The sequence below is a fragment of the Nitrincola schmidtii genome (assembly GCF_008973715.1).
GTDB lineage: Bacteria > Pseudomonadota > Gammaproteobacteria > Pseudomonadales > Balneatricaceae > Nitrincola > Nitrincola schmidtii.
The window spans coordinates 57672-113043 of sequence record NZ_WBOL01000011.1; the positions used below are offsets into that span (position 1 = coordinate 57672).

At 47.0% G+C, this 55372-nt stretch carries 65 protein-coding genes, 5 tRNA genes and 1 other RNA gene (2 of these 71 only partly in view); 62 read left to right on the forward strand and 9 right to left on the reverse strand.

What is annotated here, in order from left to right:
* Positions 1-415: the 5' portion of a uroporphyrinogen-III synthase gene (locus F7R24_RS10615; protein ID WP_151671241.1), read on the reverse strand. 425 nt of this gene lie to the left of the window's left edge; only the first 415 of its 840 coding nucleotides appear in the window; the start codon lies at positions 413-415; its stop codon lies beyond the left edge, outside the window.
* Position 416: 1 nt separating this feature from the next.
* On the reverse strand, positions 417-1352 hold the full coding sequence (gene hemC, locus F7R24_RS10620; RefSeq protein ID WP_151671242.1) for a hydroxymethylbilane synthase: 936 nt from the start codon (positions 1350-1352) through the stop codon (positions 417-419).
* Positions 1353-1537: 185 nt separating this feature from the next.
* On the opposite strand from hemC, the gene argH reads away from it, so the two are divergent.
* On the forward strand, positions 1538-2929 hold the full coding sequence (gene argH, locus F7R24_RS10625; RefSeq protein ID WP_151671243.1) for an argininosuccinate lyase: 1392 nt from the start codon (positions 1538-1540) through the stop codon (positions 2927-2929).
* A 100-nt stretch (positions 2930-3029) separates the two neighbouring features.
* On the opposite strand, the gene F7R24_RS10630 is transcribed toward argH, so the two are convergent.
* Complete coding sequence (locus F7R24_RS10630; protein ID WP_151671244.1) at positions 3030-4940, reverse strand: methyl-accepting chemotaxis protein; 1911 nt, start codon at positions 4938-4940, stop codon at positions 3030-3032.
* Positions 4941-5087: 147 nt separating this feature from the next.
* On the opposite strand from F7R24_RS10630, the gene F7R24_RS10635 reads away from it, so the two are divergent.
* A complete protein-coding gene (locus tag F7R24_RS10635) occupies positions 5088-5996 on the forward strand; it encodes an AEC family transporter (protein WP_151671245.1) in 909 nt (302 codons plus the stop codon).
* A gap of 2 nt (positions 5997-5998) precedes the next feature.
* On the opposite strand, the gene F7R24_RS10640 is transcribed toward F7R24_RS10635, so the two are convergent.
* Positions 5999-7351, reverse strand: coding sequence for an HDOD domain-containing protein (locus tag F7R24_RS10640; RefSeq protein WP_151671246.1), 1353 nt, complete (start codon positions 7349-7351; stop codon positions 5999-6001).
* A gap of 370 nt (positions 7352-7721) precedes the next feature.
* Between F7R24_RS10640 and F7R24_RS14925 the strand changes: the two genes are divergently transcribed.
* Positions 7722-7847: a hypothetical protein gene (locus tag F7R24_RS14925; protein WP_276613251.1), complete on the forward strand. Its 126-nt coding sequence runs from the start codon at positions 7722-7724 to the stop codon at positions 7845-7847.
* Here the strand turns inward: F7R24_RS14925 and F7R24_RS10645 are convergent.
* The 4 genes from F7R24_RS10645 to F7R24_RS10660 form a co-directional block, all read right to left on the reverse strand.
* On the reverse strand, positions 7844-8452 hold the full coding sequence (locus tag F7R24_RS10645) for a 5-formyltetrahydrofolate cyclo-ligase (protein ID WP_151671247.1): 609 nt from the start codon (positions 8450-8452) through the stop codon (positions 7844-7846). The genes F7R24_RS14925 and F7R24_RS10645 overlap by 4 nt on opposite strands.
* A 7-nt stretch (positions 8453-8459) precedes the next feature.
* Positions 8460-8639: non-coding RNA, 6S RNA (gene ssrS / locus F7R24_RS10650), on the reverse strand.
* Between the two features lie 29 nt (positions 8640-8668).
* A complete protein-coding gene (locus F7R24_RS10655; RefSeq protein WP_168926819.1) occupies positions 8669-8968 on the reverse strand; it encodes a cell division protein ZapA in 300 nt (99 codons plus the stop codon).
* Positions 8965-9174: a TIGR02449 family protein gene (locus tag F7R24_RS10660; protein ID WP_151671249.1), complete on the reverse strand. Its 210-nt coding sequence runs from the start codon at positions 9172-9174 to the stop codon at positions 8965-8967. Before F7R24_RS10660 ends, F7R24_RS10655 begins: the two co-directional genes overlap by 4 nt.
* A 141-nt stretch (positions 9175-9315) precedes the next feature.
* Between F7R24_RS10660 and F7R24_RS10665 the strand changes: the two genes are divergently transcribed.
* From F7R24_RS10665 to F7R24_RS10695, 7 genes are all read left to right on the forward strand, one after another.
* Positions 9316-9918, forward strand: a complete 603-nt coding sequence (locus tag F7R24_RS10665; protein WP_151671250.1) for a UPF0149 family protein — start codon at positions 9316-9318, stop codon at positions 9916-9918.
* Positions 9919-9994: 76 nt separating this feature from the next.
* Positions 9995-11314, forward strand: a complete 1320-nt coding sequence (pepP, locus tag F7R24_RS10670) for a Xaa-Pro aminopeptidase (protein ID WP_151671251.1) — start codon at positions 9995-9997, stop codon at positions 11312-11314.
* Positions 11315-11316: 2 nt separating this feature from the next.
* A complete protein-coding gene (ubiH, locus tag F7R24_RS10675; RefSeq protein ID WP_151671252.1) occupies positions 11317-12564 on the forward strand; it encodes a 2-octaprenyl-6-methoxyphenyl hydroxylase in 1248 nt (415 codons plus the stop codon).
* An 11-nt stretch (positions 12565-12575) separates the two neighbouring features.
* Positions 12576-13844: a UbiH/UbiF/VisC/COQ6 family ubiquinone biosynthesis hydroxylase gene (locus F7R24_RS10680; RefSeq protein ID WP_151671253.1), complete on the forward strand. Its 1269-nt coding sequence runs from the start codon at positions 12576-12578 to the stop codon at positions 13842-13844.
* A 126-nt stretch (positions 13845-13970) separates the two neighbouring features.
* Positions 13971-15077, forward strand: coding sequence for a glycine cleavage system aminomethyltransferase GcvT (gcvT, locus tag F7R24_RS10685; RefSeq protein ID WP_151671254.1), 1107 nt, complete (start codon positions 13971-13973; stop codon positions 15075-15077).
* A 15-nt stretch (positions 15078-15092) separates the two neighbouring features.
* Positions 15093-15485: a glycine cleavage system protein GcvH gene (gcvH, locus tag F7R24_RS10690; protein WP_151671255.1), complete on the forward strand. Its 393-nt coding sequence runs from the start codon at positions 15093-15095 to the stop codon at positions 15483-15485.
* A gap of 73 nt (positions 15486-15558) precedes the next feature.
* Positions 15559-16755, forward strand: coding sequence for a class I SAM-dependent rRNA methyltransferase (locus F7R24_RS10695; RefSeq protein ID WP_151671256.1), 1197 nt, complete (start codon positions 15559-15561; stop codon positions 16753-16755).
* Positions 16756-16787: 32 nt separating this feature from the next.
* Here F7R24_RS10695 and F7R24_RS10700 read toward each other — a convergent pair whose 3' ends face one another.
* Positions 16788-17444: a histidinol-phosphatase gene (locus tag F7R24_RS10700; RefSeq protein WP_151671257.1), complete on the reverse strand. Its 657-nt coding sequence runs from the start codon at positions 17442-17444 to the stop codon at positions 16788-16790.
* 153 nt (positions 17445-17597) lie between these two features.
* On the opposite strand from F7R24_RS10700, the gene F7R24_RS10705 reads away from it, so the two are divergent.
* The 52 genes from F7R24_RS10705 to rpsK all read left to right on the forward strand — a co-directional run.
* Entirely contained in the window at positions 17598-18080 is a 483-nt protein-coding gene (locus F7R24_RS10705) for an RNA pyrophosphohydrolase (protein ID WP_151671258.1), read from the forward strand.
* 36 nt (positions 18081-18116) lie between these two features.
* Positions 18117-20420 (forward strand): phosphoenolpyruvate--protein phosphotransferase, encoded by a 2304-nt coding sequence (gene ptsP, locus F7R24_RS10710; protein WP_240776086.1) that lies wholly within the window; start codon positions 18117-18119, stop codon positions 20418-20420.
* 15 nt (positions 20421-20435) lie between these two features.
* Positions 20436-21233, forward strand: coding sequence for a sulfite exporter TauE/SafE family protein (locus F7R24_RS10715; protein ID WP_151671259.1), 798 nt, complete (start codon positions 20436-20438; stop codon positions 21231-21233).
* A gap of 10 nt (positions 21234-21243) precedes the next feature.
* Positions 21244-22035, forward strand: a complete 792-nt coding sequence (gene lgt, locus F7R24_RS10720; RefSeq protein WP_151671260.1) for a prolipoprotein diacylglyceryl transferase — start codon at positions 21244-21246, stop codon at positions 22033-22035.
* A gap of 62 nt (positions 22036-22097) precedes the next feature.
* Positions 22098-22940: a thymidylate synthase gene (locus F7R24_RS10725; protein WP_151671261.1), complete on the forward strand. Its 843-nt coding sequence runs from the start codon at positions 22098-22100 to the stop codon at positions 22938-22940.
* Positions 22941-22948: 8 nt separating this feature from the next.
* Positions 22949-23473, forward strand: a complete 525-nt coding sequence (locus F7R24_RS10730) for a dihydrofolate reductase (RefSeq protein ID WP_151671262.1) — start codon at positions 22949-22951, stop codon at positions 23471-23473.
* On the forward strand, positions 23470-24453 hold the full coding sequence (birA, locus tag F7R24_RS10735; protein ID WP_151671263.1) for a bifunctional biotin--[acetyl-CoA-carboxylase] ligase/biotin operon repressor BirA: 984 nt from the start codon (positions 23470-23472) through the stop codon (positions 24451-24453). The genes F7R24_RS10730 and birA overlap by 4 nt, the downstream gene beginning before the upstream one ends.
* Positions 24454-25233, forward strand: coding sequence for a type III pantothenate kinase (locus F7R24_RS10740; protein ID WP_151671264.1), 780 nt, complete (start codon positions 24454-24456; stop codon positions 25231-25233). It abuts the gene before it with no gap.
* Position 25234: 1 nt separating this feature from the next.
* Positions 25235-25378, forward strand: coding sequence for a hypothetical protein (locus F7R24_RS14625; protein ID WP_168926820.1), 144 nt, complete (start codon positions 25235-25237; stop codon positions 25376-25378).
* Positions 25379-25561: 183 nt separating this feature from the next.
* A tRNA-Thr gene (locus tag F7R24_RS10745) sits at positions 25562-25637 on the forward strand.
* 19 nt (positions 25638-25656) lie between these two features.
* Positions 25657-25740, forward strand: a tRNA-Tyr gene (locus F7R24_RS10750).
* A gap of 20 nt (positions 25741-25760) precedes the next feature.
* Positions 25761-25835 (forward strand) — tRNA-Gly (locus F7R24_RS10755).
* A 5-nt stretch (positions 25836-25840) separates the two neighbouring features.
* A tRNA-Thr gene (locus tag F7R24_RS10760) sits at positions 25841-25915 on the forward strand.
* A gap of 89 nt (positions 25916-26004) precedes the next feature.
* Entirely contained in the window at positions 26005-27198 is a 1194-nt protein-coding gene (gene tuf / locus F7R24_RS10765; RefSeq protein ID WP_151671265.1) for an elongation factor Tu, read from the forward strand.
* A 64-nt stretch (positions 27199-27262) separates the two neighbouring features.
* Positions 27263-27338, forward strand: a tRNA-Trp gene (locus F7R24_RS10770).
* 61 nt (positions 27339-27399) lie between these two features.
* Positions 27400-27768, forward strand: coding sequence for a preprotein translocase subunit SecE (secE, locus tag F7R24_RS10775; protein ID WP_151671266.1), 369 nt, complete (start codon positions 27400-27402; stop codon positions 27766-27768).
* 9 nt (positions 27769-27777) lie between these two features.
* On the forward strand, positions 27778-28323 hold the full coding sequence (nusG, locus tag F7R24_RS10780; protein WP_151671267.1) for a transcription termination/antitermination protein NusG: 546 nt from the start codon (positions 27778-27780) through the stop codon (positions 28321-28323).
* Between the two features lie 92 nt (positions 28324-28415).
* Positions 28416-28850 (forward strand): 50S ribosomal protein L11, encoded by a 435-nt coding sequence (gene rplK / locus F7R24_RS10785; protein ID WP_151671268.1) that lies wholly within the window; start codon positions 28416-28418, stop codon positions 28848-28850.
* On the forward strand, positions 28850-29542 hold the full coding sequence (gene rplA, locus F7R24_RS10790) for a 50S ribosomal protein L1 (RefSeq protein WP_151671269.1): 693 nt from the start codon (positions 28850-28852) through the stop codon (positions 29540-29542). The genes rplK and rplA overlap by 1 nt, the downstream gene beginning before the upstream one ends.
* Before the next feature lie 224 nt (positions 29543-29766).
* The gene (rplJ, locus tag F7R24_RS10795; protein WP_151671270.1) at positions 29767-30258 is read left to right on the forward strand and encodes a 50S ribosomal protein L10; all 492 of its coding nucleotides are present in this window, start codon (positions 29767-29769) and stop codon (positions 30256-30258) included.
* Positions 30259-30331: 73 nt separating this feature from the next.
* Positions 30332-30697, forward strand: a complete 366-nt coding sequence (gene rplL, locus F7R24_RS10800) for a 50S ribosomal protein L7/L12 (protein ID WP_151671271.1) — start codon at positions 30332-30334, stop codon at positions 30695-30697.
* A gap of 173 nt (positions 30698-30870) precedes the next feature.
* Positions 30871-34971: a DNA-directed RNA polymerase subunit beta gene (gene rpoB / locus F7R24_RS10805; RefSeq protein WP_151671272.1), complete on the forward strand. Its 4101-nt coding sequence runs from the start codon at positions 30871-30873 to the stop codon at positions 34969-34971.
* 75 nt (positions 34972-35046) lie between these two features.
* Positions 35047-39273: a DNA-directed RNA polymerase subunit beta' gene (gene rpoC, locus F7R24_RS10810; RefSeq protein ID WP_151671273.1), complete on the forward strand. Its 4227-nt coding sequence runs from the start codon at positions 35047-35049 to the stop codon at positions 39271-39273.
* Positions 39274-39392: 119 nt separating this feature from the next.
* Entirely contained in the window at positions 39393-39767 is a 375-nt protein-coding gene (gene rpsL, locus F7R24_RS10815) for a 30S ribosomal protein S12 (protein ID WP_036524675.1), read from the forward strand.
* A gap of 143 nt (positions 39768-39910) precedes the next feature.
* A complete protein-coding gene (gene rpsG / locus F7R24_RS10820) occupies positions 39911-40381 on the forward strand; it encodes a 30S ribosomal protein S7 (protein ID WP_151671274.1) in 471 nt (156 codons plus the stop codon).
* A gap of 18 nt (positions 40382-40399) precedes the next feature.
* Positions 40400-42493: an elongation factor G gene (fusA, locus tag F7R24_RS10825; RefSeq protein WP_151671275.1), complete on the forward strand. Its 2094-nt coding sequence runs from the start codon at positions 40400-40402 to the stop codon at positions 42491-42493.
* Between the two features lie 31 nt (positions 42494-42524).
* Positions 42525-43718 (forward strand): elongation factor Tu, encoded by a 1194-nt coding sequence (tuf, locus tag F7R24_RS10830; RefSeq protein WP_151671265.1) that lies wholly within the window; start codon positions 42525-42527, stop codon positions 43716-43718.
* A 188-nt stretch (positions 43719-43906) separates the two neighbouring features.
* On the forward strand, positions 43907-44218 hold the full coding sequence (gene rpsJ / locus F7R24_RS10835) for a 30S ribosomal protein S10 (RefSeq protein ID WP_036511965.1): 312 nt from the start codon (positions 43907-43909) through the stop codon (positions 44216-44218).
* 110 nt (positions 44219-44328) lie between these two features.
* Positions 44329-44967, forward strand: a complete 639-nt coding sequence (rplC, locus tag F7R24_RS10840) for a 50S ribosomal protein L3 (RefSeq protein ID WP_151671276.1) — start codon at positions 44329-44331, stop codon at positions 44965-44967.
* Between the two features lie 10 nt (positions 44968-44977).
* Entirely contained in the window at positions 44978-45583 is a 606-nt protein-coding gene (gene rplD / locus F7R24_RS10845) for a 50S ribosomal protein L4 (RefSeq protein WP_151671317.1), read from the forward strand.
* Positions 45580-45876, forward strand: coding sequence for a 50S ribosomal protein L23 (gene rplW, locus F7R24_RS10850; protein ID WP_151671277.1), 297 nt, complete (start codon positions 45580-45582; stop codon positions 45874-45876). Before rplD ends, rplW begins: the two co-directional genes overlap by 4 nt.
* Before the next feature lie 14 nt (positions 45877-45890).
* A complete protein-coding gene (gene rplB, locus F7R24_RS10855) occupies positions 45891-46718 on the forward strand; it encodes a 50S ribosomal protein L2 (protein ID WP_151671278.1) in 828 nt (275 codons plus the stop codon).
* A 12-nt stretch (positions 46719-46730) separates the two neighbouring features.
* Positions 46731-47009 (forward strand): 30S ribosomal protein S19, encoded by a 279-nt coding sequence (gene rpsS / locus F7R24_RS10860; protein ID WP_151671279.1) that lies wholly within the window; start codon positions 46731-46733, stop codon positions 47007-47009.
* A 10-nt stretch (positions 47010-47019) separates the two neighbouring features.
* The gene (gene rplV, locus F7R24_RS10865) at positions 47020-47352 is read left to right on the forward strand and encodes a 50S ribosomal protein L22 (protein WP_476703644.1); all 333 of its coding nucleotides are present in this window, start codon (positions 47020-47022) and stop codon (positions 47350-47352) included.
* Between the two features lie 26 nt (positions 47353-47378).
* Positions 47379-48062: a 30S ribosomal protein S3 gene (rpsC, locus tag F7R24_RS10870; protein WP_151671280.1), complete on the forward strand. Its 684-nt coding sequence runs from the start codon at positions 47379-47381 to the stop codon at positions 48060-48062.
* Between the two features lie 11 nt (positions 48063-48073).
* The gene (rplP, locus tag F7R24_RS10875; RefSeq protein ID WP_036546494.1) at positions 48074-48487 is read left to right on the forward strand and encodes a 50S ribosomal protein L16; all 414 of its coding nucleotides are present in this window, start codon (positions 48074-48076) and stop codon (positions 48485-48487) included.
* Entirely contained in the window at positions 48487-48678 is a 192-nt protein-coding gene (rpmC, locus tag F7R24_RS10880; RefSeq protein WP_151671281.1) for a 50S ribosomal protein L29, read from the forward strand. The genes rplP and rpmC overlap by 1 nt, the downstream gene beginning before the upstream one ends.
* Complete coding sequence (gene rpsQ / locus F7R24_RS10885) at positions 48679-48975, forward strand: 30S ribosomal protein S17 (protein WP_151671282.1); 297 nt, start codon at positions 48679-48681, stop codon at positions 48973-48975.
* A gap of 70 nt (positions 48976-49045) precedes the next feature.
* Entirely contained in the window at positions 49046-49414 is a 369-nt protein-coding gene (gene rplN / locus F7R24_RS10890) for a 50S ribosomal protein L14 (RefSeq protein ID WP_151671283.1), read from the forward strand.
* A 98-nt stretch (positions 49415-49512) separates the two neighbouring features.
* Positions 49513-49836, forward strand: a complete 324-nt coding sequence (rplX, locus tag F7R24_RS10895; RefSeq protein ID WP_151671284.1) for a 50S ribosomal protein L24 — start codon at positions 49513-49515, stop codon at positions 49834-49836.
* A 14-nt stretch (positions 49837-49850) separates the two neighbouring features.
* A complete protein-coding gene (gene rplE / locus F7R24_RS10900) occupies positions 49851-50390 on the forward strand; it encodes a 50S ribosomal protein L5 (protein WP_151671285.1) in 540 nt (179 codons plus the stop codon).
* 13 nt (positions 50391-50403) lie between these two features.
* On the forward strand, positions 50404-50709 hold the full coding sequence (gene rpsN / locus F7R24_RS10905; RefSeq protein WP_151671286.1) for a 30S ribosomal protein S14: 306 nt from the start codon (positions 50404-50406) through the stop codon (positions 50707-50709).
* Between the two features lie 78 nt (positions 50710-50787).
* On the forward strand, positions 50788-51180 hold the full coding sequence (gene rpsH, locus F7R24_RS10910; RefSeq protein WP_151671287.1) for a 30S ribosomal protein S8: 393 nt from the start codon (positions 50788-50790) through the stop codon (positions 51178-51180).
* An 11-nt stretch (positions 51181-51191) separates the two neighbouring features.
* The gene (gene rplF / locus F7R24_RS10915) at positions 51192-51725 is read left to right on the forward strand and encodes a 50S ribosomal protein L6 (protein ID WP_151671288.1); all 534 of its coding nucleotides are present in this window, start codon (positions 51192-51194) and stop codon (positions 51723-51725) included.
* 9 nt (positions 51726-51734) lie between these two features.
* Positions 51735-52085, forward strand: coding sequence for a 50S ribosomal protein L18 (gene rplR, locus F7R24_RS10920; RefSeq protein WP_151671289.1), 351 nt, complete (start codon positions 51735-51737; stop codon positions 52083-52085).
* 11 nt (positions 52086-52096) lie between these two features.
* A complete protein-coding gene (gene rpsE, locus F7R24_RS10925) occupies positions 52097-52600 on the forward strand; it encodes a 30S ribosomal protein S5 (RefSeq protein ID WP_151671290.1) in 504 nt (167 codons plus the stop codon).
* 3 nt (positions 52601-52603) lie between these two features.
* Positions 52604-52786: a 50S ribosomal protein L30 gene (gene rpmD / locus F7R24_RS10930; protein ID WP_151671291.1), complete on the forward strand. Its 183-nt coding sequence runs from the start codon at positions 52604-52606 to the stop codon at positions 52784-52786.
* Positions 52787-52799: 13 nt separating this feature from the next.
* The gene (gene rplO, locus F7R24_RS10935) at positions 52800-53234 is read left to right on the forward strand and encodes a 50S ribosomal protein L15 (protein ID WP_151671292.1); all 435 of its coding nucleotides are present in this window, start codon (positions 52800-52802) and stop codon (positions 53232-53234) included.
* Positions 53235-54557 (forward strand): preprotein translocase subunit SecY, encoded by a 1323-nt coding sequence (secY, locus tag F7R24_RS10940; RefSeq protein WP_151671293.1) that lies wholly within the window; start codon positions 53235-53237, stop codon positions 54555-54557.
* Between the two features lie 18 nt (positions 54558-54575).
* A complete protein-coding gene (gene rpmJ / locus F7R24_RS10945; protein ID WP_007021200.1) occupies positions 54576-54692 on the forward strand; it encodes a 50S ribosomal protein L36 in 117 nt (38 codons plus the stop codon).
* Between the two features lie 132 nt (positions 54693-54824).
* Positions 54825-55181, forward strand: a complete 357-nt coding sequence (gene rpsM / locus F7R24_RS10950; protein WP_151671294.1) for a 30S ribosomal protein S13 — start codon at positions 54825-54827, stop codon at positions 55179-55181.
* Positions 55182-55200: 19 nt separating this feature from the next.
* On the forward strand, positions 55201-55372 hold the beginning of the coding sequence (gene rpsK / locus F7R24_RS10955; RefSeq protein WP_036546531.1) for a 30S ribosomal protein S11. Its footprint extends 218 nt past the window's final position; only the first 172 of its 390 coding nucleotides appear in the window; the start codon lies at positions 55201-55203; its stop codon lies beyond the right edge, outside the window.

Sequence of the window (55372 nt, forward strand, 5' to 3'; positions counted from 1 at the left end):
GCATAGAAGGATGCGCTAACAACGCTTCCGAGTCATACCCATCCGGGCAGCACCAGGCTTGAAAGCCTAATGAATCCAGTTGCTCGACGGTTTGTTGGCCAATGCCAATCCATTCGATACCGAGAGGTAACTGTGGCCAAAAGGTATCAATCCAGTCGAACCCTATCTTTGCCGCATTAGGGCTAACAAAGATCACTTTCTGGTATAGGTCTAGATCGAGAATACAGCATTTGAGTGCATCATAATGCTGATCAGATTCGCTAACAGGGGTTATTTCAATTAAAGGGAAGGAGATGGCTTCTCCTCCCAGAGAGTTGACTAGGTCGCAACATTTTTGGTTTTGCGAAGCAGGCCTTGTCACTAACACTCTCTGGTGCTGAAGAGGAAGTGACTCAGTGATGTTATCACTACTCATTTCAGCCGCGCTCGGTATAAACCTGTTTCAAGATTTTGTCTGCTCCGGCATCAAGGAGTTTCTCGGCTAGCGTGATACCAAGGGCTTCGGCATCGCTGGCAGCTCCTGTGATCTCATCCCGTAACACTTGGCTGCCATCGGGTAAGCCAACTAGACCGCGTAACCAAAGTTGATCATTAGGTTGAAGCAAGGCGTAACAACCGATAGGCACCTGGCAGCCACCTTCAAGGCGTCGATTCATCGCTCGCTCTGCAAGCACGCGTTTAGCTGTATCAGCATGATGAAGCGGTTGCAGTAAATTGATTAACTCAGCGTCATCGCTGCGGCACTCAATACCCACAGCACCTTGACCCCCTGCAGGCAAGCATTCTTCAGCAGGAATTTCACGACGGATGCGTTCATTCAATTTCAAGCGCAGCAAACCGGCTGTGGCTAGAATAATGGCATCAAACTCACCGGCATCCAGTTTTCCAAGACGCGTTTGCACATTGCCTCGTAGGCTGCTGACTTTCAGATCGGGACGACGTTCTCTTATCTGAACTTCACGACGCAGTGAAGAGGTTCCGACATGTGCACCTTCAGGTAGTTCGTCCAGTGAGTTGTAGTGATTACTGACAAACGCATCTGTTGGGTTTTCTCGCGGGCAGATCACGGCTAAGCCTAACCCTTCTGGAAATTCCATCGGTACATCTTTCATAGAATGGACAGCAATGTCGGCACGGTTTTCCAGCATGGCAGTTTCTAGCTCTTTCACAAACAAGCCTTTACCACCAATCTTAGCCAAGGGGGTATCCAGTATCTTATCGCCTTGGGTCACCATGGTTAGCAGTTCAACATTTATGCCTGGGTGGTGCGCTTCCAATTCGGCTTTTACATACTCAGCCTGCCAGAGTGCAAGTAGGCTGCGACGTGTTGCGATACGGATCGTTCTGCTCATTCTGGAGTCCTGTAGATCTATCTGGATAAATTCAGTCACAAATTGTAGCAGATTAAAGTCAGTGACAATAATCTGCACGGCAATGTTGCTTTGATGTTGTTATAATGACTCGAATTTTTAGCATGCCAGTTTTTATAGCTTTTTTTTAGCAGTTCTATTAGCGCAGTTTTCTAGGGAGTCTCCGTATGAGCAATAAGACCAATCAACAGTGGGGCGGACGTTTTTCTGAGCCAACCGATGCCTTTGTCGCTCGTTTTACCGCATCTGTGGATTTTGATAAGCGCTTGTACAAGCAAGATATTCAAGGGTCTGTTGCGCATGCGCGTATGCTGGCAAAAGTAGGCGTGCTGACTCAAGCTGAATGCGATGACATTATCCGTGGGTTAGGTGAAATTCGTGTGCAGATCGAGCGCGGCGAGTTTGAATGGTCTGTGGCGCTTGAAGATGTGCACATGAACATTGAAGCGGCTCTGACACAAAGAATTGGCATCACTGGTAAGAAGTTACACACTGGCCGCTCGCGTAATGATCAAGTGGCTACCGATATTCGTTTATATTTGCGTGACGAAACGGATCTTATCTTGGATGAAATTTCTCGATTACAACAGGGTCTGTTAGATCTAGCTGAGCGTGAAGCCGATACGGTGATGCCTGGCTTTACGCATTTGCAAACGGCACAACCCGTAACGTTTGGTCATCATTTGATGGCGTGGTTCGAAATGCTAAGTCGCGATTACGAGCGTTTCGTGGATTGTCGTAAGCGCATTAACATCATGCCGCTAGGTGCTGCAGCACTGGCGGGTACGACCTATCCCATCGACCGACACTATACGGCTGAGCTTCTACAATTTTCTGCCCCTGCAGGCAACTCTTTGGATGCGGTATCAGATCGTGATTTCGCCATTGAATTTTGTGCGGCCTCCAGTCTGTTGTTGATGCACATGACGCGTATGTCAGAAGAGTTAGTGCTATGGGCTTCTGCGCAATTTAATTTTGTCAATTTACCGGATCGTTTCTGCACCGGCTCATCGATTATGCCGCAGAAAAAGAATCCAGACGTGCCAGAGTTAGTGCGTGGTAAAAGTGGACGTGTCTATGGTCATCTCTTTTCACTGTTAACCTTGATGAAATCACAGCCACTGGCTTACAACAAAGATAACCAAGAGGATAAAGAGCCTCTGTTTGATACGGTTGATACGGTGAAAGGTTGCCTGCGTGCCTTTGCAGATATGGTTCCAGCACTTGAAGCGAAGAAAGAAGTGATGCGTGAAGCGGCTATTCGTGGTTTCTCGACGGCCACAGATTTAGCTGACTACTTGGTGCGTAAGGGCGTTGCTTTCCGTGACGCACATGAAATAGTGGGTCTGTCAGTGGCTTATGGTATCAAGACAGGTAAGGATCTTGGGCAAATGGCGCTAGAAGAGCTGCGTCAGTTCTCTGAAGTCATTGACGCGGATGTCTTTGACGTGCTGACACTGGAAGGTTCGGTTTCAGCACGTGACCATATTGGCGGTACGGCTCCTAATCAGGTGCGTAAAGCAGTTGAGGTAGGTCGTCAGTTATTATCAAGTCGCTAAGACGATTTCGAAAAAACCAAGGTTAATTCTATAACAACTTAATTGGCTATAAGAGAAAGAAAGGCACGGGCTATTCTCGCGCCTTTCTTTCTTACTTTCGTTAGACCTTAAAGTGCTTAATCTGATTTTGTAAATCATTTGCCAGTCTAGCCAATTCATCGGCAGCAATATGGACTTGTGATGTGCTACTAGAAGTCATTTCAGCAGCATCGGTAATCAAGCTGATATTATGATTTATTTCGTCAGCCACTTGTGACTGTTGTCTTGCAGCCTCTGCTATTTGCACATTCATGTTATTGATCGTTTCAATCGCCTCGACGATTTGATTCAGCGCGATGTCGGCCTCTTCAGTACTATCAACACTCGAGATCACTTTGCTGTTACTTTGTGTCATTGAAGTTACCGCATTTTCAGCGCCTTCCTGTAAGCGAAGAATCATCTGTTGAATATCAACGGTAGCAGTTTGAGTTCGGCCAGCTAGGGTTCGGACTTCATCTGCTACCACCGCAAATCCTCTGCCTTGTTCGCCAGCTCTGGCCGCTTCGATGGCGGCATTAAGCGCAAGAAGGTTAGTTTGTTCAGAGATATCTCTAATCACATCCAGAATACGAGTAATTGCTTGGCTGTGGTCGGATAAGTGATTGATGGTCTGAGCTGCAGAAGCCAGTTCGGATGCCAATTCTGTGATGGTTTTTTGTGTTGTCGCGAGTTTTTGTTTACCGCCTTGAGCTAGCGTGTTCGCAGATCCCGCACTAAAGGATGTTTGATCGGCGTTATCGGCGACTTCAGCAACAGTAGCCGTCATTTCATTCATCGCAGTGGCCACTTGTAAGGTTTCTGCCTGCACGCGCTGTGCTTGATTAGACGTTTCGGTACTGGCTGCTGAAAGTTGTTCTGCCGCTGCTGCCAATTGTACGGTGGCGGCACCGACTTGTTTAATGATATTTTGAATATGCTCAGCAAATTGGTTAAATGAATTAGCAAGCTCGGTGAGTTCATCCTGTCCTTTTGCCTCAAGTCGTGCGGTTAAATCGCCATCACCTGCTGCAATATTGCGTAAGCTTTGAGTGGTTTGAGTTAACGGCTGAATGATACTTCGTGCCAGTGCAAGGGCAAGAAGTAGACTCAACACTAACGAAAAGGCACCAATTGCCAATACTCTAAACAAGGCTTGTTGGTAGCTTTGAGCATACTCTGAGCGGTCAATATGAAGTTCGAGTACGCCGATAGGATTGCCTGCGAAATCCAAAATGGGACGCGCTAAAACAGCCCTGTTTTCATCAGCTATCTGCAGTGTGTTTTGGTAAATATCACCTTGCTGGATTCGAGATAAATCGGCTGGATTGATTTGCGAATCAAAGCCTAATGTCGATGCAAAAGTACTGAAGCCTCCGTCTGATGGAATATGTAAGGCAGCCCTTGCATCAAAACGCTGGGTAAACTTGTCAAAAAAGTCCTGACCGAAAGATAAGCCTACTTCAGCAGATCCGATATGTCTTTGTTGATAATAGACAGGGATCACGCCACGAAGCCCAATGCCGGCCACACCTGACTCTAAGCCGCTTTGAGGTTGTTTTTGTAGATTAGCTTGTACAACTGTTTGTCGAAAGCTGCTTAAGTCATCATCAAATCGACTGAGTTGATGTAAGCGCAAGAAAGACGTTGCTGGGGGTAAATGGAATTGAAATTGTTGAATGTTGTATTCCGCTTTGAGGATATCGTAAATGGGCAAGGTGAGTTCAGTTAAACGATCACGATCTTGGTTCGCAAAAGCCTCAATGATGCCAGTGGCAGCGATAGAGGCAGTAGTGATTCGTAAGGCCTGATCTGATGTTTCTTCAATAGATGAAAGCAACGCCTTGTGAAGATCTTCAAGTTGACGAGTTTCGGCTCGTTGTGTGATATTGCCGAGAATAGATAAAGTGGTTGGAATGATGATTGCGATGACTAAGATCAGCATTATTGCGATACCTAGTACCAGTCGAACAGAAATTCGGATATTTCTGAGCATGAGGATGGTTCCTTGATCTGGAAACCGCAGTCTTTGCGGCCTGTATTGATAAGTAAGCTATTACTAATTCAAGCACATTTTGTAAGTATATCAAACTTGTCTTTTAGTTCTGTTTGAAAGAACTAAACACACTAAAGAGAAACGACTATGTTAGCTGTGTTTGCAGTCCTTTGGCCTGTGTTTGCGTTATTGGTTAGTGGTGCAATTATGCGTCGCTTTCGCTTTCCTGCTGATGAGTTTTGGGCGCCTGCAGAAAAGCTAACCTATTACTTTCTATTTCCTGCGCTACTGATTCATAGTTTGAGTCAAGCCAGTTTGTCTGGACAAGAATCAATTACACTCATGTTGGCAGTATTGCTGCTTTTATCTTTAGGAGGTGTGGCGTGTTATTGGGTGCAACGATTTATCCAACTGGATAATCCAACGTTTACTTCTTTTTTTCAGGGAAGTACCCGATTCAATACCTTCGTTGCTTTAGCCGTGACCTCAGCACAGCTTGGTCCAGCAGGATTAGCCTTAGCGGCTGTTGTCGCAGCCGTGATGATTCCAGTGTTGAATTTAATGTGTGTGCTGGTTTTTGCGAAACATTCAGACCGTCAACCGTCATTCTTAGGTGTACTAAAAACCTTAGTGACCAATCCTTTAATTTTAGGATCTATTGCCGGTGTTTTAATCAATTTAGGCGGTGGTTTACCTGAATTAATGCTGCCTTTCTTTGCCTTGTTAGCGCAAATGGCATTGCCCTTAGGGCTGCTGGCTGTTGGAGCAGCGTTGAATTTATCTGCGCTACGTCGTTCAGGTAAAGGGATGTTCTATTCGATGCTGATCAAACTAGTACTCTTCCCGCTATTGGCATGGCTGATAGCATGGAGTTTAGGTTTGTCTCAATTAGCCGCAGCAACGTTAATTATTTTTTCCACCATTCCGACCGCAACCTCAGCCTATATTTTAGCGAGGCAGTTAGGCGGTGATGCGCCTTTAATGGCTTCTATCATCACCGCGCAAACCTTAATGTCTATGTTAACCATTCCTATCTGGCTGGCATTGTTACCTTAAGGTTATTCAATTAGCCCGCGTAGGCTCAACGGTAAACCTAGTTTCCGACGTCTCAATGCTGGAATGATTTTCTCTTTCAGCGTGTCTTCTAGGGGTTGGCTGTTTAGATTCAGCAGTTGAAGGTATTCGTTTAAGTACAGGCTTTTTGCTGAGATCTCCTCTTTGTGCAGTATTGATCGGACAATGCTAGCAATGTATAGGATAGCCACAGACTTCCTCACCGTTTCGGGCAAGCGGTCTGGATCAGCAAACGTAGGATAACCTTTATATCCCAGAGGTTCATGAATGCTACTTGGAAGCGACCAGGATTTCAGTAGCGCTGAGCCCATCGAGGCAGCATCCACTTGACCAAATAAACTTGCTAACTTTGGACTTTGGTTTTTCAGAAGCTCTACAACGACTTCACCAATTTGGCTCATGAGACCTAAGGTTGCTAGTTCAGCCGACTTGCCCTGTTGCGAAACTTGAGCAATCACAAATGCCAAGTGAGAGATTTCTAGCGATAAATTATGGTTGGTTCGGAAAAACTCAGTGTCAGGCAGGCTGCTGCGCATACTTTCTGAAATAACTATTTGATAAACGCTATCTATACCAAGCAAGGATATGGCGTGCTGAATATCAGAAATTTTATTCTCTAACCCGTAACTTGCAGAATTAATTGATTTTAACAGAGTGCTAGTCAGGGAAGGATCTTGACGTATCAGTTCAACCACTTCGTTATGGCTACTATTAGGATCTAAAAGCTTTGTTAATAGCTGCATGGACGAAACGGGTAGTCGAGGCACTTTAGCCAGTACTTGCTGGGCAGTCGCGGAGCTTACAAATTCACCCTGATGCTGGGTGTTGGCTCTGAAAAGTGCTTCTTTCAATTGGCGATTTTGCTGAGAGATCTGCTGGGTTGATCGAAAGCTGCCTTCATAGCGCTTTTTCAGTTGTTTAAATAACCCTTTTTTAAGATAAAGCTGAAGCTCACTGGGTAATAGATCGTATTTGGTAAGGCTCAAACTCAGAAGCGCAGTTGGTTCGTTTGCCTGGATGGTCAGCTGATGAGTGTCACCTGAATAAAAGGCTACATCGGTTATCCAGTCTCCAACTGAGAAGACTTGCCGGTCTTGTTCAGACGTCAGGCTGCCTTTGGTGACGAAAAAAAGTGCATCCACAGGAGAGTCGGCAAAGAACAGTACCTCACCGCTTTCTAACGCTTTGGGTTTTAACTGTGAGTTGATTTGCTGAATCAGGTTGCCATCAAGTTCACTGAAAAGACTCGTTAGAATACTTGAGCTATTGCTCGAACTTGTTTCAGTGGAGCTTATGGTGCTTGCATTGTTTGGGTTACGTTTCCATGGCTTCAGCATAACAGGTCCTTCGCTAAAAGAGGTTACTTACACTTGGGTGAGTATAAAACGTTTTTAAAAAAAGCGATATTTTACTTCAGTAGCCTCCATTAGCAGGATTTATGTCAATCAACAATATATTGTTATAAATCAATTCACTATTCTTTAGGCTTGAGTAATGCTCTTAAGAGTTGCAAATAAAGTGCTGCCATCAAATGAAAAAAATGGTTAACGCACTTGCAATAATTCAGAAATATGAAACACTATAGCCTATAGGGTCATTAGGGCAAACGAATGTTTGAACCTCCCCTGTAGCGCCCTTGATTTAGTCGTTCTGTAGTTATTACAGATAATTCAAACTATTAGTATAAAAAGCAGATGAGATGTCGCAATGAAACGGAGCCCAGATCTACTTTTGATTTTAGTGATAGTGTTTGTCGTTGGTACGGTGATGACAGGTGTATCTCAAAGCGCTCCAGAGATAGCATCCGTGGTTCAACAGGTATTTAATAGTTAAAAAAGATGAAGGTGTTGTTCTGTGGCAACTCCCGCTAACGGAACATCCCACTCCTCGATAGGTAATTGATCGACTTGTTGCAGTTCGTGTGCAAGTCCGATGAGATGTGGTCCGCGCAAGCCTTTTTCGTTACACTTGAAGCCAAAAGTACGATCATAATAGCCACCACCCATTCCCAGTCTTCCCCCGTTTTGATCAAAAGCGACCAGTGGTAAACAAACCAAATCTAATGCCCACGCTGGCCTCATAGGACCATTTTCAATCCTTGGTTCTTTAATCTTATAGCTATTTAAACGCATTCTAGACTGGGGTGTGTAAGGAATGAACCATAAACAGTTATGTAGAATTGGGTGCAAAACCGGTAAATAAACTGTTTTCTTTAGTTTCCAGCAGAGTTGTATCAAGGGCTCAGCACTGATCTCGCCGTCATTTGGTAGATACAGCGCAATATGCTTCGCTCGTCGAAATAATAACTGTTGGCTTAGATGTTTACAGACTTGGTGAGCATGCTGACGTTGAGTCGACGCTGATAGGTTGCGACGCTGTGATCTTAGGTGGCGGCGAAGTTGTTTACGATCAAGATTGATATGGCTATCAGATGGCATGAATTGAAGATCCCCCAGAGTGCCGTTTACTGATTCTGGCCCTGAACCGTGAGGTTCAGAGAGGGAACGTTGTCTAACATATTAGGCTTTCCGTCAAGCGGACATGCACACAACACTAAACTTCGTCCCCGTTTAGAAGGATATAGGCTCGAGGGACTTAACCAGCTCTCGAACACTCCAGGAGATACCCTCATTATAACAGAATAGATTTATTTGTCAGTCGTCTCGGTCGATGCGATTGAGTGAATCATCAATTTTGTGAGCGATGCGCCGTAACTGAGTTTCAATATGATAGCGGTTTTGTTCTTTAGCCTTCAGTAACTCATGCGACATATTCAGAGCTGCCATCACCGCTATGCGCTCTAAGCCAACAATTTTTCCGGTGCTACGTATGTCACGCATTTTTTCATTCAAATAATCGGCTGAAGCTAACAGCTCCGCTTCAGCACCATCTGGACAGCTGATGGTATATTCTTTATCAAGTAGCTTTACGGTAACGCTTCGCGCTGTGGTCATGATCCGTGCTCCAAGGACTTCAGCCGTGAAATCATTGCTTCTATCTTACTTTGAGTTTGAGCGTTAATCTGCAATAGCTGGGTGCGCTCTTCCTTAAGACGATGCTCGGACTCACGCAAACGCTTATTCTCGACTTCCAGTGCATTGAGTCGACTAATCAACTGATCAACTTTGTGTTCCAGTGCATTGAAAAGATGTTCGCTCATGTTGATGTGCTTCCTGATCGCTTTAATTTTCTATATTAACAGCCTGCAACAAGGCGTCAATGCAGCTGGCTATTCATACCCTTACGCGTAAATGCTAGCATAGCCTGTTAACGAATGATTGATTTCTTAATGGATAACATGATGTCTGCCGAAAAAACACCCTTAGTGATACCTATCGAACTGCCTGATTTTGATCTGCTTGCAGATGTGATGATTAGTGAAGGGGTATTAACACTCTCACCTTCTGAGCTGCATGGGCTAATAACAGGGCAGCTTTCAGCGGGAGCACGATTTGATAGTGATACCTTGCTTCGTGTTCTCTGTGAGCTAATGAACGTCACTCAGCTTGATCATGAAGTGACGAAAGTGACCTTGATTGAGTTGTATCAAGCGACACTTTTTCAGCTTCAAGATGAAGATTTTGGTTTTCGCCTTCTGTTACCCGATGATGATCAAGAAATAAGTCAGCGAGTCGACGCCTTAAGTAGCTGGTGTAGTGGTTTTCTGGCCGGTTTTGGTATGTACTTGGGTGATCATTCCATGTCTGAAACGCTTAAAGAAGGGTTGCAGGATCTATCAGAAATTGCTCAAGTTTCAAGTGCCCCAGAGGAATTGAGCGCTGAAGATGAGGCGGGATTGCTAGAGTTGCAAGAGTATGTGCGCATGGCCGCACTATTTATGTTCACAGAATGCAATCCCAACGTTGACCCCGAAAGCGAAGATTCACGTAGTAAGTTGCATTAAAGTTCAAATGTAGACGACATCTTCATTTGGACTAAAGACACTTAAAGAACATTCGAGAAGAGCGATCGAGATATTCATGAAAATTACACAGGCTGACTTTAAACAACGTCGTCAGGAGTTATTAGCGTTACTGCCGCAAAACTCTATTGCGCTGATACCTGCCGCATCATTAAAAACGCGTAACCGTGATGCTGAATATGCCTTTCGCCAAGATAGCGATTTTTACTATTTAACGGGGTTTAACGAGCCGGATGCCGTGCTGGTCCTGATGCCAGGGCGCCTTGAAGGGGAAAGCGTCATGTTTTGCCCACCCAAGGACCCTGCCATGGAAATTTGGACCGGTTATCGTGCTGGTCCTGATGGGTGTGTGAATGCATTGGGTATGGATCAAGCTTTTCCATTAGATCAGTTAGATAGCCAGATGCCTGCATTAATCAACGGACGTTCAGTGTTGTGCTATTCCCAAGGACATGATGCGCCGTTTGACCTTCGGGTGAATGCTTGGCTTGAAGCGCTTAGATTGAAGGTTCGACAAGGTGCTGTGGTGCCACAAATTGTCATGATGCTAGATAGCTGGCTGCATGAAATGCGTTTGTACAAAGATGAAGCTGAAATCGCTGTCATGCAACGAGCCGCGCAAATATCCGCCGAAGCGCACAGTGCGGCGATGATGAAATGCCAACCAGGTATGTATGAGTATCAGTTGGAATCGTTTATTCAGCATTACTGCGCCATGTCTGGTGCCCGTTTTCAGGCCTATTCACCCATCGTGGGTGGCGGTGCTAACGCCTGTATTCTTCACTACATCGACAACAATGCCGAGTTAAAATCAGGCGATTTAGTGCTTATTGATGCCGGTTGTGAGCTAGACAATTATGCCAGTGATATTACCCGTACTTTCCCCGTGAATGGTCGTTTTTCCGAGCCACAAAAAGCACTTTACCAAGTGGTTTTGGATACCCAAATAGCTTGTATTGAAGCGATGAAGCCCGGTGTACCTTGGGGTGAAATCCATGACCTATCGGTGCGTTTATTAACGGAAGGATTGCTTAGTCTCGGTTTACTCAAGGGTGACTTGGAAGAGTTAATCGCGACAGAAGCCTACAAGCCCTTTTATATGCATCGAATCGGCCACTGGCTAGGAATGGATGTGCATGATGTCGGGCTTTATAAGCAGCAAGGAGAATGGCGCCCCTTGCAAGCCGGTATGGTGATGACGATTGAACCGGGTCTATATGTTGCACCAGATAATATGGATGTTGATCCATGCTGGCGCGGAATCGGTATTAGAATTGAAGATGACGTGTTGGTTACTGAAACAGGTCATCACGTACTAACCAGTGCCGTACCCAAAACAATCGAAGATATTGAAACCTTGATGCAAACCGGAGCTTAATCATGAAATCACACTATGACTTGGTCATCATTGGCGGCGGCATGGTGGGCGCCAGTTTAGTGTGTGCATTATTGCCTGTGGCAAAAAAGTTCTCTTTAACTATCGCACTGATAGAACAGCAACCGATTCCCACGCAAGAAGGTCAGCCTTTTCAGCCGAGTTATGACGCTCGATCTACCGCGCTGGCCTATGGTGTTAAAAGCTTTTACCAAGCCACGGGTGTATGGGATCGACTGCAAGAGCATTTAACTCCCATCGAACATATTCATGTATCAGATAAAGGTCGCTTTGGCGTTACACGCCTTCATGCCAAAGATGAAGGCGTTTCCGCGCTTGGTTATGTGGTCGAAAATCATTGGCTTGGGCAGGTGTTACTGGATCACATTCAGCAAGACAAGCAAGGTTGCGTGGATCTTATCTGTCCTGCTTCAGTCAAAGCCGTTTCCCCTTCATCTGAACTGACTCAGCTCAAAGTGGAACATCAGCAAGCCGAGTATGATGTCACTGCGGAATTGGTAATTTTAGCTGATGGAGGCCGCTCAGGTTTGAGGCAAGCACTCGGTATTCACTTTAATGAACAGTCTTATTATCAACATGCACTGGTCGCTAATATCAGTGTAGATAGACCGCATCAGGGTATCGCCTACGAACGTTTTACTGAGCGCGGCCCTATGGCCCTATTACCCAGTGAAACCCTGAATGGTGAAGTGCGTTGTGGTTTAGTCTGGACCTTACCTGATGAAGAAATCGGGGCCTTGCTTTCATTAACGGACGCAGAATTTTTGGCTGAGTTACAGCAAACCTTTGGTTATAGAGCGGGTCGTTTTACTCGCGTAGGTCAGCGTTATCATTACCCATTAAAACTTACCCTAGCGGAAGAGCAAGTGCGCAGCGGTTTGGTGGTGTTGGGTAATGCCGCTCATGCGCTGCATCCGATTGCTGGACAGGGTTATAACTTAGCCTTACGGGGCGTGACTGATTTGGCGGAAAATATCATCGTCTCACGTCAACAGGGCATAAGTATTGGCGATCTGTCCAGATTGCATGCTTATGAACAACAACGTCGATTAGATCAGCAGCGTACCATCATGTTTAGCGACCGAACCATGCGCCTTTTTTCCAATGCCAACCCATTACTCGGTCTAGGTCGTTCGATAGGATTGCAAGCGATGGATCTATCACCTATGGCCAAAACATTGTTTGCGCGTTCTGCCATGGGGCTGGATTCGCCCGCACTAAAACATCCTTAAAGGAATTGCACATGACTTCGCAAAATTGTCTTCAAGCCGATGTGGTAATTAACGGTGCAGGTATGGTCGGTGGTGCCCTCGCGGTTCTGCTAGCGCAAGCAGGACTCAATGTCGTTGTCCTAGAAGCCCAGGATCAATCGCCGGACATGCTAATAAGTGAATTGCCATCTCAGCTTGACGCCGGTTATCAGCCGCGAGTTAGCGCACTGACGCTCGCTTCTCAAATAGTTCTTGAACGTGTTGGCGCATGGCAAGCGATGCAGGCATGGCGAGTCACGCCTTATGTAGGCATGCAGGTTTGGGATGGGATGGGTTCAGGCAAAATTAGCTTTAACGCTGCCGAATTACATGAACCATATCTAGGGCACATCGTAGAAAACTCGGTAACCGTGGCAGCTATTTACCAAGCGATGCAGTCCTATGATGAAATTACGCTATTAACCGGTGTGCAGATGACCGCTTTGTCAGCACCGGATCGTCAGGGTGGGCGAGTGGTTTCCCTGAGTAATCAAGAGCAATGCTATGCACTCGTATTAATTGGGGCGGATGGCGCTGAGTCACGTACCCGTCAATTAGCCGGTATTCCTGCTACGGCTTGGGATTATGGTCATCATGCACTTGTCACCACCATCACCACTGAAAAGCCTCATGAATGGCAGTGTTGGCAGCGTTTTACCGAAGATGGTCCTCTGGCATTTTTACCCTTAGCGGGTGGTGTTGAGGGTCATCAAGTCTCCGTTGTCTGGTCAACGTCCCCAGAGCATGCTCAGCAGTTGATGTCATTATCGGATGAAGCGTTCTGCCAAGCATTAACCCAAGCATCGGATACTTGCTTGGGTCAGGTGATGACCACGGATCCTCGTCATGCCATTAACCTGCGACAACGTCACGCTCATCATTATGTTGAAAGGGGTGTCGCGTTAGCGGGTGATGCTGCACACACTATCCATCCATTAGCGGGTCAAGGTGTTAATCTGGGCTTTTTAGATGTTGCGGCGTTGGCTGAAGTGCTGATCGATGCATCGGAACAGCAGTTACCTTTAGGGAGTCTAGAGGTTCTTCGCCGCTATCAACGTCTAAGACGCAGCGATAATCTGCGTATGTCTGCAACCATGGAGCTTTTCCGCAGGCTCTTTGGGGATCGTCCAGCCCCGATTCGGCTACTCCGTAGCAGTGGCATGAACTTCGTAAACCGTTTATCGCCGGTGAAAAATCATTTGGCCATGATGGCGATGGGGGTTAAGGGGGATTTGCCAAAGTTTGCTCAGCGAGGTGTTTAGTCAGTCAGAGTGTTAACAGAAAGATTGAACTGATCCTCATTTGTCGCTACATTAGTTTCCCTTTTTTTGCATTCAGGCGCAGTGTGTCGTCAAAACGCGTGCTGAATGATGCAGAGATAATTTCCTATGGGCAATAAAACAATACTCTATACGCAACACGTCGCCATGGGAGCCAAAATAGTTGATTTTGGCGGTTGGGACATGCCACTCCATTACGGTTCTCAGGTAGAAGAGCACCACCGCGTGCGCCAACAAAGCGGTATGTTCGATGTATCACACATGACGGTCGTCGATGTCACGGGTCCCGATGCGCGTGACTACCTGCGTCGCTTGCTTTGCAATGATGTTGAGCGCCTAAAGCAAAAAGGTAAAGCGTTATACAGTGCCATGCTGAATGAGCAGGGTGGCGTGATCGATGATTTAATCGTCTATTTGATGACCGAGCCTGGCGTTTCAGGGGAGTGGTATCGTGTAGTTGTCAACTGCGCTACCCGTGAAAAAGATCTACGCTGGATGTCCGATCAAGTCACCAAAATGGACGTGGCGTTAACAGAACAACCAGACCTTGCAATGATTGCTATTCAAGGTCCCGAAGCACTGGAACGTGTAAAATCGGTACTAAGCCCATTTCGTCAGAACCTGATAGATCAACTCAATCTTTTTCAAGGTCAAGAGTCTGAAGGTTGGTTTATCGCTCGCACCGGTTACACCGGAGAAGATGGTCTTGAAATCATGTTACCGGATGATGAAGCCGAGGCTTTTTGGAAAGCCTTGGCTGAAGCAGGTGTTGCGCCTTGCGGTTTAGGTGCCAGAGATACCTTGCGTTTAGAAGCCGGTATGAATCTATACGGACAGGATATGGATGAAACGGTTAGCCCATTAGTATCGAATATGGGCTGGGTCGTGGCGTGGGAACCCAGTGATCGTTTCTTTGTAGGACGCGATCCGCTCGAGGCTGAAAAAGCGGCTGGGGTTACATTCAAGTTGGTCGGTCTTGCCATGGAAACCGGTAAAGGTGTTTTACGCCATGGTCAAACCGTGGTGATTGATGAAGAAAATCAAGGTTACATTACCAGTGGTGGCTTTTCGCCGACTCTGGGCTATGCTGTAGCTTTAGCAAGAGTGCCCTTTGCAACAGCTGATGAAGCAGAGGTTGAAATGCGTGGAAAGCGGGTCAAAGTGCGCGTTGTGAAACCGCCTTTTGTCCGTAACGGTCAAAAAGTCTATTCCTGAAACAGGTAGGAAAACATGAGCAATATTCCAAACGAACTCCGCTATGTTGCAAGTCACGAGTGGATCCGCGATGAAGGTGATGGCACCGTAACCATCGGTATTACTGATCACGCGCAGGATCTTTTAGGTGACGTGGTTTTTGTTGAGTTACCCGAAGTGGGTGATAAAGTGTCTGCCGGTGATGATATTGGCGTGGTTGAATCCGTCAAAGCAGCCTCCGATGTCTATGCCCCCTTAACGGGTGAAGTCGTTGCGGTGAACGAAGATCTTGAAGATGCGCCTGAATTGGTCAACAGCGATCCTTATGGTGACGGCTGGTTCATTCGCCTTCGTTTGACCGATGCAGATGAACTAGAAGACCTTCTCGATGCAGATGGTTATGCAGAACATTGTGAATCTGAAAGCTAATCTCTAACAGACTAGTGGAAGAATCTACGTACCCCGGCAACTGCCGGGGTCGTCTTTATTGGAACCGACCCAAATGAATTTTCAATCTATCACTCTCAATACCGGTTCAGACCGCCGTCTTAAAGCGGGGCATGTGTGGATCTACAGTAACGAGATTGATACACAGCAGTCTCCACTGAAGCAGTACGCTGCAGGTGAGCAGGTGATCGTGCAAGATGCCAAAGGCAAGGCGTTAGGTATCGCTTATTTGAATCCAGCTAATCTGATCTGTGGACGTTTGGTCAGTCGAGATGTGCGCTATCCTCTAGATCGTTCTCTGATCGTACATCGTTTAAAAATCGCGTTAACGTTGCGCGAAATGCACTTCTCAGCACCCTGCTATCGTCTTGTCTATGGCGAATCCGATGGGCTTCCCGGGTTAGTGATTGATCGCTTCTTCGATATTTTTGTAGTACAGATCTCGACTGCGGGTATGGAAGCGGTGCGTGATGAGATCGTCGATGCGCTAAATAAAGTCTTTCAACCACAAGCAATCGTGTTCCGTAACGATGGCAAAATGCGGGCGATGGAAGGCTTGGAAAGCTATATCGAAGTGCTGCAAGGTGAAGTACCTGAGCTGGCGCCGCTTGAAGAGAATGGCGTTAAGCTAGTTGCTCCCGTATTAGATGGACAGAAAACAGGTTGGTTTTATGATCATCGTGATAATCGCGCTCGCATGATGCATTTGGTTAAAGGGAAACGTGTTCTGGATCTGTTCAGCTATGTCGGTGGCTGGGGTGCGCAAGCACTTGCTGCGGGTGCTTCAGAAGTCGTCTGTGTCGATGCATCACAAACCGCCTTAGATGTCGCAGCGGAAAATGCACGACTCAATCAAGGTGAAATCCGCTTTAAAGGATTGCGTGGTGACGCCTTTGATATTTGCAAGGCGCTGATTGCTGAGGGTGAAAAGTTTGATGTGATCATCACCGATCCACCCGCCTTTATTCAGCGCAAAAAAGATATTCGCAATGGCGAGCGTGCCTATGCTCGAATCAATAATTTTGCCATGCGATTACTGGCGCGAGATGGGGTGCTAATTGCCGGTTCCTGTTCGATGCACTTAACCCGTGAAAGTTTGGTTAACATTCTGCGTGGCAATAGCCGTGAATTAGATCGAACCGCACAGCTTTTTGTGCAAGGGCATCAAGGAGCGGATCATCCGATTCATCCCGCAATCCCCGAAACGGAATATTTGAAAGCTTGCTTTATGCGTGTGCTGCCTGCGAGTTAATCAGGCAGCAGATCAAAAGCATAAACCTAGGACTAGACGCGCAAATCCAGCACCGGCCAGCCGCGAGAGGTAGCGGTTTCAAGCAGTATGGCGTCAGGGTTGACCGCGACAGGGTAATCGACCACTTCAAGTAGAGGTAGGTCGTTACACGAATCACTGTAGAAATAGCTGTCTTTTAGACTATGGCCGGTTTCTGCTAGCCACTGGTGTAAACGAGTGACCTTGCCCTCTCTGAAACAGGGGACTCCAGCGGCCTTGCCGGTGTATTCACCGTCTATCTCTTCAGGGTCGGTGGCTAGCATAGCATCAACACCTAGCTTCTCGGCGATGGGAGCGGTAATGAAGGAGTTAGTGGCGGTGATGATTAGCAAATAATCACCCGCTTCACGATGTTTTTTTAGCAAGTCATGAGCAGCTGGCAACATCATCGGCTCAATAACCGTCTGCATAAACTTTTGGTGAAGCGCATTCAGTTGACTACGAGGAAACGTTTTTAGTGGCTGCAGAACAAAAGTCAAAAATTCATTGATATCCAATGTTCCTTGTTTGTATTGCTCATAAAAATGATCGTTCGCATTACGATATTGCTGGCGATCAACTAGACCTTCATTGCATAAAAACTCTCCCCAAGCATGGTCGCTATCACCGTGTAGCAGGGTGTTATCCAAATCAAAAATAGCCAGTCTCACGCAGTCGCTCCTATTCAAGGGTTGTCATGTTTTTGAAAGATCATTAGCTTAGTCTCTGCAATCTAGTCGTGCAATGTATGAAATGGCTATTTGAACTAAGTCGTATCTGTGGAACAATAAAAACTATTAGAAAGATAACTTAGGTAGTCGAGTGTGATAGATTCAGAAGGTTTTAGGCCCAATGTCGGCATCATTCTGGTGAATTCGCTCGGCCAAGTGCTATGGGCACGCAGAGTGGGGCAGGATGCATGGCAGTTTCCTCAAGGGGGTATTCATGAAGATGAAAGCCCAGAAGAGGCAATGTATCGAGAATTAAAAGAAGAGATAGGTTTACTGCCAAAAGATGTCGAGTTGCTGGCAGTCACCCGCGGTTGGTTGCGTTATCGGTTACCGAAACGCATGATTCGTCGTCATTCGTTACCTATGTGCGTAGGCCAGAAACAAAAATGGTTTCTGTTGCGTATGTTAAGCCATGACAGTGCCGTGCGGATCGATCAAAGCGCCAAGCCAGAGTTTGATGGGTGGCAGTGGGTTAGCTATTGGTATCCATTAGGGCAGGTAGTCTCTTTTAAACGAGAAGTGTATCGTAAAGCGATGAAAGAGCTTTCCCCAAAATTAGTTAAAGTGTTGCCTTAATGTTGGTCGACAGGAATTCAACCGAGTGAGATGGCTATGAGTATTCTAAAAGTACTGCGACAGATCGTTCAGGATGTAAGCACTGCGCCTGATCTGAATGCTGTGTTAGCCATCACGGTTGGTCGAGTACAAAAAGCGATGCAAACAGAAGTCTGTTCGGTGTTTCTACACAATCAGGACACGGCTCGTTATGTGTTGCGCGCCACTCATGGTTTGAATCCAGAAGCCGTGGGTAAGGTAAGTCTGTCTCCAGATGAGGGGATCGTCGGCTTAGTGGCCAAACGTGCGGAGCCCATCAACTTAGAAGATGCTTTTATGCATCCTTCATTCCACTACATCGATGCTATTGGTGAGGATCTATTTCATGCCTTCTTAGGTGTACCGATCATGCACCAGCGAAAAGTATTGGGTGTGTTGGTGGTACAACAAAGAGACAAACGTCGTTTCGATGAGAGTGAAGAAGCCTTCTTAGTAACCTTGTCGGCTCAGCTAGCCGGCATTATCGCTCATGCTCATGCAACCGGCTCTATGCAGACGGAATCTTTAGATGGTGCACCCAGTGAAATTCGCAAGGATATTCGCTATGACGGTGTTGCTGCCGCGTCTGGGGTTGTCATCGGTGAGATAGTTGTTGCTTCGATTCCCGCCGATTTAGACAGTGTTGTCGATCGAGATGCCGAAGATATTGAACAAGAAAAAGCGGACCTGAAACGTGCCCTTGTCGCGGTTAGAAAAGATATTAGCGAGGTTTCCAAAAACCTAGCGGGTCGTATCAGTAAAGATGAAAATGCGCTGTTTGATGTGTATCTGCGCATGCTGGATGACAATGCGTTACCCAGTGAAATCTATGCAAAAATAGATCAAGGCAGTTGGGCACAAGGGGCTTTGCGTGAAGTCATTTTAGAGCACGTTCGCACTTTTGCCGCAATGGATGACCCGTACTTAAGTGAGCGCTCAACCGATATTAAAGACTTAGGGAAGCGCATTTTACAGCATCTTCAAGAGGATATGGGCGATCGCCAAACTGTCTACCCGGAAAATGCAGTGTTATTGGCAGATGAATTAACCCCCGCGATGCTCGGTTTGGTACCGGACGGTAAGCTATCCGGCTTAATTTCGGTAACCGGTTCGGGTAACTCTCACGCTGCCATTTTGGCACGATCCATGGGCATTCCTACCGTCATGGGCGTAGTTGATCTGCCCTTCCGCCGTTTAGAAGGTGAGCGCGTCATCGTTGATGGTTACAGTGGACGCATCTATGTGAACCCATCGACAGAGTTAGTTCAGGCATTCAGTCGAATAGTGATCGATGAACAGATTGTTGCCGATGAACTAAAAGAGTTGCGCGATTTACCCGCTATTACGAAAGATGGCTATCGTTTACCCTTATGGGTGAATACAGGCTTGGCTGCTGACGTGGGGCGATCACTAGAGCAGGGGGCTGAAGGGATAGGTCTATATCGAACGGAAATCCCTTTTATGATTCGGGATTCCTTCCCAAGTGAGCAGGAGCAGATTGAAAGCTACCGAACTCAACTAGAAGCCTTTGCGCCACGTCCGGTTACCATGAGAACGCTGGATATAGGCGGAGATAAGGCACTTCCCTATTTTCCTATTGAAGAGGAAAACCCCTCACTGGGATGGCGCGGTATTCGAGTCACATTGGATCATCCTGAAATTTTCATGGTACAAGTCAGAGCGATGTTAAGAGCTTCTGAAGGGTTGGATAATCTTCGTATTATGTTACCCATGGTGACCAGCGTTAGTGAAGTAGAAGAAGCCCTTCGACAAATCGACAGAGCGTTAGCTGAGCTTAAAGAAGAAGGCTATAAGATCAAAAAACCACCGGTTGGAGTGATGATTGAAGTGCCTGCAGCGGTATACCAAACGCGTCGTTTTGCGCGTTTGGTCGACTTTATTTCAGTCGGCTCCAATGATTTAACTCAGTATCTATTAGCCGTTGATCGAAACAATCCAAGAGTCGCGGGTCTATATGCCAGCTATCACCCTGCGGTACTGAAAGCGCTAGATTTTATCGTCCATGAAGCACACAAAGAGCGGAAACATGTTTCCATTTGTGGTGAAATCGCAGCTGATCCCGGTGGTGCGTTGTTATTGATGGCGATGGGATATGACGTGTTATCGGTGAATGCGAATAACCTACCTAAAATTAAGTACGCGATACGCAATGTTAGTTTTTCGCGTGCTAGGCAGCTTCTTCTTTCGGTTCGATCTTTACACGATGCCGAAGAGATACATCAAGAGTTACGACAATCATTGAAAGCATTTGGTTTGTCTCGACTTACCCGTCCTATGATTCCTGAACAAAAAAAACACTGATGTGAGACTCCCTCAATGTTAATGACATTGTTACTTTATCTAGTATTAGGTGCCTTTGCGGGCGTGGCTGCTGGCCTGTTTGGTATTGGCGGCGGCTTATTAATTGTTCCTGTGTTGATTTTTACCTTCACTCTACAGGGAGTCCCTGTTGACGTCTTGACACATATGGCGGTTGCGACCTCGTTAGCAACCATCTTAGTGACCTCGATCAGCTCCGTTAGAGCCCATCACAAGCGCGGTGCAGTAAGCTGGGATCTATTCAAGCCACTCGCGGTCGGTATTCTGTTTGGCGCGGTTCTTGGCGTGAATACAGCCATTATGCTGCCAGGACATGTGTTGCAGATCATTTTCGGTGTATTCGCCCTCTCTGTGGCCATCCAGATGGGATTTAACCTGCAACCCCCTCAAAGCCCATCAGCGCCGAGTAAAAAAGAACTAGGAGCAGCCGGCGGTATTATTGGCTGGGCATCAACCATCTTTGGTATTGGTGGCGGTACCTTAACCGTGCCTTATCTAAGCTGGCGTCGACAAGAGATGCGTATCGCGGTGGCAACCTCAGCTGCTTGTGGTTTACCCATCGCTTTGATGGGAACCCTGACGAATCTCTGGGTAGGTTGGCAAAAAGCAGATCTGCCCGAGTGGACCCTAGGTTATATATACTTACCGGCCTTTATTGGCATTATTATCACCAGTACGCCCTGTGCAAAACTTGGTGCTCGCTGGGCGCATAGTTTGCCTCAGCCGTTATTGAAAAAATTCTTTGCGGTCTTCCTGTTGCTGGTGGGTCTGCGTTTTTTACTTAGCAATCTTTAGTGGTGTCACTATGTGGGAACACGCGATTAATCCAGTCGCTCTTAACCTAGGATTTATTCAAATTCATTGGTACGGTTTAATGTATGTGGTCGGTTTCGGAGCCGCTTGGTGGCTTGGGAATCGTCGTGCATCTCAACCCAATTCCGGCTGGACGGAACAGCAAGTAGCTGATCTGATATTCTGGGGTGCGATAGGCGTTGTTCTGGGTGGTCGAGCAGGCTATGTGCTTTTTTACAACTTCTCTTATTTCTTGCAGGACCCGCTATGGCTATTTGCTGTTTGGGAAGGGGGGATGTCGTTTCACGGTGGTCTGTTGGGCGTTGTCATAACGCTGCTGGTTTTCTCTAGTCGCTATCACAAGAATCTCTTCGATATGGGCGATTTCGTTGCTCCATTGATCCCTATAGGACTAGGTGCGGGTCGTTTAGGTAACTTTATCGGTGGAGAGTTGTGGGGTAGGCCTACCGATCAAAGCTGGGGTGTGATCTTCCCTTATGCCAACGATGGACTAGCGCGACATCCTTCGCAGCTCTATCAAATGGTGTTGGAAGGCATCGTTTTATTTACGCTGCTTTGGTGGTTTTCGTCTAAACCTAGACCGCGAATGGCAGTTTCTGGGCTATTCTTGTTGCTTTATGGCAGCTTTCGTTCGCTGGTGGAGTTCTTTCGCGAACCCGATTCACAACTGGGCTTTATCGCCTTTGACTGGCTCACTATGGGGCAAGTGCTTTCTTTGCCGATGATGCTGATCGGTGCTTTTATGTTGCTATGGGCCTACCGAAAGCCGCAAAATAGACATTAATAAAGTTTGTTAAAGCTGAATTCTGGAAATACAGCGCCGAAGGTTTCAGGAGTCTTAGGGTAATGCGCCAATATTTAGATTTAATGCGAGATATCCGTGATAACGGAGTGGATAAAGGAGATCGCACCGGTACTGGGACGCGTTCAGTTTTTGGTCGTCAGCTTCGCTTTGATCTTCAGGAAGGTTTTCCATTACTGACCACTAAAAAGGTTCATTTAAAATCGATTATCTATGAGTTGTTGTGGTTTCTATCTGGTAGTACCAATAATCAATGGTTGACCGAACGAGGTGTCACCATTTGGAATGAATGGGCGCTAGAAGATGGTGATTTAGGCCCGGTTTATGGCAAGCAGTGGCGCTCATGGGCGTGTCCTGATGGTAGTACTGTGGATCAAATTTCACAGTTAGTTGAAATGATTCGTACTAAACCTAACTCGCGCCGTTTGATTGTTTCAGGTTGGAATCCAGCCGATCTACCTGATGAAACTTTAAGTCCGCAAGAAAACGTTCGTCGTGGAAAGGCAGCCCTGCCGCCCTGTCATACCCTGTTTCAGTTTTATGTGGCAGAAGGTCGCTTAAGTTGTCAGTTGTATCAGCGCAGCGCCGACTACTTTTTAGGCGTGCCGTTCAATATCGCCTCATATTCTTTGCTAACCATGATGCTGGCGCAGCAGTGTGATTTAGAGCCCGGTGACTTTGTGCATACCTTTGGTGATGTTCACCTTTACAGTAATCATCTAAACGATCCTGCCATCGTTGAAGAGCAGCTATCACGCACCCCCAGAGCCTTACCGCAAATGAAAATTTTGCGTAAACCAGAGTCCATCTTCGACTATCGATATGAAGATTTTGAGTTGGTTGGCTATGATCCACAACCCGTTATTCGTGCGCCCATCGCGATTTAGAGGAACTCATGCTGTTATCCATTATCGTTGCTCAATCTGAAAACAGAATCATCGGTCGAGGAAATAAGTTACCTTGGTATCTTCCTGAAGACTTGAAGTATTTTAAGCGAATTACGCAAGGTAAACCGATTGTCATGGGCCGTAAAACCTACGAGTCTATTGGCCGCCCATTGCCAGGTCGAACGAACATAGTAATCAGCCGTAATCCTGAATATCAATCACCCGGTATCCATGTGGTGGCCAGTCTAGATCAAGCCTTAGCCTTAGCTGAGCAGCAAGCGCTGATTGATGGTTCTGAAGAGATGTTGGTGATCGGCGGTGCCGAAATCTACAAACAAGCGATCCAGCAAGCCGATCGTCTTTATGTTACTCAGGTACATGCCACGATAGAGGGTGATGCTTCATTTCCAGCAATAGATGAATCAGTCTGGCAGCAAGAAATGCGAGAAGATTTTTTTGCCGAGGGTCCCAATCCCTATGACTATAGTTTTGTGGTTTATCAGCGCAAGCATTCTGAAGAGGAAAATGTGTGACGCAGCGTAAACTACTTGAGCTTCTCTCTGATGGTCAGTTTCATTCAGGGCAGCATTTAGGCGATCATATTGGCATCAGTCGCACGGGTGTGTGGAAGCAAATCAAGGCATTGGAAGAGCTTGGGTTGGAAGTCTATTCCATCAGGGGTCGTGGCTATCGAATTCCAGGTGGTGTTGACTTAATAGAGCTTCAACATTTCGTCGATCAGTTGCCAATGGATGTTGCTAAAATGTTTGACGAGCAAGAGTTGCACCTTCAAACAGGATCAACCAATGAGCTTGCACTTAATGCCTTAAGAAAAGGTGTTAATCGCGGTATCTATATCGCTGAGCAGCAAACAGAGGGGCGCGGTAGGCGAGGCAGGCGTTGGGTCAGTCCCTTTGCATCCGGTGTGTATTTTTCCCTGGCGTGGCGTTTTCGCTGTGGTGTCAACGAATTAGAAGGCTTGAGTTTAGTCGTTGGTTTGGCCGTAAAGCGTGTCCTTGATCGGGCAGATGTCAAAAATGTTAATGTTAAATGGCCTAATGATTTATTGATTAACGGCTCTAAGCTGGCAGGCGTACTGATCGAGGTTCAAGGAGATACCTCCATCGAGTCACAGTTAGTCATAGGTGTCGGTATTAACGCCTTTATATCTCAGGGTATGGCTGAAGCGATTGATCAGCCTTGGGCAGATATCAAGCAGCAAGGCATAGAGTTATCGAGAACCGATTTGTTGGCACAAGTGGTTATCGAATTAGTGGACATATTGAAAAAATTTGAAGCACAGGGTTTTGCGGTTTTTCGTGATGAATGGATGGCTGGAGATATTTTTTATCAGCAGCCTGTCAAAGTGCAAACGGGTGCAGATGCTTTCATCGCCGGTATAGCGAAAGGCGTCAGCGAGACGGGAGCGCTATTGCTAGAAACCGAGCAAGGGTTGCGTAACATTCATGGTGGAGAGGTAAGCCTAAGAGGGCTTAGTTCGCAGGGGCTGTAATTGAAACCTATCACAGAGCTTGAATTAGACGCTGGCAATACCTTTATTAAATGGCGGATCTGTCGTGATGGTGTTGCTGAGCCACAGCAGCGCTGGTTTACTGACGAAATTCGATGTCGCAGCGTGCAAATTCCTGCTGAATGGATAGGGTTAGATTCAGCGCGCTACGTCAGTGTTGCCGGTGATGAAGTCAATCAATGGTTAAATCAGACCTTTCAGCGATTATCGATTCCGTTTATTACTGCTGAAGTTCATTCGGAGTATCAAGGTCTTAAAAATGCTTATAAAAACCCCGAGCAGATGGGAGCAGATCGTTGGGTAGCGATGCTTGCCGGTTGGCAAAAATTGCAATCATCTTTTTGCGTGGTTGATGCCGGTAGTGCCATCACGATCGATTGGGTCAATCATCAAGGTCAGCATTTAGGCGGTTATATACTGCCAGGTGTGGCTATGTTGAAAAAAAGTTTATTAGGGCAGACGGCAAAAGTTAGGTGGGATGAGCAGCATCAAACTACCCGTATAGCGCCAGGAAAATCCACCGCGGAATGTGTTGAACACGGCTGTCGCTATCAAATAGCAGCCTTGATGAAACAGTTGGAGCGTGATTGTAAGGAGCGACACATAGATAAGATGTTGGTCACAGGGGGCGATGCGTTTGACTTGATGGCATGGCTTAACGACGCTGAATATCATCCCTTGCTGGTTCTGGATGGTTTGAAGTACCTGGACATGCCAACGTTAGATGATAATACACTCGCTAAGAAACAAAAGGAGTGTTGATGTGTGGAAGTGGCTGTTCATTCTATTGCTCTTAGCGAATTCCCTGATGTTTTTTTGGTATGCCCAGCAGCGAGCCAGTCAACAGACGTTTGTCGATACTCGACTACCAGCAGTTCAGACAATTGAATTAGTTGACGATAATTAAATATTGCGCCAAAGTAAGAGTGTTCCTTCTTTATCAAACGAATGACAGATGGAAATGAAAGGTTCATATAGATTAAAAAATGACCTTGGCAGACAAAAAGCCTAAAAAAATATAAAAAAATCAAAAACAGGGCTTGCATCAATAAATCGCTATCAGTAAGATACGCACCACTTCGACGGTTATGCCGGTATAGCTCAGTAGGTAGAGCAACTGACTTGTAATCAGTAGGTCCGGGGTTCGACTCCTCGTGCCGGCACCAGTTGATACCGTGAAGTTGTGGTGGGGTTCCCGAGTGGCCAAAGGGATCAGACTGTAAATCTGACGCGCGAGCTTCGGTGGTTCGAATCCACCTCCCACCACCATCCTCAATCAGCTGAACTCGGCGGGTATGGTATAGTGGCTATTACCTCAGCCTTCCAAGCTGAAGAGGCGGGTTCGATTCCCGCTACCCGCTCCAGATTCGCTCATGTAGCTCAGGGGTAGAGCACACCCTTGGTAAGGGTGAGGTCGGCGGTTCAATTCCGCCCATGAGCTCCATGTATTAATGAAAGGGTAGATATAGTAATATGTCTGCCCTTTGTTGTATTTAACGACCTGTGGTCAACCGGAAAGATTGGGAACTCATCATGGCTAAGAAAGCTTTTGAACGTAACAAGCCGCACGTCAACGTAGGAACCATTGGCCACGTTGACCACGGTAAAACAACCCTAACAGCTGCACTGACTCGCGTATGTGCAGAAGTGTTTGGTGGTACTGCGGTTGCATTTGACGGTATCGACAATGCACCGGAAGAGCGTGAGCGTGGTATTACTATCTCTACATCACACGTAGAATACGAATCAACGATCCGTCACTATGCACACGTAGACTGCCCAGGGCACGCTGACTATGTTAAAAACATGATCACCGGTGCTGCACAGATGGACGGCGCGATCCTAGTATGTTCAGCTGCTGACGGCCCAATGCCACAGACGCGTGAGCACATCCTGTTGTCACGTCAGGTAGGTGTACCTTACATCGTTGTGTTCCTGAACAAAGCGGACATGGTTGATGATGAAGAGTTGATGGAACTGGTTGAGATGGAAGTTCGTGAGCTTCTAGATCAGTACGATTTCCCAGGCGACGACACGCCAATCATCATCGGTTCTGCGCTAATGGCGTTGAACGGTCAAGATGACAATGAAATGGGTACGACTGCTGTACGTAAACTGGTTGAAGCATTGGATACTTACATCCCTGAGCCAGAGCGTGCTATCGACAAGCCATTCCTAATGCCAATCGAAGACGTATTCTCTATCTCTGGTCGTGGTACTGTAGTAACTGGCCGTGTAGAGCGTGGTATCGTTAAAGCAGGTGAAGAGATCGAAATCGTTGGTATCCGTCCAACGACTAAGACCACTTGTACTGGTGTTGAGATGTTCCGTAAGTTGCTTGACGAAGGTCGTGCAGGTGAGAACATTGGTGCGCTGTTGCGTGGTACTAAGCGTGATGACGTTGAGCGTGGTCAGGTTCTATGTAAGCCAGGTTCAATCAAGCCACACACCAAGTTTGAAGGCGAAGTATACGTACTGAGCAAAGAAGAAGGTGGTCGTCACACGCCATTCTTCAAAGGTTACCGTCCACAGTTCTACTTCCGTACCACAGACATCACTGGCGCTTGTGAGCTACCAGAAGGTGTTGAGATGGTAATGCCGGGTGACAACGTACAGATGACTGTTACGCTGATCAACCCAATCGCGATGGAAGAAGGTCTGCGCTTTGCGATCCGTGAAGGCGGTCGTACAGTGGGTGCAGGCGTTGTAGCAAAAATTGTTGAATAATTTTTGTAAATACGCTTGCTAGTAAATGGGGAGGTCTCTATAATGTGCCTCCCTATTATGCAGTAGGCCAGTAGCTCAATTGGCAGAGCAGCGGTCTCCAAAACCGCAGGTTGGGGGTTCGATTCCCTCCTGGCCTGCCACTTTCAGTCGAAGGTGGCGTCACATAGCGTAAGCTTACCTAATTAAGCCGAGGCTTCTAGCGTGAACACAAAAGTACAAGCTGAAGAGTCTAAATACGACAGCATTAAATGGATTGCTGTTGTTGCGATTGTCGCCGCAGGTGTTATCGGAAACTCTGTGTTTTCTGGCGAATCGCTGTTGTATCGAGTATTGGCACTGTTGGTGCTAGCTGTGGTTGCTGGTTTTATCGCGCTGCAGACGGCAAAAGGTCGTACTTGGTTTAAGTTGTTTAAAGATGCCAAAGGCGAGATGCGTCGAGTTGTATGGCCTACGCGTCAAGAAACTCTACAGACGACATTAATGGTGCTAGCTGCTGTTTTAGTAGTGGCGCTGATGCTGTGGGGCATGGATACATTCTTCGGCTGGATAGTTTCCAGTGCGATAGGTTAGGGGTATAGCATGAGTACAGAAGAAAAAAAGCGCTGGTATGTCGTACATGCTTACTCTGGTTATGAAAAGCGAGTCATGTCAGGCCTAAGAGAGCGTATTGAGCTCCAAGGCGTGCAAGATCTGTTTGGTGAAATATTAGTACCAACAGAAGAAGTGGTAGAGATTCGTGATGGTAAAAAACGTAAATCTGAGCGTAAGTTCTACCCAGGTTACGTTTTAGTCAATATGGTTATGAATGATGAAACCTGGCACTTGGTGAAAAGCACACCTCGAGTACTAGGTTTTATTGGTGGTACAGCAGATAAGCCTGCTCCTATCACCGAGCGTGAGGCAAATGAAATTTTGCAGCGTGTTGAAAGTGGTGCTGATAAGCCCCGTCCTAAGACAGTGTTTGAGCCGGGCGAGATGGTTCGTGTTACCGATGGTCCGTTTGCTGACTTCAATGGTGTTGTTGAAGAAGTCAATTACGAGAAAAACCGTCTTCAGGTCGCTGTTCTTATTTTTGGTCGTTCAACGCCAGTCGAATTAGAATTTCGTCAAGTCGAAAAGGCTTGATCTTTTTTTTAAATGAAGCTCGAATGTAAATTCGGGCTATTTTTGTAACGACGGGGAGCCGAAAGGCGATTGTACCCAAAGGAGTAGCTTAAATGGCTAAGAAAATTAATGCTTACATCAAGCTGCAGGTAAAAGCCGGTCAGGCTAACCCAAGTCCACCAGTGGGTCCTGCACTAGGTCAGCACGGCGTCAATATCATGGAGTTCTGCAAAGCGTTTAACGCTGCGACCCAGGGTATGGAGCCAGGTCTGCCGACACCAGTTGTTATCACTGTTTATAGTGATCGTAGCTTTACTTTCATCACGAAGACACCTCCTGCAGCTATCCTGCTGAAAAAAGCAGCTGGCCTAAAGAGCGGTTCTGCGCGTCCTAATACTGAGAAAGTTGCAACCGTAACTCGCGCTCAGTTAGAAGAGATCGCTACTGTTAAGATGCCAGATCTAACGGCAGCAGATATGGATGCCGCAGTTCGTACTATCGCAGGTAGTGCACGTTCAATGGGTATCATTGTAGAGGGTGAACAGTAATGGCTAAGCTATCCAAGCGCCAAAAAGCAATCAACGAAAAAGTAGTTGCTGGCAAATTGTACCCAGTTCAAGAAGCGGTATCTGTATTGGCAGAAGTCTCCACTGTAAAGTTTGCTGAGTCATTTGACGTTGCAGTAAATCTTGGCGTTGATCCACGTAAATCTGATCAGGTTGTTCGTGGTTCTACAGTGCTACCAAACGGTACGGGTAAAGATGTACGTGTTGCTGTTTTTGCTCAAGGCGATAACGCAGAAAAAGCAAAAGCTGCTGGTGCAGACATTGTTGGTTTTGAAGATCTTGCTGAGCAGATTAAAGGCGGCAATCTGAATTTTGACGTCGTTATTGCAACTCCAGATGCCATGCGTATCGTTGGTCAGTTAGGTCAAGTGTTAGGCCCACGTGGTTTAATGCCTAACCCTAAAGTGGGTACAGTTACCCCTGATGTTGCAACTGCCGTTCAAAACGCTAAAGCAGGTCAAGTTCGTTTCCGTACTGATAAGAACGGTATCATCCATTGTTCAGTGGGTAAAATCGGTTTCAGTGCAGACGCAATCAAAGAGAATATCGCAGCGCTTGTTGCAGATCTGAAGAAGCTTAAGCCTTCTTCCTCAAAAGGCGTTTACGTTAAGAAAGTAACCCTGTCCACTACGATGGGCCCAGGGGTAGTTGTTGATCAGTCTTCTTTAAGCTGATTTCAACAATAACGTTTTTGAGGGTCTTCGTGACCTGTCAGACAGATACGAAGACCGTCAAAGACCGCAGGTGAGGATGCTAAACCATCCTCTTAATGGTTTTTCCGGCCTGCGCAGACGGTGAGATTCAAACGAATCACAGAACCACCGTACTCACCGCTTGACTATAGTGGTCAGGTGTTTGGTTTGGTAAATGGTCGAAAGACTCAATCCAGGAGTAAATCGTGGCATTAGGACTCGAAGACAAAAAAGCGATCGTCGCTGAAGTCCAGGAAGCTGCTAAATCAGCTGTGTCAGCTGTTGTTGCCGACTCACGTGGCGTATCTGTTACAGATATGACTGCGTTACGTAAACTGGCTCGTGAAAACGGTGTTTGGTTGCGTGTCGTTCGTAACACTCTGGCGCGTCGTGCTGTTGAAGGAACAAGCTATGAGTGTCTACAAGATACTTTCGTAGGTCCTTCAATTATTGCATTCTCTACAGAACACCCAGGCGCTGGTGCGCGTATTCTGAAAGAGTTTGCGAAAGGCAACGAAAAGTTTGAGCTGAAAGCTGCAGCCTTCGAAGGCGAGAAAGTTGATATCTCCCTACTGGCAAGCTTGCCTACATACGACGAAGCAATAGCCAAGTTGATGAGCGTCCTCAAGGAAGCTTCAGCTGGCAAGCTGGTACGTACACTGGCAGCAGTTCGCGATCAGAAAGAGCAGGCTGCATAATTACCTTTCAGGTAAGCAGGCTGATTAATCGTTTAATGGGCGCAAGCTCAAAAGAAATTCAGGAATTTAGACAATGTCTCTGACTCAAGAAGATATCATCAATGCAGTAGCTGAAATGTCTGTAAAGGACGTAGTTACTCTGATTGAAGCTATGGAAGAAAAATTCGGTGTTTCTGCTGCTGCTGCAGTAGCTGCTGGTCCTGTTGCGGCTGAAGCTGCTGAAGAACAGACCGAATTCAACGTTATCCTAGCTGAAACTGGTGATAAGAAAGTTAACGTGATCAAAGCTGTTCGTGGCGCTACCGGTCTTGGCTTGAAAGAAGCTAAAGAATTGGTTGATGGAGCTCCTGCTACTATCAAGGAAGGCGTATCTAAGGAAGAAGCTGAAGAACTCAAGAAAGCACTGGAAGAAGCCGGCGCTAAAGTTGAGCTTAAGTAATCGCGACTATGCGCTGCGAGCAGCGTAAACTGCTTTGAAAGCGTATGGCTGGTGGCTGTGAGCCACCGGCCTTTTTCCGTTATTAATGACAGCAACAGATAACGGAATCTACAGACTGGAAGATCCCCTTCTGGACTGGCTTGTCAACTAGGTGCACATGCTGGGGAACACTGATGGCTTATTCATATACTGAAAAGAAACGTATTCGTAAGGATTTTAGCAAGCTGAACCAGGTAATGGATGTTCCATTCCTGTTAGCAACGCAGCTTGATTCTTACCGCAAGTTTCTGCAGCAAGGAGCGGACGCGGCTTCACGCGACGATACCGGACTCCAAGCGGCATTTAATTCTGTTTTTCCAATTGTTTCCTATTCCGGAAATGCGGCACTGGAATACGTTGGTTACCGCCTCGGTGAACCCGTTTTTGATGTCAAAGAGTGCATGCAGCGTGGAATAACCTATGCCGCTCCTTTGCGCGTCAAAGTGCGTCTGGTCATTTATGACCGTGATTCATCGACGAAGGCGGTTAAGGATATCAAGGAACAGGAAGTTTACATGGGCGAAATGCCCCTGATGACCGATAACGGTACCTTTGTAGTTAATGGTACTGAGCGTGTTATCGTTAACCAATTACACCGTTCACCCGGTGTCTTCTTTGATCATGATAAGGGTAAAACCCATTCATCGGGTAAATTGCTCTATTCTGCTCGTATTATTCCTTACCGTGGATCTTGGTTGGATTTCGAATTCGACCCGAAAGATGCACTGTTTGTTCGTATCGACCGTCGTCGTAAATTACCTGCGTCTATTTTATTACGGGCGCTGGGTTACAACACCGAAGAAATCCTAGAGATCTTCTTTGAAAATACTGGTTGGAACCTGGAAGACGGCTTAATTTGGATGGATTTGGTTCCTGAGCGTCTACGTGGTGAAACCATGTCGTTCGAAATCAAAGACCCTGAAGGCAATGTCATTGTTGAAGCGGGACGTCGTATTACACCACGTCACACGCGCCAAATGACTCAATCAGGTATGAAGCAGCTCCAGGTTCCGGCTGAATATTTAGCAGGAAAAGTACTGGCTCGCGACATGGCGGATCCTGCAACTGGCGAAGTTATTGCCGTTGCTAACACCGAAATTACAGAAGAGTTAATCACTCGTCTGCAAGTCATAGGTATTGAGCGTTTCGAAACACTCTACACCAATGATCTTGACTGTGGTCCATATATCTCTGACACCTTGAGAGTGGATACCACCCGCAACCAGATTGAAGCGCTTGTCGAAATCTATCGCATGATGCGTCCTGGTGAGCCACCAACGAAAGAATCTGCTGAAGGTCTATTCGAGAATCTGTTCTTCTCTGAAGAGCGTTATGATCTTTCTGCCGTGGGTCGCATGAAGTTCAACCGTCGTTTAGGTCGTGACGCTGAAACCGGTAGTCCGATTCTTGAAAAAGACGACATCCTCGACGTGATGAAGACGTTAATCGGTATCCGTAATGGTAAGGGTATCGTTGACGATATCGACCACTTAGGTAACCGTCGTATTCGTTCTGTCGGCGAAATGGCTGAAAACCAATTCCGTGTGGGTCTGGTTCGTGTCGAGCGTGCTGTTCGTGAGCGCCTCAGCATGGCGGAAGCAGACAACCTGATGCCACAAGATTTGATCAATGCGAAGCCGGTTGCGGCAGCAGTGAAAGAATTCTTTGGTTCCAGCCAATTGTCTCAGTTTATGGACCAAAACAACCCGCTTTCAGAAATCACGCACAAGCGTCGTGTCTCTGCATTAGGCCCAGGTGGTTTGACGCGTGAGCGTGCAGGCTTCGAGGTTCGTGACGTTCACCCGACTCATTATGGTCGCGTATGTCCTATCGAAACTCCTGAAGGTCCAAACATCGGTCTAATCAACTCATTAGCGGTGTATGCCCGTACCAACGATTATGGTTTCCTTGAAACGCCATACCGTCGCGTTATCGATGGCAAAGTTACCGATGACATCGACTACTTGTCAGCGATTGAAGAAAATAACTTCGTTATCGCTCAAGCGTCAGCAAAATTAGACACAGAAAATCGTCTTGAAGAAGATCTGGTAGAAGTTCGTCACGCTAACGAATTTACCGTTATGCCACGTGAGAAGGTTCAATATATGGACGTATCTGCTCGTCAGATCGTATCCGTTGCTGCTGCCTTGATCCCGTTCCTTGAGCATGACGACGCTAACCGTGCCTTGATGGGTTCAAACATGCAACGTCAGGCTGTGCCTACACTGCGCGCTGAAAAGCCGTTAGTTGGTACAGGTATCGAGCGTAGCGTGGCCCAAGACTCAGGTGTCTGTGTCGTAGCAACGCGTGGTGGTGTGATTGAATCTGTTGATGCCAGCCGTATCGTTGTTCGTGTAAACGATGATGAGACTGCAGTTGGTGATGCTGGTGTAGATATCTACAACCTGACTAAATATGTTCGTTCAAACCAGAACACCTGTATTAACCAACGCGCTATCGTGCGTCCTGGTGAAGTGGTTTCTCGTGGTGACATTTTGGCTGACGGTCCTTCAGTTGATATGGGTGAATTGGCACTTGGCCAAAACATGCGTATCGCGTTTATGCCGTGGAACGGTTATAACTTCGAGGACTCGATTCTTATATCTGAGCGCGTCGTTCAGGAAGAGCGTTTCACCACCATCCATATTCAAGAACTGACTTGTGTGGCTCGTGACACAAAACTGGGTTCTGAAGAGATTACTGCGGATATTCCAAACGTAGGTGAAGCAGCACTCAGTAAGCTAGATGAAACGGGTATTGTTCACATCGGTGCTGAAGTAGGTCCTGGCGACATTCTGGTTGGTAAAGTAACACCTAAGGGTGAAACCCAGCTGACTCCAGAAGAGAAGCTGCTACGTGCAATCTTCGGTGAAAAAGCCTCTGATGTTAAAGACACTTCGTTACGTGTTAAAGGCGGCACCATCGGTAAAGTTATCGATGTTCAGGTCTTCACTCGTGACGGCGTAGAAAAAGATCCACGTGCAGTCGCTATTGAAAAATCTGAACTCGATAAGATCCGCAAGGACTTAAATGATGAGTTCAGAATTGTTGAAGCGGCAACTTTCGAGCGTCTGAGCAAAGTGCTGGTTGGCTTGAAGGCAGAAGGCGGTGCGGGACTGAAGAAAGGTGATGAAATCACTGAATCCTTCTTGGCCGAATTGAAGCACAGCGAATGGTTCAAAATTCGTATTGCTGATCCTGAAGTTCAAGAAATGCTGGAACAAGCTCAAGCGCAATTACAAGAGCGTCGTGAGAATCTTGATAAGCGTTTTGAAGACAAGAAGAGCAAGCTTCAAACTGGTGATGATTTAGCACCGGGCGTATTGAAGATTGTTAAGGTCTATGTAGCTACCAAGCGTCGCGTACAGCCTGGTGACAAGATGGCAGGTCGTCACGGTAACAAGGGTGTTATCTCGGTTATCATGCCAGTTGAAGATATGCCTTATGATAAGAACGGTGAGCCAGTTGATATCGTTCTTAACCCATTGGGTGTGCCGTCACGTATGAACGTCGGTCAGATTCTTGAAACACATATGGGCGCGGCTGCAAAAGGTTTAGGTCGTAAGATCAATGCGATGTTGGAAGAAGAGCGTGAAAAAGCTGAAAAGCTGAAAACCGTTCGTGAATTCCTGCACCAGATCTACAACACTGAACATGCAGGATTGCCAGTGGCTCGTAAAGAAGATCTCGACAGCTTCAGTGATGCAGAGATTCTTGAGTTAGCCAATAACTTGCGTGGTGGTGTACCCTTGGCGTCTCCTGTATTTGATGGTGCTAAAGAAAGCGAAATTAAAGCGCTTCTTCGCCTAGCAGATATGAGTGATACAGGTCAGGTAACGCTTTATGATGGCCGTACGGGTGATCAGTTCGACCGTCCAGTGACCGTAGGTTACATGTACATGCTCAAGTTGAACCACTTGGTTGATGATAAGATGCATGCGCGATCAACCGGTTCTTACAGTCTGGTAACCCAGCAGCCACTGGGTGGTAAAGCCCAATTCGGTGGACAGCGTTTCGGTGAGATGGAGGTCTGGGCGTTAGAAGCCTACGGTGCTGCATACACGTTACAAGAAATGCTCACTGTTAAGTCTGATGACGTAAACGGCCGTACCAAAATGTATAAAAACATTGTGGATGGCGATCATCGTATGGAACCTGGCATGCCAGAATCGTTTAACGTTCTGATCAAGGAAATCCGCTCTCTCGGTATCGATATCGAACTAGAAAGCGATTAAGACCTTAACTGATCACAGGGCTTGCTGACATTAGGTCAGCAAGCCCCCAGAGAACTCCGTCAGGAGCTATAGACAATGAAAGATTTGCTGAATCTGCTCAAGAACCAGGGCAAAACTGAAGAGTTTGACTCGATCCGTATTACCTTGGCATCACCGGATATGATCCGTTCATGGTCTTACGGTGAAGTGAAAAAGCCGGAAACCATCAACTACCGTACCTTTAAGCCGGAACGTGATGGTCTGTTCTGCGCCAAAATTTTTGGTCCTATTAAGGACTATGAGTGCTTGTGTGGTAAATACAAGCGCATGAAGCACCGCGGTGTTATCTGTGAGAAGTGTGGTGTTGAAGTCACCATGACTAAAGTTCGTCGTGACCGTATGGGTCATATCGAACTGGCTTCTCCAGTTGCACACATCTGGTTCTTGAAATCTCTGCCATCCCGTATCGGTTTGATGTTGGATATGACGCTTCGTGATATTGAGCGTGTGCTCTATTTCGAATCATTCGTCGTCATCGATCCGGGTATGACAACGCTTGAGCGTGGTCAACTGTTAAACGATGAGCAGTACTTCGAAGCCTTAGAAGAATTTGGTGATGAATTCGATGCCCGCATGGGTGCTGAAGCTGTTCAGGAGCTATTGGGATCGATTGATCTTGAAGCTGAATCCCAGCATATGCGTGAAGAAATTCCACAAACCAACTCAGAAACTAAGCTGAAAAAGCTTTCTAAGCGTCTGAAGTTGATGGAAGCTTTCATCAAATCAGGCAACAAGCCTGAGTGGATGATTCTCAACGTACTGCCTGTATTGCCACCTGATTTACGCCCTTTGGTTCCCCTGGATGGTGGCCGTTTCGCGACTTCAGATCTAAACGATCTGTACCGTCGTGTGATCAACCGTAACAACCGTCTGAAGCGTCTTCTTGACCTGAACGCACCTGATATCATTGTACGTAACGAAAAACGTATGTTGCAGGAATCCGTTGATGCACTGTTAGACAACGGTCGTCGCGGTCGCGCAATTACCGGTTCTAACAAGCGTCCATTGAAATCTTTGGCGGATATGATCAAAGGTAAGCAAGGTCGTTTCCGTCAGAACCTGCTTGGTAAGCGCGTTGACTACTCTGGTCGTTCGGTTATCGTAGTTGGTCCTTCGCTGCGTCTGCACCAGTGCGGTCTGCCAAAGAAAATGGCACTTGAGCTATTCAAGCCCTTCATCTTCTCTAAGCTAGAACTACGTGGTCATGCGACGACGATTAAAGCTGCGAAGAAAATGGTTGAGCGTGAAGAAGCATTATTATGGGATATCCTCGACGAAGTTATCCGCGAGCATCCAGTATTACTAAACCGTGCTCCAACACTTCACCGTTTGGGTATCCAAGCGTTTGAGCCTGTGTTGATCGAAGGTAAAGCGATTCAGTTGCACCCATTGGTCTGTGCGGCTTATAACGCTGACTTTGACGGTGACCAGATGGCGGTTCACGTTCCATTAACTATCGAAGCTCAGTTAGAAGCACGTGCGTTAATGATGTCAACCAACAACATCCTATCGCCTGCCAACGGTGAGCCGATCATCGTTCCTTCACAAGACGTGGTATTGGGTCTGTACTATATGACTCGTCATCGTGTTGCCGCGAAGGGTGAAGGCATGTCTTTCAGTGACACGAAAGAAGTTTCTCGTGCTCATGGTGCGGGACAGGTTCACTTGCAAGCTCGTATTAAAGTACGTGTCCGCGAAGTGATTCGTGATATTCACGGTAATGTTGAAGAAATCACTGCCATCCGTGACACTACGGTAGGTCGTGCACTGTTATTTGATATTGTCCCAGAAGGTTTGCCATTCGAGCTTGTCGATCAGGCGATGAAGAAAAAGGCAATCTCTAAATTACTTAACGAAGCCTACCGTCGCTGCGGTCTGAAAGATACGGTTATCTTTGCTGACCAATTGATGTACATGGGCTTCCGTCAAGCAACCTTATCAGGTGCTTCAATCGGTGTTAACGACTTCGTTATCCCAGATGAAAAAGCACAAATCATCGCGGCTGCGGAAGCAGAAGTGACTGAAATTGAACGTCAGTTTGCTGAAGGTTTGGTAACGCACGGCGAGAAATACAACAAGGTTGTCGATATCTGGTCGCGCGCTAACGAAGTGTTAGCGAAGCGTATGATGGACAACTTAAAAGTTGATGTTGTTAAAGATGCTGACGGTAACGATGTAGAACAAGAGTCCTTTAACTCTGTTTACATCATGGCCGACTCCGGTGCTCGTGGTAGTGCTGCACAGATTCGTCAGTTAGCGGGTATGCGTGGTCTGATGGCTAAGCCGGATGGCTCGATCATCGAGACACCGATCATCGCGAACTTCCGTGAAGGTTTGAACGTACTTCAGTACTTCATCTCAACTCACGGTGCTCGTAAAGGTTTGGCGGATACCGCACTTAAGACAGCGAACTCAGGTTACTTAACACGTCGTCTGGTTGACGTAGCACAAGACTTGGTGATCACTGAAGTCGATTGTGGTACTGAAAACGGCATCCTAGTTCAGCCAATCATTGAAGGTGGCGATATCATTGTCAGCTTGGGTGATCAGTTATTGGGTCGTGTGGTAGCAGTTGATGTGCTTGATCCATCCAATGGCGATGTGCTGATCGAAAAAGGCACGTTAATCGATGAGTCTTGGGTAGATCGTTTAAGCACGGATGAAGCCTTAAGCAAAATCGACGAAGTATTAGTTCGCTCTGCCATCACCTGTGACTCTGTACAGGGCGTCTGTGCGAGCTGCTACGGTCGTGACTTGGCACGTGGTCACTTGGTTAACCAAGGTGAAGCAGTCGGCGTTATCGCTGCTCAGTCAATCGGTGAGCCAGGTACACAGTTAACCATGCGTACATTCCACATCGGTGGTGCGGCATCACGAGCAGCGGCAGTAGACAGTATTCAGGTTAAAAATGGCGGTATCGTTCGTTTACATAACCTGAAGTATGTTGAACGTACCGATGGTAATCTGGTTGCAACCTCACGTTCTGGTGAACTGGGTGTGACTGATGAGCATGGTCGTGAGCGTGAGCGTTATAAACTACCATACGGTTCTATGATCAAGGTACGTGAAGGTTCAACGGTTGAAGCCGGCGCCATCGTTGCTAACTGGGACCCGCATACACATCCAATCGTATCTGAGATAAAAGGTAAGATTGTATTCGTAGGACTGGAAGACGGTATCACGGTTAAGCGTCAAACAGACGATTTAACCGGTCTATCTACCGTAGAAATTCTGGAAGGTAAAGATCGTCCACAGGCGGGTAAAGATATTCGTCCGATGATCAAGCTAGTGGACTTTGATGGTAAAGACTTGTGTTACCCAGGCACCGATATGCCAGCACAATACTTGTTACCACCTAAGGCAATTGTAAACCTTAGCGATGGTGCAGAAGTGCAGATCGGTGATGTATTGGCGCGTATTCCTCAAGAAGGTACCGTCAACAAGGATATCACCGGTGGTCTACCACGTGTTGCTGACTTGTTTGAAGCACGTAAGCCAAAAGAGTATGCGATCCTTGCGGAAATTTCCGGTGTTGTTTCCTTCGGTAAAGAAACCAAAGGCAAACGCCGTATTTTGATTACACCACATGATGGTGGTGATCCATTTGAGATCATGATCCAGAAATGGCGTAACCTGAACGTATTCGAAGGTGAATCGGTTGAGAAGGGTGAGGTTATCTCTGATGGCCCATCTAACCCACATGATATCTTACGTATCCTGGGTGTGAACGAACTGGCTAAATACATTACGACAGAAATCCAAGACGTATATCGTTTACAGGGTGTAGTCATCAACGATAAGCACATTGAAGTGATCGTTCGTCAAATGGTTCGTAAGGTTGAAATCATCGAATCGGGTGATTCTGGCTTTATCCAAGGCGATCAAGTTGAGTACATTGCCGTTCGTCTCGAGAATGAACGTCTGCTAGCAGACGGTAAGTTCCCGGCGAAGTTTGAACGTGTACTGTTAGGTATTACGAAAGCTTCGTTGGCAACTGAGTCGTTTATCTCTGCGGCTTCTTTCCAAGAAACCACCCGTGTACTCACCGAAGGTGCAGTCAACGGTAAGAGCGATTACCTGCGTGGCTTGAAAGAAAACGTCGTAGTGGGACGTCTGATCCCAGCCGGTACCGGTTTGGCTTACCATAACGAACGTAAGCGTAAACGTCGTATGGGTAGCGCAGATAGCAACAGTGTTAGTGCAGAAGAAGTGCAACAGGCACTAACCAAAGCACTGAATGCGTCAATGTCTGGTTCTGATTAAAAAACAGACAGTAATTGACGATAGGGCCTAGAATTGGTTAAAATTCTGGCCCTCTTGTGGACTGGGTAGAAATACTCAGTCTTTTTATATGGTAAATCCAAAGGTGGAGAGTTTGCTGAATGGCAACAATTAACCAGTTGGTACGTAAACCACGTAAGCGCAAAGTTCAGCCAAGTGACGTTCGTGCACTTGAAGCTTGTCCTCAGCGTCGTGGTGTTTGTACCCGTGTTTATACAACCACACCGAAGAAGCCTAACTCAGCTTTGCGTAAGGTCTGCCGTGTGCGCCTAACCAATGGCTATGAAGTGTCTTCTTATATCGGTGGTGAAGGCCACAACCTACAGGAACACTCTGTTGTTCTGATTCGTGGTGGTCGTGTTAAAGACTTACCAGGTGTTCGTTACCACACAGTTCGTGGCGCGTTAGATTGTTCAGGTGTGAACGATCGTAAACAAGCTCGTTCTAAGTACGGTACTAAACGTCCTAAGTCTTAAGATGTCGTTAAACGGCAAAGTTGTTACAGCCCTGTTTTCTTAAAACGCATGCTGTTGCGCTAAACCGAATAAACGATAAGAGTAAGGGCAGGTGTCTTTGACATCCTGGCTAAACCTGAAGACCTAATAATTGAGGGCTTATCATGCCTAGAAGACGCATAGCTGCGAAACGCGAAATTCTGCCGGATCCTAAATTCGGTAATATTACACTGGCTAAATTCATCAACCATCTGATGGTCAGTGGTAAAAAATCAGTTGCTGAAAGTATTGTTTACGGTGCCATGGACAAAGTCCAAGAGCGTACTAAACAAGATCCTTTAGAGTTGTTTGACAAAGCACTCGAGACAGTTCAGCCCGTGGTTGAGGTTAAGTCTCGTCGTGTAGGTGGTGCTACCTACCAAGTACCTGTTGAAGTTCGTCCATCACGTCGTATGGCTTTGGCTATGCGCTGGTTGGTTGACTCTGCGCGTAAGCGTGGTGAGAAGTCTATGGCGTTGCGCTTAGCAGGTGAATTGATTGATGCATCTGAAGGTCGTGGCGCGGCTGTTAAGAAACGTGAAGATGTTCACCGTATGGCCGAAGCTAACAAAGCTTTCGCACATTACCGTTTCTAATAGCTAGAGGAAGACGTCGTGGCTCGTAAAACACCGCTCTCTCGTTACCGTAATATAGGTATCTGTGCACACGTAGATGCTGGTAAAACCACCACTTCGGAGCGAATTCTATTTTACACGGGGTTATCTCACAAATTAGGTGAGGTACACGATGGTGCTGCCACTACAGACTGGATGGAACAAGAGCAGGAGCGTGGTATCACTATCACCTCTGCTGCCATCACTGCTTTCTGGAGTGGTATGGAAAAGCAGTTTGAAGAGCATCGTATCAACGTTATAGATACGCCGGGGCACGTTGACTTCACCGTTGAAGTTGAACGTTCTTTGCGCGTCCTTGACGGTACGGTTGTTGTTCTTTGTGCTTCTTCAGGTGTTCAGCCTCAAACCGAAACGGTTTGGCGTCAGGCTAACAAATATGAAGTGCCACGCATGGTTTTCGTTAATAAAATGGACCGTGCGGGTGCTGATTTCTTTCGCGTAGAAGATCAGTTACAGAAGCGTTTAAACGTCACCACTGTTCCTATCAACTTCCCTATCGGTTCAGAAGACAGCTTCACCGGTGTGGTTGATGTGTTGCGTATGAAGGCGATTCTGTGGAACGAAGCTGATCAGGGGATGACCTTTAAGCTAGAGGATATTCCTGCTGATCTCGTTGAAAAAGCCGAAAAGCTTCGCGAAAATGTTATAGAAGCCGCTGCCGAAGCAGACGAAGAGTTGATGGATAAATACCTAGGTGGCGAAGAGCTAACCCTAGAGGAAATCAAATCAGGTCTGCGTAAGCGCACTTGTAACAATGAAATCGTTTTGATGTTGTGCGGATCTGCATTCAAAAACAAAGGCGTTCAAGCGGTGCTTGACGCAGTTATTGAATACCTACCGTCACCCACTGAAGTTAAAGCGATCGAGGGTGTCTTAGACGATAAGGACGAAACTGTCGCAACGCGTGTTGCAGACGATGACGAGCCTTTCGCTGCGTTGGCATTCAAGATTGCGACTGACCCGTTCGTCGGTACCTTGACTTTTATTCGTGTTTACTCGGGTGTGCTCAACTCAGGTGATAGCGTTTATAACTCCGTTAAGGAGAAAAAAGAGCGTATCGGTCGTATGGTGCAGATGCACGCTAATGCCCGTGATGAGATTAAAGAAGTCCGTGCGGGTGATATCGCTGCGGTAATCGGTCTGAAGGATGTGTCCACAGGTGATACGCTATGTGACTTAGACAAGCGAATTATTCTAGAGCGCATGGAATTCCCAGAGCCAGTTATCTCAGTAGCGGTTGAGCCAAAATCTAAAGCTGATCAAGAGAAAATGGGTGTCGCTTTGGGCAAGCTTGCTCAAGAGGATCCCTCTTTCCGTGTTGCAACCGATGAAGAAACGGGTCAAACCATCATCTCTGGTATGGGTGAGCTTCACCTCGATATCATTGTTGATCGTATGAAACGCGAATTCAAAGTTGAAGCAAACATTGGTAAGCCGCAGGTAGCTTATCGCGAAAAGATCCGCAAGCCAGTCGTAGCAAATCACAAGTTTGCTCGCCAGTCTGGTGGTCGTGGTCAATACGGGCACGTTGTTATCGAATTTAGTCCAAGTGAAGCTGAAGGGCTAGAGTTCGTAAACGAAATCGTGGGTGGTGTGATTCCTAAAGAATACATACCAGCTATCCAGAAAGGTGTTGAAGAACAGATGAAGAACGGTGTTATTGCCGGCTATCCTCTGATCGGTCTAAAAGCACGACTCTACGATGGTTCTTTCCACGAGGTTGACTCTAACGAGATGGCATTTAAAATTGCAGCATCCCAAGCGCTGAAGAAGTACGCTCAGGAAGCGAGTCCATGTCTACTCGAGCCGATGATGAAAGTCGAAGTTGTGACGCCTGAGGAATACATGGGCGATGTAATGGGTGATTTGAATCGTCGTCGTGGGCTGGTTCAGGGTATGGAAGATACCATATCTGGCAAGGTCATCGACGCTCAGGTACCCCTGGGTGAAATGTTTGGTTACGCAACTGATTTGCGCTCTGCTTCACAAGGTCGTGCAACTTACTCCATGGAGTTTGATTGCTACAGCGAAGCGCCGCAAAACGTAGCTGAAGCTGTCATGAAACATTACTGATTTAGTTAAATATTATTAAGAGGATTTAGCCGTGGCTAAGAAAGCTTTTGAACGTAACAAGCCTCACGTCAACGTAGGAACCATTGGCCACGTTGACCACGGTAAAACAACCCTAACAGCTGCACTGACTCGCGTATGTGCAGAAGTGTTTGGTGGTACTGCGGTTGCATTTGACGGTATCGACAATGCACCGGAAGAGCGTGAGCGTGGTATTACTATCTCTACATCACACGTAGAATACGAATCAACGATCCGTCACTATGCACACGTAGACTGCCCAGGGCACGCTGACTATGTTAAAAACATGATCACCGGTGCTGCACAGATGGACGGCGCGATCCTAGTATGTTCAGCTGCTGACGGCCCAATGCCACAGACGCGTGAGCACATCCTGTTGTCACGTCAGGTAGGTGTACCTTACATCGTTGTGTTCCTGAACAAAGCGGACATGGTTGATGATGAAGAGTTGATGGAACTGGTTGAGATGGAAGTTCGTGAGCTTCTAGATCAGTACGATTTCCCAGGCGACGACACGCCAATCATCATCGGTTCTGCGCTAATGGCGTTGAACGGTCAAGATGACAATGAAATGGGTACGACTGCTGTACGTAAACTGGTTGAAGCATTGGATACTTACATCCCTGAGCCAGAGCGTGCTATCGACAAGCCATTCCTAATGCCAATCGAAGACGTATTCTCTATCTCTGGTCGTGGTACTGTAGTAACTGGCCGTGTAGAGCGTGGTATCGTTAAAGCAGGTGAAGAGATCGAAATCGTTGGTATCCGTCCAACGACTAAGACCACTTGTACTGGTGTTGAGATGTTCCGTAAGTTGCTTGACGAAGGTCGTGCAGGTGAGAACATTGGTGCGCTGTTGCGTGGTACTAAGCGTGATGACGTTGAGCGTGGTCAGGTTCTATGTAAGCCAGGTTCAATCAAGCCACACACCAAGTTTGAAGGCGAAGTATACGTACTGAGCAAAGAAGAAGGTGGTCGTCACACGCCATTCTTCAAAGGTTACCGTCCACAGTTCTACTTCCGTACCACAGACATCACTGGCGCTTGTGAGCTACCAGAAGGTGTTGAGATGGTAATGCCGGGTGACAACGTACAGATGACTGTTACGCTGATCAACCCAATCGCGATGGAAGAAGGTCTGCGCTTTGCGATCCGTGAAGGCGGTCGTACAGTGGGTGCAGGCGTTGTAGCGAAAATCGTTGAATAATAATTAACGTTATTATTTGATAAAACAAAGCCCTCTTTGGAGGGCTTTCGTTTTTATAAATATTACTGGTTAAAATTTATACTTTTAGGGTTGATCTCACTTGACTCTGTAAGTATAATTTGCGTCCCCTCATGTAAGGGGAGGTCGGCTATTGCCGTAACAAAATCAACAGGAAATGCGTGATCAGAATGCAGAACCAAAAAATCAGAATTCGTCTGAAGGCTTTTGATCATCGCCTGATCGACTCGTCCGCGCAGGAAATCGTAGAAACTGCTAAGCGTACGGGCGCACAGGTGCATGGTCCGATCCCACTTCCTACTCGCAAAGAGCGTTTTACCGTTCTGATTTCACCTCACGTGAACAAAGATGCACGTGATCAGTATGAAATCCGTACGCACAAGCGTGTTCTAGACATCGTTGAGCCAACAGAAAAAACTGTTGACGCACTGATGAAGCTAGATCTTGCTGCGGGTGTAGAAGTGCAGATCAGCCTGGGCTAATCAAGCTGCGCAGAATTAATAACGTTAATGAAGCGCTATTTGAGGAATGCTCTGTAATGGGCAACCATAGTGGGTAACAGTCCCGTACTCAACTGGCAAGAGGTATTAAAATGTCTGTAGGACTTATCGGACGTAAAGCGGGCATGACCCGTATCTTCACAGAAGATGGCGTGTCCGTGCCAGTCACTGTCATCGAGGTGGATCCGAACCGCGTGACAGCTGTTAAAACCGTAGAAACTGACGGTTATGCGGCTATTCAGGTGACTACCGGTGCTAAGAAGGCTAATCGCCTGACTAAGCCGGAAGCTGGAAACTTTGCGAAAGCAGGAGTTGAAGCTGGTCGTGGTTTGTGGGAGTTCCGTCTCTCCGGTGATGAAGAAATCAATGTTGGCGATTCGCTAACAGTTGAGCGCTTCGAAGCAGGTCAGAAAATTGATGTGACCGGTCGTAGTAAGGGTAAGGGTTTCCAAGGCGGTGTTAAACGCTGGAATTTCCGTACTCAAGATGCGACTCACGGTAACTCACTTTCTCACCGTGCTCCGGGCTCCATAGGTCAGTGTCAGACTCCGGGGCGTGTGTTCAAAGGCAAAAAGATGGCAGGTCACATGGGTGACGTTCGTTGCACAGTTCAGACTCTTGAAGTCGTACGTGTAGACGCTGAACGTAACCTACTATTGGTAAAAGGTGCTGTTCCAGGCGCTACCAATGGCGACGTCATCGTTAAACCTGCTGTTAAAGCACGCGGCTGAAGGGGTTAACATGAATATAAATCTGACAGGAGCCAATGGTTCGGTAGAAGTTTCCGAGCTAATTTTTGGCAAAGAGTTTAATGAGTCTCTGGTACACCAAGTCGTCACTGCTTACATGGCAGGTGGTCGTCAAGGTACTAAAGCTCAAAAGAATCGTTCCGCGGTTTCTGGTGGTGGTGCTAAGCCATTCCGTCAGAAAGGAACTGGTCGTGCCCGTGCGGGTACCATCCGTTCACCGTTGTGGCGTTCCGGTGGTGTAACCTTCGCAGCTAGTCCACGTGACTACTCGCAAAAGGTTAACAAGAAAATGTACCGCGCTGCGATGCGTTGTATCTTTTCTGAGCTTGTTCGTCAGGATCGTTTGGTAGTGGTTGAAGGTTTCCAAATGGAAGCTCCGAAAACTAAGCAATTCATCGCTAAGATGAAAGAGCTTGAGTTAAGCAACGCACTGCTGATCACTGAAGAAGTTGAAGTAAACCTGTATCTAGCTGCACGTAACGTCCCACATGTAGACGTTCGTGATGTTGCTGCGATTGACCCAGTCAGCCTAATTGGCTTCGAAAAGGTTGTCGTAACATCTGCAGCTCTGAATAAAATCAATGAGGTGCTGGCATGAATCCTGAACGCATTTATAAAGTGTTGTTGGGTCCACACATCTCTGAGAAGGCAACAATTGTTGCCGATGGATCGCAGCAGGTTGTATTTCGTGTAGCTTCCGATGCTACCAAGCCCGAAATCAAAAAGGCCGTAGAACAGTTATTCAACGTTAAAGTTGATGGCGTAAACGTATTGAATGTCAAAGGCAAAACTAAGCGCACTCAGCGTGGCTTAGGAAAGCGTAATGATGTTCGTAAAGCCTACGTTCGCTTAGCTGACGGTTCTGAAATTGATTTCATGGCTGGCGAATAAGAAGGGGTTAGATCATGGCACTCGTTAAATCAAAGCCGACCTCTGCCGGACGTCGTCACGTCGTTAAGGTAGTCAGTGCTGACCTACATAAGGGTAAACCTTTTGCAGCGCTGGTCGAAAAGAAAAGCAAGACCGGTGGTCGTAACAACAATGGACGTATCACAACACGTCACATAGGTGGTGGTCATAAGCATCATTACCGTGTAATCGACTTCCGTCGCAATAAGGATGGGATCATAGGTACTGTTGAACGTATCGAATACGATCCTAACCGTACAGCGCACATCGCTCTGATTAAATATGCAGACGGTGAGCGTCGTTACATCATTGCACCGAAAGGTCTGCAGGCAGGATCTGTAATTGTTTCTGGTGAAGCAGCTGATATCAAAGTCGGCAACACCATGACATTACGTAACATCCCCCTCGGTAGTACCGTACACTGTATCGAACTGAAGCCTGGTAAAGGCGCTCAGATGGCACGTTCTGCTGGTGCTTCTGCACAGCTAGTTGCACGTGAAGGGGCTTATGCCACTCTGCGTTTGCGTTCTGGCGAAGTGCGTAAAGTATTAGTTGATTGTCGCGCCACACTGGGTGAAGTCAGCAACTCCGAGCATTCCCTACGTCAGTTGGGTAAAGCTGGTGCTAAACGCTGGCGTGGTGTGCGCCCGACAGTTCGCGGTGTAGCAATGAACCCAGTTGATCACCCGCATGGTGGTGGTGAAGGTCGTACATCAGGCGGTCGTCATCCTGTTACTCCATGGGGTGTGCCAACCAAAGGTTATAAAACCCGCAAGAACAAGCGTACTAATAAACTTATCGTACGCCGTCGTAGCGCTAAATAAGGGGATACAGCTGTGCCACGTTCACTGAAGAAAGGTCCATTTATCGACCTTCACCTGTTGAAGAAGGTAGAAGCTGCAATTGATGCAAATGAAAAACGTCCGATCAAAACTTGGTCGCGTCGTTCCACGATTTTTCCAAATTTCGTGGGTTTGACAATTGCAGTACATAACGGCCGCCAGCACGTTCCAGTGTTTGTCACTGAGGATATGGTCGGTCATAAATTAGGTGAGTTTGCTGCTACACGTACATTCCGCGGTCATGCAGCCGACAAGAAGGCCAAAAAGAAGTAAGGGAGGATAGATGATGGAAGTAGTCGCCAAACATATCGGCGCCCGCATCTCCGCCCAGAAGGCCCGTCTGGTCGCTGATCAGATCCGTGGTAAGTCTGTGGGAGAAGCTCTCGATATCCTGACGTTCAGCAACAAAAAAGGTGCTGATCTGGTCAAGAAAGTGCTTGATTCTGCGATTGCAAATGCAGAGCACAACGAAGGTGCTGACGTGGATGAACTCCGCGTATCGGCCATCTTTGTTGATGAAGGTATGACCATGAAACGCATTCGGCCACGTGCCAAAGGTCGCGCTGATAGAATACTAAAGCGCACCTCGCACATCACTGTTAAAGTGGCTGACTAAGAAGCTGACGGCTAGGAGATTTCGACATGGGTCAGAAAGTTAACCCAACTGGCATACGTCTCGGCATCGTCAAAGATCATACTTCGGTATGGTACGCAGACAAGTCAGACTACGCGAGTAAGCTGCTTAATGATCTCAAGGTGCGTAGCTACCTTGAGGGCAAGCTAAAGAATGCGTCTGTAAGTCGCATCGATATTGAGCGTCCGGCTCAAAACGCAAAAATTACTATCCATACTGCACGTCCTGGTATTGTGATTGGTAAGAAGGGTGAAGATGTTGAAGTGCTTCGCTCATCGCTTTCTGAAATGATGGGTGTGCCTGTGCACATCAACATTGAAGAAGTGCGTAAACCGGACCTTGATGCCAAGTTAGTTGCGCAAAGCGTAGCTAGTCAGCTAGAGCGCCGAGTAATGTTCCGTCGTGCGATGAAGCGTGCGGTACAAAACTCAATGCGTATCGGCGCAAAAGGTATCAAAATTCAGGTTAGCGGTCGTCTTGGCGGTGCCGAGATTGCGCGTACTGAGTGGTATCGTGAAGGTCGTGTACCTTTGCATACACTGCGTGCAGACATTGACTATGCTACCTACGAGGCGCACACAACTTACGGTGTGATTGGCGTTAAAGTCTGGGTCTTCAAGGGCGAGATTTTTGGTGGTATCGAACAGGTACGTGCCGAGAAAAATGCACCTAAGAAGAAAGGAACTAAGTGAGGTAAACGTCAATGCTGCAACCAAAACGACTTAAGTACCGCAAGGTGATGAAAGGCCGTAACCGCGGCCTGGCGCAGCGTGGCAGCAAGGTCAGCTTTGGTGAATACGCTCTGAAAGCGACCGGTCGCGGTCGTATTACAGCGCGTCAAATCGAAGCGGCTCGTCGTACCATGACGCGTCACGTAAAGCGTGGTGGTAAGATCTGGATCCGTGTTTTCCCGGATAAGCCGATCACGACTAAGCCCCTTGAAGTACGTATGGGTAAAGGTAAGGGTAACGTAGAATACTGGGTCGCACAGATTCAGCCAGGTAAGGTGCTGTTTGAAATCAGCGGTGTTAACGAACAGTTAGTATCTGAAGCCTTCGCCTTGGCTGCTGCAAAGCTGCCTGTAACTACAACCATAGTTAAACGGACGGTGATGTAATGAAAGCGACTGAACTGCGCGAAAAAACCGCAGAAGAGCTTCAGCAGACACTTCTGGATCTGCTGAAGGACCAGTTTAATCTGCGTATGCAGAAAGCGACCGGTCAGCTGGCTCAAAATCACCTTTTAGGCCAGGTGCGTCGCGATATCGCTCGCGTCAAAACTGTTCTTAAGCAAAAGGCAGGTGCATAAATGAGCGCAGAAAAACGTATTCGTATGGTGACCGGTAAGGTCGTCAGTGACAAGATGGATAAAACCATCACGGTGCTTGTTGAGCGTAAAGAAAAACATCCTATCTACGGAAAGTTTGTTCGTCGTTCAACTAAGCTGCATGCTCATGATGCTGATAATGTATGCCGTATTGGTGACGTAGTTACCATTCAAGAATCACGTCCTTTGTCTAAATCTAAGACTTGGGTCCTGGTTAAAATTGAAGAACAGGCAAATAAAGCATTAATGGCAGTTGAAGAGCCTGCCGCAGAGGTGTAAACTGTTGCACCTTTGCTCCATTATGCTGGCTGTCTTTGATGGCCAGTTTAACAGTTTTGTGGGGTAGACCATGATTCAAACTGAATCGATGCTTGATGTTGCTGATAACAGCGGCGCTAAGCGCGTGATGTGTATTAAGGTCCTAGGCGGTTCTCACCGTCGCTACGCCGGAGTTGGTGATATCATCAAGGTGACCGTTAAGGAAGCCATTCCACGTGGTAAGGTGAAGAAAGGTCAGGTACTTAAAGCAGTCGTAGTACGTACCCGTAAAGGTGTTCGTCGTCCGGATGGTTCAATCATCCGCTTTGATGTTAACTCAGCAGTTTTGTTGAATAACAACGGCGCACCAATCGGTACTCGTATCTTCGGCCCAGTAACGCGTGAACTTCGTACTGAGAAGTTCATGAAGATCATTTCCCTGGCGCCTGAAGTGCTCTGATTTAACTGCTTCAAGAGTGGTTACATCTTCAAAACGCCATTCCCGAAAGGGTTTGGCGTTTTTGAGCATGAGAGGGTAGTAGGAAAGGAAGGTAACTAATGCGTAAAATTCGTCGCGACGATGAAGTCATCGTGATCGCAGGAAAAGATAAAGGCAAGCGTGGCAAAGTCATGCGTGTTCTTGAAAACGATCGCCTGATCGTATCCGGCATTAACATGATCAAGAAGCATGTTAAGCCAAACCCAATGTTGGGTCAGCAGGGTGGCATTGTTGAGAAGGAAGCAGCGATTGCCACTTCCAATGTCGCTATTTTCAATCCTGCTACCGGCAAGGGTGATCGTGTAGGCTTCAAGAAGCTTGAAGACGGCACCAAGGTACGCTTCTACAAGTCTAACGGCGAAACCGTCGTTGGTGATAAGTAAGAGAGGTTGGTGCAATGTCTAGATTAAAAGCGCTGTACAATAACGAATTGAAGCAACAGCTGAAAGAAGAGTTGAAAAGCCCTAACATTATGGCTGTTCCACGCGTTACCAAAATCACCCTAAACATGGGTGTTGGTGAAGCGTTAGGTGACAAAAAACAACTTGAGAATGCTGTTGCAGACTTAACGTCAATCGCAGGTCAAAAACCTGTGGTCACTAAAGCTCGCAAGTCAATCGCTGGCTTTAAAGTACGTGAAGGCTGGCCGATCGGTTGTAAAGTTACACTGCGCGGTGAGCGTATGTGGGAATTTCTTGACCGTTTGGTTGATATCTCTATCCCACGTATCCGTGACTTCCGTGGATTGAATCCAAAGTCTTTTGACGGACGCGGAAACTACAGTATGGGTGTGAAAGAGCAGATTATCTTCCCTGAGATCGATTACGACAAGGTTGATAAGTTGCGTGGTCTTGATATCACGATCACAACTACCGCTCAGACTAACGATGAAGGACTTGCTTTGCTTACCGCTTTGCAGTTCCCTTTCCGTAAATAATCAGGGGTAGAAAATGGCTAAAACATCAATGAAAAACCGTGAAGCGAAGCGTACTAAGCTGGTAGCAAAATTTGCGACTAAGCGTGCTGAGCTTAAGGCGATCATTTCAAGCCCAGAAGCTTCGGAAGAAGCTCGTTGGGACGCACAGGTAGCTTTACAGAAGATGCCACGTGATGCCAGTCCTGTACGTCAACAACGTCGCTGCCAAGTGACTGGTCGTCCTCACGGTGTCTACCGTAAGTTCGGTCTTTCACGCATCAAGCTACGTGAAGCCGCCATGCGCGGTGACGTTCCAGGTCTGAAAAAAGCAAGCTGGTAAGCTTGTCAATGGTAAGCACAGCGGTCTGGGCAGGATAATCCTGCTACCGCGCTGCGCTGCACAACTGAGGAAATAAGCATGAGTATGCAAGATACCCTCGCGGATATGTTCACACGTATTCGTAACGGTAATATGGCTGAGAAGCCAGCTGTCTCTATGCCTTCTTCAAAGCACAAAGTTGCAATTGCACAAGTGCTAAAAGATGAAGGTTACATCACTGAATACAGTGTTGAAGGTGACAGCAAGCCAGTTTTGACCATCGAACTTAAGTATTTCGAAGGCAAACCGGTTATTGAAGAGATCAAGCGCGTAAGTAAGCCTAGTTTGCGTATTTATCGCCATGTTGCAAAACTGCCAAAAGTTTCTGATGGCCTAGGTATTGCGATTATCTCTACCAGTAAAGGTCTCATGACCGATCGCGCAGCCCGTCAGGCTGGTATCGGTGGTGAAGTCATCTGTACGGTATTCTAAGGGGAGTTCTGATGTCACGTATAGCAAAGAATCCCGTTGTATTACCTGCAGGTGTTGAGGTTAAGATCCAAGGGCAGGAAGTTTCTGTCAAGGGTAGCAACGGTCAATTAAGTTTGGATGTTCACCCTTCTGTTGGTGTTGAGCAAAACGAAGGTAAGTTAACTTTCGTAGCGCGTGATGGCAGCAAGCAAGCGGTTGCGTTATCAGGCACAACTCGTGCATTGGTCAATAACATGGTAACGGGTGTCAGTACTGGTTTTCAGAAAACCATGCAACTGGTCGGTGTAGGTTACCGTGCTGCAGTCAAAGAAGACGTTGTCAACCTAACATTGGGTTTTTCACACCCTATCGATTACCAATTGCCAAGCGGCGTAAAAGCTGAAGCTCCGAATAACACAACAATCATTCTTTCTGGTGCTGATAAGCAACTAGTGGGTCAGGTTGCTGCTGAGATTCGTGCGTTCCGTCCACCTGAGCCTTATAAAGGTAAAGGAGTTCGTTATGCTGAAGAGTACGTACGCCGTAAAGAGGCTAAGAAGAAGTAAGGCTGGGTCATGAACGAAAAAAATATTGCTCGAATTCGTCGTGCGCGCCGCTCTCGCCTAAAAATGCGTGAACTAGGCGCAGTACGTCTGTGTGTTAACCGCACACCACGTCATATCTATGCGCAGATCATTTCCGCTGATGGCGCAACAGTTATTGCTTCTGCATCAACTGTTGAAAAAGAATTGCGTGCTGGTTCTACCGGCAACGTTGAAGCCGCTAAGAAAGTGGGTGCATTGATCGCAGATCGTGCTAAAGCTGCTGGCGTTTCACAGGTGGCGTTTGATCGCTCCGGTTATAAATATCACGGCAGAGTCCAGGCTCTGGCTGATGCGGCCCGCGAAGGCGGACTGGAATTCTAAAGGTTTCTATTATGGCAAATCACGAACAGAAAGACGGTGAACTCCAGGAGAGACTGGTCCAGGTAAACCGCGTTGCTAAAGTGGTGAAAGGTGGCCGTATCTTCGGTTTTACAGCATTGACAGTGGTCGGTGATGGTAATGGCCGTATCGGTTTTGGCCGTGGCAAGGCACGTGAAGTTCCTGTTGCAATTCAAAAAGCAATGGAACAAGCGCGTCGTAACATGGTTAACGTTTCACTGAATGCTCATACATTGCAGTATCCAGTTAAAGCACAACACGGTGCTTCACGCGTTTACATGCAGCCAGCTTCAGAAGGTACTGGAATCATCGCCGGTGGTGCGATGCGTGCAGTGCTTGAGCTTGCAGGCGTGCAAAACGTATTGGCTAAGTGCTATGGCTCAACTAATCCGGTTAACGTAGTGCGTGCAACAGTTAAAGGTCTTGCATCAATGAATGCACCTGAAGACGTTGCTGCTAAGCGTGGCAAAACCGTTGAAGAGATCCTGGGGAACTAAGCAATGGCTAACAAAATTAAAGTTACCCTAACTCGCAGCACAATCGGTACTTTGCCGAATCACAAGCTGTGTGTTAAAGGTCTAGGACTGCGTCGTATCGGTCACGTTGTTGAAGTGGAAGATACTCCGTCAGTGCGTGGAATGATTAATAAAGTCAACTACATGGTTCATGTAGTTGGTGAATGATAGGAGTCACCCAATGCGTCTAAATACATTGCGCCCGGGTGCCGGTTCCAAACAGGCTCCAAAGCGTGTTGGTCGTGGTATCGGCTCCGGTCTGGGTAAAACCTGTGGTCGTGGCCACAAGGGTCTAAAATCCCGCTCAGGCGGAAGCGTAAATCCGGGTTTTGAAGGCGGTCAGATGCCAATTCAGCGTCGTCTGCCAAAATTCGGTTTTACATCACGTAAGTCACGTTACGTTGCTGAAATTCGTTTAAGCGAAATTTGCAAAGTTGTGGCAGACGTTGTTGATCTAGAAGCGTTAAAAAATGCTGACATCATTCGTGAAGAGATTAAAGTCGCACGTGTGATTCTGTCAGGTGAAGTCACGAAGCCTGTTACTGTTAAAGGTCTAAAAGTGACCAAAGGTGCTCAGGCTGCGATTGAAGCTGCTGGCGGTAAAGTCGAGGCGTAAATGGCTAAGATAGGACAAGTACCAGCAAGACAGAACGGCTTAGGTGAGCTTTGGGCTCGCCTACGTTTTGTTCTGATTGCGATCATCGTTTACCGAATTGGTGCTCACATACCGGTTCCTGGTATTAACCCAGATCGCCTTGCTGCGCTGTTTGAACAGAATCAGGGTACTATCCTGAGTTTGTTCAATATGTTTTCGGGTGGTGCACTTGAGCGTATGAGTATTCTTGCGCTGGGTGTTATGCCGTACATCTCTGCATCGATTATCATGCAGTTAATGACGGCGGTCAGTCCCCATCTGGAGCAACTAAAGAAGGAAGGTGAAGCAGGTCGTCGTAAAATCAACCAGTACACGCGTTACGGTACGGTTGTATTAGCGACAATCCAAGCATTCGGTATGTCTGTCGGTCTTGCTAGTCAAGGCGTGGCATTTGCAGCCGATGCAAGCTTCTACTTTGTAGCGGTCGTAACCTTTGTTGCGGGTGCTGTGTTCCTGATGTGGTTAGGCGAACAGGTTACAGAGCGTGGTATCGGTAACGGTATATCCATCCTGATCTTTGCTGGTATTGTCGCAGGTCTTCCAGGCGCAATAGGTCAGTCTTTCGAGGCTGCGCGTCAAGGCGACTTGAATATCTTGGCTCTGCTGTTGATCGCTGTATTAGCGATGGCAACCGTTGCTTTTGTTGTGTTTATGGAACGTGGCCAACGCCGCATCACCATCAACTACGCAAAACGTCAACAAGGCCGTCGCGTATATGCAGCACAAAGCAGTCACTTACCTTTGAAGGTGAATATGGCGGGTGTAATCCCACCGATATTTGCCTCCAGTATCCTACTGTTCCCTGCATCAATGGGACAGTGGTTTGGGCAAAGTGAAGGTCTTGACTGGCTGCAGGATATGGCACTGGCGTTAGGTCCAGGTCAACCATTACATATTCTGTTGTTCGGTATCGCGATCGTGTTTTTCTGTTACTTCTACACTGCGCTGATGTTTAATCCGCGTGAAGTGGCAGACAATTTAAAGAAATCTGGTGCATTCATCCCTGGGATTCGTCCTGGCGAACAATCCGCCCGTTATATTGACACTGTATTGTCGCGTCTAACCTTGTTTGGTGCACTCTACATAACTGCTGTATCACTGATGCCACAATTCCTAGTGGTTGCTTGGAACATACCGTTCTACTTCGGTGGTACTTCTTTGTTAATCGTCGTGGTGGTAGTGATGGACTTTATGGCTCAGGTGCAATCACACTTGATGTCCCATCAGTATGAATCACTGATGAAAAAATCGAATCTTAAAGGTGGCGCAGGTTCACTGCGTTAGACCTGTTAGAGGTGGATCATGAAAGTACGCGCGTCTGTTAAAAAGATTTGCCGTAATTGCAAGATCGTACGTCGCAACGGTTCCGTGCGCGTGATCTGTAAAGTGGAACCCAGACACAAACAGCGTCAGGGTTAATCCACAAAATTATAGCCGTGGAGGCCGCTCGACTTGATTTATTTTTGATCAAGTAGTAGAATTGCGCGCCTTCCACGAACGATGAATGATTTGTCTCTGCTATGTGCAGAGCATTAATATGGAGTAGATTGAATGGCCCGTATAGCTGGCGTCAATATTCCTGACAATAAGCATGCGGTAATTTCTCTAACTTACATTTATGGGATTGGCCGCACTACAGCCAAACAGATCTGTACTGCAGTAGGTATTCTGCCGACCGTTAAAATCGGCGACCTATCTGAAGAACAGCTCGATAATGTTCGTGGTGAAATTACCAAGTTGACCGTCGAAGGTGATCTTCGTCGTGAAGTCAACATGAACATCAAGCGTCTTATGGATCTTGGTTGTTTCCGTGGTCTGCGTCACCGTCGTAACCTACCGGTTCGCGGTCAACGCACCAAAACGAATGCGCGTACCCGTAAAGGTCCGCGTAAGCCGATCCGTAAGTAAGCGATAGGAATTCCCGAATATGGCAAAGCCAGGTAATCGCACACGTAAAAAGGTTAAAAAGCAAGTAGCGGATGGCCTCGCGCACATCCACGCTTCTTTTAACAATACCATCGTCACCATTACCGATCGTCAAGGAAATGCACTTTCTTGGGCGACTTCTGGTGGTTCAGGCTTCCGTGGCTCTCGTAAGA

Coding starts and splice junctions, on each gene's coding strand:
- hemC (WP_151671242.1), bottom strand. CDS start 1,352: ATGAGCAGAACGATCCGTATCGCAACACGTCGCAGCCTACTTGCACTC.
- argH (WP_151671243.1), top strand. CDS start 1,538: ATGAGCAATAAGACCAATCAACAGTGGGGCGGACGTTTTTCTGAGCCA.
- F7R24_RS10630 (WP_151671244.1), bottom strand. CDS start 4,940: ATGCTCAGAAATATCCGAATTTCTGTTCGACTGGTACTAGGTATCGCA.
- F7R24_RS10635 (WP_151671245.1), top strand. CDS start 5,088: ATGTTAGCTGTGTTTGCAGTCCTTTGGCCTGTGTTTGCGTTATTGGTT.
- F7R24_RS10640 (WP_151671246.1), bottom strand. CDS start 7,351: ATGCTGAAGCCATGGAAACGTAACCCAAACAATGCAAGCACCATAAGC.
- F7R24_RS14925 (WP_276613251.1), top strand. CDS start 7,722: ATGAAACGGAGCCCAGATCTACTTTTGATTTTAGTGATAGTGTTTGTC.
- F7R24_RS10645 (WP_151671247.1), bottom strand. CDS start 8,452: ATGCCATCTGATAGCCATATCAATCTTGATCGTAAACAACTTCGCCGC.
- F7R24_RS10655 (WP_168926819.1), bottom strand. CDS start 8,968: ATGACCACAGCGCGAAGCGTTACCGTAAAGCTACTTGATAAAGAATAT.
- F7R24_RS10660 (WP_151671249.1), bottom strand. CDS start 9,174: ATGAGCGAACATCTTTTCAATGCACTGGAACACAAAGTTGATCAGTTG.
- F7R24_RS10665 (WP_151671250.1), top strand. CDS start 9,316: ATGTCTGCCGAAAAAACACCCTTAGTGATACCTATCGAACTGCCTGAT.
- pepP (WP_151671251.1), top strand. CDS start 9,995: ATGAAAATTACACAGGCTGACTTTAAACAACGTCGTCAGGAGTTATTA.
- ubiH (WP_151671252.1), top strand. CDS start 11,317: ATGAAATCACACTATGACTTGGTCATCATTGGCGGCGGCATGGTGGGC.
- F7R24_RS10680 (WP_151671253.1), top strand. CDS start 12,576: ATGACTTCGCAAAATTGTCTTCAAGCCGATGTGGTAATTAACGGTGCA.
- gcvT (WP_151671254.1), top strand. CDS start 13,971: ATGGGCAATAAAACAATACTCTATACGCAACACGTCGCCATGGGAGCC.
- gcvH (WP_151671255.1), top strand. CDS start 15,093: ATGAGCAATATTCCAAACGAACTCCGCTATGTTGCAAGTCACGAGTGG.
- F7R24_RS10695 (WP_151671256.1), top strand. CDS start 15,559: ATGAATTTTCAATCTATCACTCTCAATACCGGTTCAGACCGCCGTCTT.
- ptsP (WP_240776086.1), top strand. CDS start 18,117: ATGAGTATTCTAAAAGTACTGCGACAGATCGTTCAGGATGTAAGCACT.
- F7R24_RS10715 (WP_151671259.1), top strand. CDS start 20,436: ATGTTAATGACATTGTTACTTTATCTAGTATTAGGTGCCTTTGCGGGC.
- lgt (WP_151671260.1), top strand. CDS start 21,244: ATGTGGGAACACGCGATTAATCCAGTCGCTCTTAACCTAGGATTTATT.
- F7R24_RS10725 (WP_151671261.1), top strand. CDS start 22,098: ATGCGCCAATATTTAGATTTAATGCGAGATATCCGTGATAACGGAGTG.
- F7R24_RS10730 (WP_151671262.1), top strand. CDS start 22,949: ATGCTGTTATCCATTATCGTTGCTCAATCTGAAAACAGAATCATCGGT.
- tuf (WP_151671265.1), top strand. CDS start 26,005: ATGGCTAAGAAAGCTTTTGAACGTAACAAGCCGCACGTCAACGTAGGA.
- nusG (WP_151671267.1), top strand. CDS start 27,778: ATGAGTACAGAAGAAAAAAAGCGCTGGTATGTCGTACATGCTTACTCT.
- rplK (WP_151671268.1), top strand. CDS start 28,416: ATGGCTAAGAAAATTAATGCTTACATCAAGCTGCAGGTAAAAGCCGGT.
- rplA (WP_151671269.1), top strand. CDS start 28,850: ATGGCTAAGCTATCCAAGCGCCAAAAAGCAATCAACGAAAAAGTAGTT.
- rplL (WP_151671271.1), top strand. CDS start 30,332: ATGTCTCTGACTCAAGAAGATATCATCAATGCAGTAGCTGAAATGTCT.
- rpoB (WP_151671272.1), top strand. CDS start 30,871: ATGGCTTATTCATATACTGAAAAGAAACGTATTCGTAAGGATTTTAGC.
- rpoC (WP_151671273.1), top strand. CDS start 35,047: ATGAAAGATTTGCTGAATCTGCTCAAGAACCAGGGCAAAACTGAAGAG.
- rpsL (WP_036524675.1), top strand. CDS start 39,393: ATGGCAACAATTAACCAGTTGGTACGTAAACCACGTAAGCGCAAAGTT.
- rpsG (WP_151671274.1), top strand. CDS start 39,911: ATGCCTAGAAGACGCATAGCTGCGAAACGCGAAATTCTGCCGGATCCT.
- rpsJ (WP_036511965.1), top strand. CDS start 43,907: ATGCAGAACCAAAAAATCAGAATTCGTCTGAAGGCTTTTGATCATCGC.
- rplC (WP_151671276.1), top strand. CDS start 44,329: ATGTCTGTAGGACTTATCGGACGTAAAGCGGGCATGACCCGTATCTTC.
- rplD (WP_151671317.1), top strand. CDS start 44,978: ATGAATATAAATCTGACAGGAGCCAATGGTTCGGTAGAAGTTTCCGAG.
- rplW (WP_151671277.1), top strand. CDS start 45,580: ATGAATCCTGAACGCATTTATAAAGTGTTGTTGGGTCCACACATCTCT.
- rplB (WP_151671278.1), top strand. CDS start 45,891: ATGGCACTCGTTAAATCAAAGCCGACCTCTGCCGGACGTCGTCACGTC.
- rplV (WP_476703644.1), top strand. CDS start 47,020: ATGATGGAAGTAGTCGCCAAACATATCGGCGCCCGCATCTCCGCCCAG.
- rpsC (WP_151671280.1), top strand. CDS start 47,379: ATGGGTCAGAAAGTTAACCCAACTGGCATACGTCTCGGCATCGTCAAA.
- rplP (WP_036546494.1), top strand. CDS start 48,074: ATGCTGCAACCAAAACGACTTAAGTACCGCAAGGTGATGAAAGGCCGT.
- rpmC (WP_151671281.1), top strand. CDS start 48,487: ATGAAAGCGACTGAACTGCGCGAAAAAACCGCAGAAGAGCTTCAGCAG.
- rpsQ (WP_151671282.1), top strand. CDS start 48,679: ATGAGCGCAGAAAAACGTATTCGTATGGTGACCGGTAAGGTCGTCAGT.
- rplN (WP_151671283.1), top strand. CDS start 49,046: ATGATTCAAACTGAATCGATGCTTGATGTTGCTGATAACAGCGGCGCT.
- rplX (WP_151671284.1), top strand. CDS start 49,513: ATGCGTAAAATTCGTCGCGACGATGAAGTCATCGTGATCGCAGGAAAA.
- rplE (WP_151671285.1), top strand. CDS start 49,851: ATGTCTAGATTAAAAGCGCTGTACAATAACGAATTGAAGCAACAGCTG.
- rpsN (WP_151671286.1), top strand. CDS start 50,404: ATGGCTAAAACATCAATGAAAAACCGTGAAGCGAAGCGTACTAAGCTG.
- rpsH (WP_151671287.1), top strand. CDS start 50,788: ATGAGTATGCAAGATACCCTCGCGGATATGTTCACACGTATTCGTAAC.
- rplF (WP_151671288.1), top strand. CDS start 51,192: ATGTCACGTATAGCAAAGAATCCCGTTGTATTACCTGCAGGTGTTGAG.
- rplR (WP_151671289.1), top strand. CDS start 51,735: ATGAACGAAAAAAATATTGCTCGAATTCGTCGTGCGCGCCGCTCTCGC.
- rpsE (WP_151671290.1), top strand. CDS start 52,097: ATGGCAAATCACGAACAGAAAGACGGTGAACTCCAGGAGAGACTGGTC.
- rpmD (WP_151671291.1), top strand. CDS start 52,604: ATGGCTAACAAAATTAAAGTTACCCTAACTCGCAGCACAATCGGTACT.
- rplO (WP_151671292.1), top strand. CDS start 52,800: ATGCGTCTAAATACATTGCGCCCGGGTGCCGGTTCCAAACAGGCTCCA.
- secY (WP_151671293.1), top strand. CDS start 53,235: ATGGCTAAGATAGGACAAGTACCAGCAAGACAGAACGGCTTAGGTGAG.
- rpmJ (WP_007021200.1), top strand. CDS start 54,576: ATGAAAGTACGCGCGTCTGTTAAAAAGATTTGCCGTAATTGCAAGATC.
- rpsM (WP_151671294.1), top strand. CDS start 54,825: ATGGCCCGTATAGCTGGCGTCAATATTCCTGACAATAAGCATGCGGTA.